The organism is Rhodovulum steppense (genome assembly GCF_004339675.1).
In the GTDB taxonomy this organism is placed as follows: Bacteria; Pseudomonadota; Alphaproteobacteria; order Rhodobacterales; family Rhodobacteraceae; genus Rhodovulum; species Rhodovulum steppense.
Genome location: NZ_SLVM01000004.1, coordinates 1 through 56781, shown reverse-complemented (window position 1 = coordinate 56781; position 56781 = coordinate 1). Strand labels below are relative to the sequence as shown.

53 protein-coding genes (1 of these 53 only partly in view) are annotated in these 56781 nt (G+C 69.1%); 34 read left to right on the top strand and 19 right to left on the bottom strand.

Annotated elements, in window-relative coordinates:
- Positions 1 to 458, bottom strand: partial view of an indolepyruvate ferredoxin oxidoreductase family protein gene (locus tag EV216_RS03650; protein ID WP_132693712.1) — the 5' end (the start) only. Its footprint begins 2941 nt before the window's first position; only the first 458 of its 3399 coding nucleotides appear in the window; the start codon lies at positions 456 to 458; its stop codon lies off the left edge, out of view.
- Between the two features lie 154 nt (positions 459 to 612).
- Here EV216_RS03650 and EV216_RS03645 point away from each other — a divergent pair, with 154 nt between their 5' ends.
- From EV216_RS03645 to EV216_RS03620, 6 genes are all read left to right on the top strand, one after another.
- Entirely contained in the window at positions 613 to 1518 is a 906-nt protein-coding gene (locus EV216_RS03645) for a LysR family transcriptional regulator (protein WP_132693711.1), read from the top strand.
- Positions 1519 to 1872: 354 nt separating this feature from the next.
- Positions 1873 to 2670: a lytic murein transglycosylase gene (locus EV216_RS03640; protein WP_132693710.1), complete on the top strand. Its 798-nt coding sequence runs from the start codon at positions 1873 to 1875 to the stop codon at positions 2668 to 2670.
- Positions 2671 to 2744: 74 nt separating this feature from the next.
- Complete coding sequence (gene purL / locus EV216_RS03635; protein ID WP_132693709.1) at positions 2745 to 4904, top strand: phosphoribosylformylglycinamidine synthase subunit PurL; 2160 nt, start codon at positions 2745 to 2747, stop codon at positions 4902 to 4904.
- Positions 4905 to 4976: 72 nt separating this feature from the next.
- Positions 4977 to 5219 (top strand): BolA/IbaG family iron-sulfur metabolism protein, encoded by a 243-nt coding sequence (locus EV216_RS03630; RefSeq protein WP_132693708.1) that lies wholly within the window; start codon positions 4977 to 4979, stop codon positions 5217 to 5219.
- Between the two features lie 5 nt (positions 5220 to 5224).
- Positions 5225 to 5587: a Grx4 family monothiol glutaredoxin gene (gene grxD / locus EV216_RS03625; protein ID WP_132693707.1), complete on the top strand. Its 363-nt coding sequence runs from the start codon at positions 5225 to 5227 to the stop codon at positions 5585 to 5587.
- 7 nt (positions 5588 to 5594) lie between these two features.
- Entirely contained in the window at positions 5595 to 6089 is a 495-nt protein-coding gene (locus EV216_RS03620) for a hypothetical protein (RefSeq protein WP_132693706.1), read from the top strand.
- Between the two features lie 6 nt (positions 6090 to 6095).
- Here EV216_RS03620 and EV216_RS03615 read toward each other — a convergent pair whose 3' ends face one another.
- Together EV216_RS03615 and EV216_RS03610 are read right to left on the bottom strand one after the other, a co-directional pair.
- Positions 6096 to 6494 carry a cell division protein ZapA gene (locus EV216_RS03615; protein ID WP_132693705.1) on the bottom strand — a complete coding sequence of 133 codons (399 nt, stop codon included), beginning with the start codon at positions 6492 to 6494 and terminating at the stop codon, positions 6096 to 6098.
- Positions 6487 to 6975 (bottom strand): hypothetical protein, encoded by a 489-nt coding sequence (locus EV216_RS03610; RefSeq protein ID WP_132693704.1) that lies wholly within the window; start codon positions 6973 to 6975, stop codon positions 6487 to 6489. Before EV216_RS03610 ends, EV216_RS03615 begins: the two co-directional genes overlap by 8 nt.
- A 241-nt stretch (positions 6976 to 7216) precedes the next feature.
- Here EV216_RS03610 and EV216_RS18135 point away from each other — a divergent pair, with 241 nt between their 5' ends.
- Positions 7217 to 7360 carry a hypothetical protein gene (locus EV216_RS18135; protein ID WP_165899132.1) on the top strand — a complete coding sequence of 48 codons (144 nt, stop codon included), beginning with the start codon at positions 7217 to 7219 and terminating at the stop codon, positions 7358 to 7360.
- Between the two features lie 106 nt (positions 7361 to 7466).
- On the opposite strand, the gene coaD is transcribed toward EV216_RS18135, so the two are convergent.
- From coaD to EV216_RS03595, 3 genes are all read right to left on the bottom strand, one after another.
- Complete coding sequence (coaD, locus tag EV216_RS03605) at positions 7467 to 7958, bottom strand: pantetheine-phosphate adenylyltransferase (RefSeq protein ID WP_132693703.1); 492 nt, start codon at positions 7956 to 7958, stop codon at positions 7467 to 7469.
- Positions 7959 to 8057: 99 nt separating this feature from the next.
- On the bottom strand, positions 8058 to 8492 hold the full coding sequence (locus EV216_RS03600) for a CBS domain-containing protein (RefSeq protein ID WP_132693702.1): 435 nt from the start codon (positions 8490 to 8492) through the stop codon (positions 8058 to 8060).
- A 67-nt stretch (positions 8493 to 8559) separates the two neighbouring features.
- Positions 8560 to 9453: a LysR family transcriptional regulator gene (locus EV216_RS03595; protein WP_132693701.1), complete on the bottom strand. Its 894-nt coding sequence runs from the start codon at positions 9451 to 9453 to the stop codon at positions 8560 to 8562.
- A gap of 106 nt (positions 9454 to 9559) precedes the next feature.
- Here EV216_RS03595 and EV216_RS03590 point away from each other — a divergent pair, with 106 nt between their 5' ends.
- Entirely contained in the window at positions 9560 to 11059 is a 1500-nt protein-coding gene (locus EV216_RS03590; protein ID WP_132693700.1) for a CoA-acylating methylmalonate-semialdehyde dehydrogenase, read from the top strand.
- A 55-nt stretch (positions 11060 to 11114) separates the two neighbouring features.
- Here the strand turns inward: EV216_RS03590 and EV216_RS18560 are convergent, their stop codons facing one another.
- Positions 11115 to 11813 carry a VPLPA-CTERM sorting domain-containing protein gene (locus EV216_RS18560; RefSeq protein WP_243641955.1) on the bottom strand — a complete coding sequence of 233 codons (699 nt, stop codon included), beginning with the start codon at positions 11811 to 11813 and terminating at the stop codon, positions 11115 to 11117.
- Positions 11814 to 12209: 396 nt separating this feature from the next.
- Positions 12210 to 12764 (bottom strand): VPLPA-CTERM sorting domain-containing protein, encoded by a 555-nt coding sequence (locus EV216_RS03580; protein ID WP_243641954.1) that lies wholly within the window; start codon positions 12762 to 12764, stop codon positions 12210 to 12212.
- 313 nt (positions 12765 to 13077) lie between these two features.
- Between EV216_RS03580 and EV216_RS03575 the strand changes: the two genes are divergently transcribed.
- From EV216_RS03575 to EV216_RS03540, 8 genes are all read left to right on the top strand, one after another.
- On the top strand, positions 13078 to 14211 hold the full coding sequence (locus tag EV216_RS03575) for a carboxylate-amine ligase (protein WP_132693698.1): 1134 nt from the start codon (positions 13078 to 13080) through the stop codon (positions 14209 to 14211).
- 73 nt (positions 14212 to 14284) lie between these two features.
- A complete protein-coding gene (locus EV216_RS03570) occupies positions 14285 to 15430 on the top strand; it encodes an acyl-CoA dehydrogenase family protein (RefSeq protein WP_132693697.1) in 1146 nt (381 codons plus the stop codon).
- Positions 15427 to 16473, top strand: coding sequence for an enoyl-CoA hydratase/isomerase family protein (locus EV216_RS03565; protein WP_132693696.1), 1047 nt, complete (start codon positions 15427 to 15429; stop codon positions 16471 to 16473). Before EV216_RS03570 ends, EV216_RS03565 begins: the two co-directional genes overlap by 4 nt.
- A complete protein-coding gene (gene mmsB, locus EV216_RS03560) occupies positions 16470 to 17342 on the top strand; it encodes a 3-hydroxyisobutyrate dehydrogenase (protein WP_132693695.1) in 873 nt (290 codons plus the stop codon). The genes EV216_RS03565 and mmsB overlap by 4 nt, the downstream gene beginning before the upstream one ends.
- Positions 17339 to 17998: a Crp/Fnr family transcriptional regulator gene (locus tag EV216_RS03555; RefSeq protein WP_132693694.1), complete on the top strand. Its 660-nt coding sequence runs from the start codon at positions 17339 to 17341 to the stop codon at positions 17996 to 17998. Before mmsB ends, EV216_RS03555 begins: the two co-directional genes overlap by 4 nt.
- 96 nt (positions 17999 to 18094) lie before the next feature.
- The gene (locus EV216_RS03550; protein WP_132693693.1) at positions 18095 to 18292 is read left to right on the top strand and encodes a YgaP family membrane protein; all 198 of its coding nucleotides are present in this window, start codon (positions 18095 to 18097) and stop codon (positions 18290 to 18292) included.
- A 131-nt stretch (positions 18293 to 18423) separates the two neighbouring features.
- Entirely contained in the window at positions 18424 to 18630 is a 207-nt protein-coding gene (locus EV216_RS03545) for a YgaP family membrane protein (RefSeq protein ID WP_132693692.1), read from the top strand.
- Between the two features lie 138 nt (positions 18631 to 18768).
- Entirely contained in the window at positions 18769 to 19098 is a 330-nt protein-coding gene (locus EV216_RS03540; protein ID WP_132693691.1) for an excinuclease ABC subunit A, read from the top strand.
- 4 nt (positions 19099 to 19102) lie between these two features.
- On the opposite strand, the gene EV216_RS03535 is transcribed toward EV216_RS03540, so the two are convergent.
- Positions 19103 to 19996, bottom strand: a complete 894-nt coding sequence (locus EV216_RS03535) for a patatin-like phospholipase family protein (protein WP_132693690.1) — start codon at positions 19994 to 19996, stop codon at positions 19103 to 19105.
- 4 nt (positions 19997 to 20000) lie between these two features.
- Positions 20001 to 22859, bottom strand: coding sequence for an excinuclease ABC subunit UvrA (gene uvrA / locus EV216_RS03530; RefSeq protein WP_132693689.1), 2859 nt, complete (start codon positions 22857 to 22859; stop codon positions 20001 to 20003).
- Positions 22860 to 23037: 178 nt separating this feature from the next.
- On the opposite strand from uvrA, the gene EV216_RS03525 reads away from it, so the two are divergent.
- The 3 genes from EV216_RS03525 to EV216_RS03515 all read left to right on the top strand — a co-directional run bounded on the left by EV216_RS03525 (position 23038) and on the right by EV216_RS03515 (position 24272).
- Positions 23038 to 23412 carry a rhodanese-like domain-containing protein gene (locus EV216_RS03525; protein WP_132693688.1) on the top strand — a complete coding sequence of 125 codons (375 nt, stop codon included), beginning with the start codon at positions 23038 to 23040 and terminating at the stop codon, positions 23410 to 23412.
- 99 nt (positions 23413 to 23511) lie between these two features.
- Positions 23512 to 23934 (top strand): DUF6484 domain-containing protein, encoded by a 423-nt coding sequence (locus EV216_RS03520; protein ID WP_132693687.1) that lies wholly within the window; start codon positions 23512 to 23514, stop codon positions 23932 to 23934.
- Positions 23934 to 24272, top strand: coding sequence for a hypothetical protein (locus tag EV216_RS03515; protein ID WP_132693686.1), 339 nt, complete (start codon positions 23934 to 23936; stop codon positions 24270 to 24272). Before EV216_RS03520 ends, EV216_RS03515 begins: the two co-directional genes overlap by 1 nt.
- Positions 24273 to 24275: 3 nt before the next feature.
- Here EV216_RS03515 and EV216_RS03510 read toward each other — a convergent pair whose 3' ends face one another.
- Genes EV216_RS03510 through tssH form a run of 5 tightly spaced genes read right to left on the bottom strand, consistent with a single transcriptional unit; the run spans position 24276 to position 31153 of the window.
- Entirely contained in the window at positions 24276 to 25328 is a 1053-nt protein-coding gene (locus EV216_RS03510) for a hypothetical protein (RefSeq protein WP_132693685.1), read from the bottom strand.
- Between the two features lies 1 nt (position 25329).
- Positions 25330 to 26265 (bottom strand): DUF4150 domain-containing protein, encoded by a 936-nt coding sequence (locus EV216_RS18555; RefSeq protein ID WP_243641953.1) that lies wholly within the window; start codon positions 26263 to 26265, stop codon positions 25330 to 25332.
- A complete protein-coding gene (locus tag EV216_RS03500; protein WP_132693684.1) occupies positions 26265 to 27296 on the bottom strand; it encodes a beta-ketoacyl synthase N-terminal-like domain-containing protein in 1032 nt (343 codons plus the stop codon). The genes EV216_RS18555 and EV216_RS03500 overlap by 1 nt, the downstream gene beginning before the upstream one ends.
- Entirely contained in the window at positions 27293 to 28393 is a 1101-nt protein-coding gene (locus tag EV216_RS03495) for a DUF2169 family type VI secretion system accessory protein (RefSeq protein WP_132693683.1), read from the bottom strand. Before EV216_RS03495 ends, EV216_RS03500 begins: the two co-directional genes overlap by 4 nt.
- Positions 28394 to 28402: 9 nt before the next feature.
- Positions 28403 to 31153, bottom strand: a complete 2751-nt coding sequence (gene tssH, locus EV216_RS03490) for a type VI secretion system ATPase TssH (protein WP_132693682.1) — start codon at positions 31151 to 31153, stop codon at positions 28403 to 28405.
- A 140-nt stretch (positions 31154 to 31293) separates the two neighbouring features.
- Here tssH and EV216_RS03485 point away from each other — a divergent pair, with 140 nt between their 5' ends.
- The 14 genes from EV216_RS03485 (at position 31294) to tagF (ending at position 49275) form a co-directional block, all read left to right on the top strand.
- Entirely contained in the window at positions 31294 to 33381 is a 2088-nt protein-coding gene (locus EV216_RS03485; RefSeq protein ID WP_132693681.1) for a protein kinase domain-containing protein, read from the top strand.
- A 74-nt stretch (positions 33382 to 33455) separates the two neighbouring features.
- Entirely contained in the window at positions 33456 to 34631 is a 1176-nt protein-coding gene (locus EV216_RS03480) for a type VI secretion system protein TssA (RefSeq protein WP_132693680.1), read from the top strand.
- Positions 34632 to 34661: 30 nt separating this feature from the next.
- Complete coding sequence (gene tssB / locus EV216_RS03475; RefSeq protein WP_132693679.1) at positions 34662 to 35195, top strand: type VI secretion system contractile sheath small subunit; 534 nt, start codon at positions 34662 to 34664, stop codon at positions 35193 to 35195.
- 3 nt (positions 35196 to 35198) lie between these two features.
- Positions 35199 to 36710 (top strand): type VI secretion system contractile sheath large subunit, encoded by a 1512-nt coding sequence (gene tssC / locus EV216_RS03470; RefSeq protein ID WP_132693678.1) that lies wholly within the window; start codon positions 35199 to 35201, stop codon positions 36708 to 36710.
- 34 nt (positions 36711 to 36744) lie between these two features.
- Entirely contained in the window at positions 36745 to 37227 is a 483-nt protein-coding gene (locus EV216_RS03465) for an Hcp family type VI secretion system effector (RefSeq protein ID WP_132693677.1), read from the top strand.
- Positions 37228 to 37248: 21 nt separating this feature from the next.
- On the top strand, positions 37249 to 37959 hold the full coding sequence (gene tssE / locus EV216_RS03460; RefSeq protein WP_132693676.1) for a type VI secretion system baseplate subunit TssE: 711 nt from the start codon (positions 37249 to 37251) through the stop codon (positions 37957 to 37959).
- Positions 37959 to 39830: a type VI secretion system baseplate subunit TssF gene (gene tssF / locus EV216_RS03455; protein WP_132693675.1), complete on the top strand. Its 1872-nt coding sequence runs from the start codon at positions 37959 to 37961 to the stop codon at positions 39828 to 39830. Before tssE ends, tssF begins: the two co-directional genes overlap by 1 nt.
- A complete protein-coding gene (gene tssG, locus EV216_RS03450; RefSeq protein ID WP_132693674.1) occupies positions 39794 to 40840 on the top strand; it encodes a type VI secretion system baseplate subunit TssG in 1047 nt (348 codons plus the stop codon). Before tssF ends, tssG begins: the two co-directional genes overlap by 37 nt.
- Positions 40837 to 42084, top strand: coding sequence for a type VI secretion system-associated FHA domain protein TagH (gene tagH / locus EV216_RS03445; RefSeq protein WP_132693673.1), 1248 nt, complete (start codon positions 40837 to 40839; stop codon positions 42082 to 42084). The genes tssG and tagH overlap by 4 nt, the downstream gene beginning before the upstream one ends.
- 4 nt (positions 42085 to 42088) lie before the next feature.
- Complete coding sequence (gene tssJ, locus EV216_RS03440) at positions 42089 to 42544, top strand: type VI secretion system lipoprotein TssJ (RefSeq protein ID WP_132693672.1); 456 nt, start codon at positions 42089 to 42091, stop codon at positions 42542 to 42544.
- A gap of 10 nt (positions 42545 to 42554) precedes the next feature.
- Complete coding sequence (gene tssK / locus EV216_RS03435) at positions 42555 to 43889, top strand: type VI secretion system baseplate subunit TssK (protein WP_132693671.1); 1335 nt, start codon at positions 42555 to 42557, stop codon at positions 43887 to 43889.
- A gap of 4 nt (positions 43890 to 43893) precedes the next feature.
- A complete protein-coding gene (icmH, locus tag EV216_RS03430; RefSeq protein WP_132693670.1) occupies positions 43894 to 45249 on the top strand; it encodes a type IVB secretion system protein IcmH/DotU in 1356 nt (451 codons plus the stop codon).
- Between the two features lie 3 nt (positions 45250 to 45252).
- Positions 45253 to 48786, top strand: coding sequence for a type VI secretion system membrane subunit TssM (tssM, locus tag EV216_RS03425; protein ID WP_132693669.1), 3534 nt, complete (start codon positions 45253 to 45255; stop codon positions 48784 to 48786).
- 3 nt (positions 48787 to 48789) lie between these two features.
- A complete protein-coding gene (gene tagF / locus EV216_RS03420; protein ID WP_132693668.1) occupies positions 48790 to 49275 on the top strand; it encodes a type VI secretion system-associated protein TagF in 486 nt (161 codons plus the stop codon).
- Here tagF and EV216_RS03415 read toward each other — a convergent pair.
- From EV216_RS03415 to EV216_RS03400, 4 genes are all read right to left on the bottom strand, one after another.
- Complete coding sequence (locus EV216_RS03415; RefSeq protein WP_132693667.1) at positions 49262 to 51553, bottom strand: type VI secretion system Vgr family protein; 2292 nt, start codon at positions 51551 to 51553, stop codon at positions 49262 to 49264. The genes tagF and EV216_RS03415 overlap by 14 nt on opposite strands.
- Positions 51554 to 51632: 79 nt before the next feature.
- The gene (locus tag EV216_RS03410; RefSeq protein WP_132693666.1) at positions 51633 to 54056 is read right to left on the bottom strand and encodes an ImcF-related family protein; all 2424 of its coding nucleotides are present in this window, start codon (positions 54054 to 54056) and stop codon (positions 51633 to 51635) included.
- Positions 54056 to 54931, bottom strand: coding sequence for a M15 family metallopeptidase (locus EV216_RS03405; protein ID WP_132693665.1), 876 nt, complete (start codon positions 54929 to 54931; stop codon positions 54056 to 54058). The genes EV216_RS03410 and EV216_RS03405 overlap by 1 nt, the downstream gene beginning before the upstream one ends.
- A 4-nt stretch (positions 54932 to 54935) precedes the next feature.
- Complete coding sequence (locus EV216_RS03400; protein ID WP_132693664.1) at positions 54936 to 55706, bottom strand: PP2C family protein-serine/threonine phosphatase; 771 nt, start codon at positions 55704 to 55706, stop codon at positions 54936 to 54938.
- Positions 55707 to 55836: 130 nt separating this feature from the next.
- Here EV216_RS03400 and EV216_RS03395 point away from each other — a divergent pair, with 130 nt between their 5' ends.
- Positions 55837 to 56535, top strand: a complete 699-nt coding sequence (locus EV216_RS03395) for an OmpA family protein (protein WP_243641952.1) — start codon at positions 55837 to 55839, stop codon at positions 56533 to 56535.
- The last annotated feature ends 246 nt before the right edge of the window (positions 56536 to 56781 follow it).

The window sequence follows — 56781 nt, the reverse complement described above, 5'->3', positions numbered from 1 at the left end:
GAGCTTTCGCCGGTGTGATCGTCCCCCATCGCCATCAGCACCCCGCCATGGGGCGAGGTTCCGGCCATGTTCGCATGCCGCATCACATCGCCCGAACGGTCCACCCCCGGCCCCTTGCCGTACCACAGCCCGAAGACGCCATCGAACCGCCCCTCGCCGCGCAGTTCCGCCTGCTGCGTGCCCCACAGCGCCGTGGCTGCCAAATCCTCGTTCAGGCCCGGCTGAAACCGCACATCCGCCGCCTGCAAATCGGCCTTCGCCCGGGCCATCGTCATGTCCACCGCTCCCAACGGCGAGCCGCGATAGCCGGTGACGTAACCGGCGGTGTTCAGTCCCGCCGCCCGGTCGCGCGCCTTCTGCATCAGCATCAGCCGCACCAGCGCCTGGGTGCCGTTCATCAACACGGGCGATTTCGCCAGATCGTAGCGATCGTGAAGGCTGACATCCTGACGGATCATGCGTGCCCCTCCCCTGGCGTGCTCGCGTTCATATTAGGTCAAAATCCATGACCTACAAAATCAATTCCTCGCCACATCTTGGTTTGCAATCGGACAAGGCCCACCTGTAGGACTGCGGCGCGGCCGCGCATGGCAGCATTGCAGGATTTGCATGATGGACTGGGACAAGCTCCGGATCTTCCACGCGGTCGCCGACGCGGGCAGCCTGACCCATGCGGGCGAGACGCTGCACCTGTCGCAATCCGCCGTCAGCCGCCAGATCCGCGCGCTCGAGGACAGTCTCGGCTCGACCCTGTTCCACCGGCATGCGCGGGGGCTGATCCTGACCGAGCAGGGCGAATTGCTGTTCGACGCCACCACCGCGATGAGCAAGCGGCTGGAAGCCGCCGCCGCCCGCATCCGCGACAGCGTCGAAGAGGTCTTCGGCGAATTGCGGGTGACCACCACCACCGGCTTCGGCTCGCTCTGGCTGGCCAAGCGCCTGCCCATCCTCTACGAGCGCTACCCAGAGTTGCGCATCGACCTGATGCTGTCCGAGCAGGTGCTCGACCTGCCCATGCGCGAGGCCGATGTCGCGATCCGCATGAAGGAGCCCAGCCAGGCCGACCTGATCCGCCTGCGCCTGATGAGCGTCCGGATGCAGCTTTATGCCGTGCAACCCTATCTCGATGCCCAGGGCACGCCCACCAGCCTCGACGATCTCGGCGAGCACCGGCTGATCTGCCAGAACACCACGACCGCCCAGGTCAGCGCCGGCGCGCGGCTGGTGCAGGAGTTGATGACCCACAAGATCCGCTCCACGTTGACCGTGAACAATTATTTCGGCGTGCTTCAGACGGTGCTGAACGGGCTGGGGATCGGGGTGCTGCCCGATTATGTGACCGAGGATCACCCGCAGCTTGTCCGGGTGCTGCCCAATATCGAATCGAGCGAGGTTCCGGTCTTCCTGGCCTATCCCGAGGAATTGCGCGCCTCCCGCAGGATCGCAGCCTTTCGCGAGTTCATCACCGAACAGATCACCGAAAAGCGCCAGCGCGAAAAAGACACGTCAGGATTGTGAGATATCTGTCACACGCATGACGGGCATGCGGTCCGGCAGCGATTTTCGCCTTGAACCTGCGCCAGAGCGTCCATAATTGCTTTGACGGAGGCGGAACATTGCTTTCGTCTTTACCTCCCTGTTGGACTTGGGCCGAGCTTTTGCTCGGCCTTTTTTTCTGTCTGGAGATGATCTGCCTGCAATCAGGGCGCTTTTTGCGCCGACTTGCACAGTCCTGCGGCGGCACGCGAAGGTTTCGGCGCGGGATGGCAGCCCCGCCACCCCGTCAGGACGAAATCGCAACCCGACGATTCAGGGCGTTGGGCAATGCCGGTTGACGCGCTAGTCTTCCCCCGAACCGACCGGAGGAAATCCATGCGAATCCGTGCCTTCGCCCTTGCCCTTGCCGCGCTCTGCCTGGCCGGACCGGCGACCGCCACGCCCTGCGGGGACAGCGCCGCGGGCTTCGACGCCTGGAAACGCGACTTCGCCCGCGAAGCCGCCAGCGCGGGCGTCGGCCAGCGCGGGCTGGCGGCGCTGGCCGCAACCCAATACGCCCAGGCCACGATCAATGCCGACCGCAACCAGCGCAGCTTCCGCCTCAGCTATCCCGAGTTCTGCCAGAAGCGCGGCTGCGACGTGATCGCCCAGCAGGGCCGCAGCCGCAAGGCGCAGAACCCCGCCTTCTACGCCTCGCTCGAACGGGCCTATGGCGTGCCTTCGGGGCTCCTGATCGCGATTCACGGGATGGAGACCGCCTTCGGCCGCTTCATGGGCAATGCCAACGTGCTGAACGCCACCGCGACGCTCGCCTATGATTGCCGCAGGCCGGATTTCTTCCGCCCCCACCTGATCGGCGCGCTCAGGATGATCGACCGGGGCATGATGTCGCCCGGCGCCATCGGCGCGATGCATGGCGAGCTGGGCCATACCCAGTTCCTGCCCGGCAACGCCCTGACCTATGGCCAGGACGGCAATGGCGACGGCCGGACCGACCTGACCGACATGGCCGACGCGCTGGCCTCCACCGCGAATTTCCTCCGGCAAAAGGGCTGGCGCCCCGGCGAGTCCTACCAGCCCGGCAGCCACAATTTCGAGGTGCTCAAGCAATGGAACGCCGCGGGCGTCTACCAGCGCGCGCTGGCCGAGATCGGGGCGCGGATCGACGGCTGAAACCCCCGCGGCCCCTTTCCCCGCCCCGCGCCTTGGCTTAAACAGCGCCCAACAGCCGACATGCGGGGGACAAGATGCAGGAACCGGCCATCACCGACGAGCTGATCGCGGCCCATGGGCTCAAGCCCGAGGAATACGCGGAAATCCTGCGGATTCTGAACCGCGCGCCCAGCTTTACCGAGCTTGGCATCTTCTCGGCGATGTGGAACGAGCATTGTTCCTACAAGTCGTCCAAGAAATGGCTGCGCACCCTGCATACCGAGGGTCCGCAGGTGATCTGCGGCCCGGGCGAGAATGCGGGCGTGGTCGATATCGGCGACGGCCAGGCCGTGGTTTTCAAGATGGAAAGCCACAACCACCCCAGCTACATCGAACCCTATCAGGGCGCCGCGACCGGCGTCGGCGGCATCCTGCGCGACGTCTTCACCATGGGCGCGCGGCCCATCGCGGCGATGAACGCGCTCAGCTTCGGTCAGGTGGACCACCCCAGGACGCGGCAGCTTGTGCATGGCGTGGTCGAGGGGATCGGCGGCTATGGCAACTGCTTCGGCGTGCCGACCGTGGGCGGCGAGGTCCGGTTCCACCCCGCCTATAACGGCAACTGCCTCGTGAACGCCTTCGCCGCAGGCCTCGCCGATGCCGACAGCATCTTCTATTCGGCCGCCAGCGGCGTCGGCATGCCGGTCGTCTATCTCGGCGCCAAGACGGGGCGCGACGGCGTGGGCGGCGCCACCATGGCCAGCGCCGAATTCGACGAGGGCATCGAGGAAAAACGCCCCACCGTGCAGGTCGGCGACCCCTTCACCGAGAAACGGTTGATGGAGGCCTGCCTCGAACTGATGGCCTCGGGCGCCGTCATTTCCATCCAGGACATGGGCGCCGCGGGGCTGACCTGTTCCGCGGTCGAGATGGGCGACAAGGGCGGCCTCGGCATCCGTCTTGACCTGGACGCCGTGCCCCAGCGCGAAACCGCGATGACCGCCTACGAGATGATGCTGTCCGAAAGCCAGGAACGCATGCTCATGGTGCTGCGCCCCGAGAAGGAGGCCGAGGCCCGCGCGATCTTCGAGAAATGGGATCTCGACTTCGCCATCGTCGGCGAGACGATCCCCGAAGACCGCTTCCTCATCCTGCACAAGGGCGACTGCAAGGCCGACCTGCCGCTGTCGAAACTCGCCTCCTCCGCCCCGGAATACGACCGCCCCTGGGTGGAAACGCCCCCCGCCCCCGAAATGGCCGAAGTGCCGGGCATCGACCCGATCGACGCGCTCAAGGCGCTGATCGGCTCGCCGAACTATGCCGCAAAGCACTGGGTCTACGAACAATATGACAGCCAGGTGATGGCCGACACGATCCGCCGCCCCGGCCTTGGCGCGGGCATCGTGCGGGTGCATGGCACCGACAAGGCGCTGGCCTTCACCTCGGACGTGACGCCGCGCTATGTCCGCGCCAACCCGGTCGAGGGCGGCAAGCAGGCCGTGGCCGAAGCCTTCCGCAACCTCTGCGCGGTCGGCGCGCGCCCCCTGGCGGCCACCGACAACCTGAATTTCGGCAATCCCGAAAAGCCCGAGATCATGGGCCAGTTCGTCGGCGCGATCCAGGGCATCGGCGAGGCCTGCCGCGCGCTCGACCTGCCCATCGTGTCGGGCAATGTCTCGCTCTACAACGAGACCGATGGCAGCCCGATCCTGCCCACCCCCACCATCGGCGCAGTGGGCCTGATCGACCATGTCGACCAGGTGATCGCCGGAACCCCGCAGGAGGGCCATCTGGCGCTGCTTCTGGGCGCCACGACCGGCCATCTGGGCCAGTCCGCCCTGCTCTGCGAGGTGTTCAACCGCGAGGATGGCGACGCCCCCCCCGTGGACCTTGCCGCCGAACGCGCGCATGGCGAGTTCATCCGCGCCAACCGCGCCCTGATCGCGGCGGCCACCGACCTGTCGGATGGCGGCCTTGCGCTGGCCGCCTTCGAGATGGCCGAGGCGGGCGGCCTGGGCGTCCATCTGGATGCAGCCGACACGCCCACACTGTTCGGCGAGGATCAGGCCCGCTACCTGATCGCCGCCCCCTTCGACGCCGCCGAGGCGCTGATGGTCGCTGCCGGAAAGGCGGGCGTGCCGCTGGCCACCATCGGCCGGTTCGGCGGCGACAAGGTCAGCTTCGGCCCCGCCTCCGCACCGCTGGCCGAGCTTGCCGCCCTCTATCGCAGCGCCTTTGCCGAGGCGCTGGGCTAAGCCCCAACGCAGCCCTTGCGGCGGTTTGCCGACGCGCCTACCTTGATGACGACGAACAGGACGGAGCCCCGAATGGCCATCGCGCCCGAAGAGATCGAAGCCCTGATCCGTGCGAAATTCCCCCACGCGCAGATCACCATCACCGACATCGCCGGCGACGGGAACCACTACGCCGCCGAGGTGGTCGACGAAAGCTTCCGCGGCCTGAACCGCGTCCAGCAGCAGCGCGCCGTCTATGCCGCGCTCAAGGAGCAGATGGAGGGCTCGAACGGCGCGCTCCACGCGCTCGCCCTCACCACCAAAGCCCCGGAGTGATCCCCATGTCCGACGCAGAAACGCGCATCAAGGAAACCATCGACGGCAACGCGGTCGTTCTTTTCATGAAGGGCACCAAGGAGATGCCGCAATGCGGATTCTCCAGCCGCGTCGCGGGCGTGCTGAACTTCATGGGCGTGGAGTTCAGCGACATCAACGTGCTGGCCGACGAGGATATACGCCAGGGCATCAAGGATTTCTCGGACTGGCCGACGATCCCGCAGCTTTACGTCAAGGGCGAGTTCATCGGCGGCTGCGATATCGTCACCGAGATGACCCTGTCGGGCGAGCTGGACAAGCTCTTCGACGACAAGGGCGTGGCCTATTCCAAGGAAGCCGCCGACAAGATCCGCTCGGCCAACGCCTGAGGCGGTCATGCTGCGGGCGCGGCTCTGGTATGGCCCGGCAGGGCATGGGCTGACGCTCGATCGCGTGGCGCGCTATCTCGGCGGCCCGCTGGCCTGTCGGCTGTCGACCGACAGCCGCAGCCAGTTCGGCCGGGAGGTCGCGCGCCTCATGCTGCACGACCCCATCGCCGCGGTGATCGAACAGCACCGCCGTCCCGAGGTCTCGGCCGAGGCGGCAGACCTGGTCACCCGGCTGCCCGTCACCGCATCGCCCGCACTGGCGCAGAAGCTCGGCGCCTGCACCGCCCGGCTCGACATCCACGACGCTCCCGGCCACCGCCTGGCCCCGGCCTCCGGCCCCGCGCGCAGTGTGTTCATGCCGCTCGCCTTCGCGATGGACGGGATCGTCGAAGAGGTCCAAGGCGGGCGCCTGCTGTTCTTCGGCCCGCCCGAGGAGGCGCGCCCGGCCGGATGGGTCGCACGCATGGTTTCCGGACTTCTCCGGCCTGTGCTGCGGCGCTGACCCGCGTCAGACCCGCATCACCTTTTCCTCGACCGCATCGGCCAGCGATTCCGCCCGCGCGGCCAGTTCGGCCAGCGTATCGCTCACTCTGGGCGGGATCACCGGCACTTCGACGCGCTCGGGCGCGGGCGGGGGCGCCGCCTCGAGTTCGGCCACCCGCGCCCGTGCCTCGGCCAGCTTGGCCTCGATGCCGCGCAGGCGCTCCTCCAGCCCCACGGTCTTGTCCGCCAGCATCAGCCCCGCCATCAGCAGCATGCGCGATTCGGGCAGATGCCCGCCCTGCGCCGCCAGCACCGCTGCCTCGGCGTCCAGCGCCCGCGCGGCCGCCTGCAGGAACGGTTCCTCGCCCGCCTGGCAGGCCACCTCGAATGTCCGTCCGCCGATACTGATCGAAACGTTAGGCATGGCTCGCGCCTCCCTCGGCCAGCGGCCGCAGATCGGCGATGATCGCCTCCAGTTCGGCCCGGTCGCCCGCGCGCAGCACCTCGAGCGAGGCCAGTTCGGCCGCCATCGCCGCATCTATCGCGGCCGGATCGCCCAGCCCCTCGGCATTGGCCGCGCGCAGCGCGGCACTGGTCTCGCGCAGCCGCGCATTGACGGCCCGCAACCGCTCCACCTCGGCCTCCAGCGACTCGGCACGCTCGGTCATCTCATGCGCCCGCCGATCCAGCCGCGCAACCTGCGTCTCCTGCCGCTCGCGGATTGCCTTCACGCGCTCGTTCAACTGGGCATTCGCGCTGCGCTCGCTTTCCAGCGCCTCGCGCAACGCCTCGACCTCGGCCGGGTCGGGACGGTCGGGATCGACCCGTTCGAGCCCGCCCAGCCCCAATCCGATCCGTTCCAGCGCCGCAGTGATCCGCCGCTCGAACTCGGTGATATCGCTCATCTTTGCCTGTTCCCCGGTCGAGTCTTCCTTGTCGCCATCCGCCCCCCGCGACCGAATCAGAGCGACGGAAGTTCGCTCAAGTTTAACTCAAGGCTCGGGCGAATGCGCCCCCTTTCCAGTCAAGGGCTTACCGCCTATGCTTGATCTGCCGCCCCAACCTCGCCCCAGGCGCGGCAACCCGCCGACAGGACCAAGCGATGCGCCGATCCACCCCCCTCCACAAACAGCCCGACACCGCCGGATGAGCAACCGGATCGCGATCGCGCTGATGATCCTCGCAGCCCTTGCCTTGGCGGCCGATCGCCTGCTGACCGGCTCCGCCGCCACCCTGTTCCTCGCCCGGAAATTCGTCGATCTCGTCGATTACATGGCCTTCTGGCGCTGACCCGCGGCGGGTGCTTCTTCTTGGCCCAAATACCCGAAACGCGGCCCGGCACGGGCCGCCAGACACATGTCTTGCGCCGCAGGCGCTCCGCCGGATCACGACGGGTTCAGGCGAAGCGCGCCACCAGCCGCTCGCGCACCGCGGGCGTGACGAAGCTGGACACATCGCCCCCCAGCCGCGCGATCTCCTTGACCAGCCGCGAGGCGATCGCCTGGCGCCGTGCATCCGCCATCAGGAACACCGTCTCGATCGAGGAATCCAGCGCCCGGTTCATGCCGACCATCTGGAACTCGTATTCGAAATCGGCGACCGCGCGCAGGCCACGCAGGATCATCGTGGCCCCCACGTCGCGGGCACAATCGATCAGCAGGTTCTCGAACGGGTGCACGACGATCTCGGTGCCGGTCTGCGCGCTCAGCACCGCGCATTCCGCCTCGATCATCGCCACGCGATCCTCCAGCGGGAACAACGGACCCTTGTCGCGATTGATCGCCACACCGATCACCAGCCGATCGACCAGCGCGCAGGCCCGCGTGATGATGTCGATATGGCCCAGCGTCAGCGGGTCGAACGTGCCCGGATAAAGGCCGATGCGCATGGGGACCCCCTTCTTCCTGTCTCTCCCCGCACGCAACAATATCGCCACGGCTTTTGCAAGTGCAGCATCCGCCGCGCCCCGATCCCCGCGCCGCGCGGCTCAGAACCCCATGATCATCCCTTCCAGGGCGTCCTTCTCCATCGACAACTCGCTCAGCCGCGCCTTGACCACGTCGCCGATCGAGACCAGCGCCACCAGCCTTCCCTTGTCGATCACCGGCATGTGGCGAAACCGTCCCTCGGTCATCCGGCTCAGCACTTCATGTGCGCTGTCGGTCAACGCGCAGGTCTGGACCTCGCGGGTCATGATCCTCTCGACCGGCTGTCCCAGAACGTCGGGACCCTGACGGCCGATCTCGCGCACGATGTCGCGCTCGGACAGGATCCCCTCGACCGCACCGGTCTCGCCGCTGACCACCAGCGAGCCGATCCGCCTTGCAGCCAGTTCCGCCGCAGCCTGGGCCACCGTGGTGTCCGGCATCACCGTTGCCACACCGGGCACCAGCTTGGACTGAAGGATTTGATGAACCTGCATCACGCCTCTCCCCGTCACGCCCCCCATCGGGACGATGCACCAGCGTCGCCCCCGCTGCGACATCCTGTCAAGCGGTCCGTGCCTCAAGGCGGGAAACTTCTGCGCGAAGCCCGTCGAACAGCAGCGAAGCGAAGCGGTTCAGCCGGGCCAGCTTGCGGTCGCCGCCATGGCGGATCAGGTAGAAGCTGCGCTTCAGCGACACCAGGTCGGGCAGCACCCTGACCAGCCCCGGCGCCGCGGGAATCGCGAAATCATGCACGATCCCCAGCCCCGCCCCCGCCCGCAGCCAGTTCAACTGCACCGCGACCGAGTTCGAGGCCAGCGGCACCCGCTCCACCCCGATCTCGGACAGGTAATCCAGTTCGCTGTCAAAGATCATGTCGGGAATATAGCCCACGATCCGGTGCCCCGTCAGATCGCCCAAGCCGCGGATCGGCGGATGCCGGGCCAGGTAGTCGCGATGGGCGACAAGATGCAGCCGGTAATCGGTGACCCGCTGCACGGTCAGCCGCCCGGTCTCGGGCGGGCTGACCGCGATCGCCATGTCGGCCTCGCGGCGCGACAGGTTGAACACCCGTGGCAGCGCCACGATCTGCACCTCCAGCCCCGGATTGGCGTCACAGATCGCCGCCGTCACCTGCGGCAGCAGGAAATTCGCCACCCCGTCCGGCGCCCCGATCCGGACAGAGCCGGTCAACTGCCCGCCCTGCCCGCGCAATTCCTCGGCCCCCTCGGTCAGCGCCTGTTCGGCCTGCATCGCACGGTCCATCAGCCGCTCGCCCGCCTCGGTCAGCCCGTAGCCGCGCGGCGAGCGCGCGAACAGCGCCGCCCCCAGCGTCTCCTCCAGCCGGGCGATGCGCCGGCCCAGCGTCGCGGGGTCCAGCTTCAGCAGCTTGCCCGCCCCGGTCAGGCTTTCGGCCCGCGCCACCGCCAGAAACAGCCGCATGTCGTCCCAGTTCATGCCCCTGTCCTTGCATTTTCGCAAAACACCTTTGGCAAACTGCCGCTTTTCCGGGGAATTCTGCAAGACTATCCTGCGCGCACACAGGATTCCCGGGAGGATTGCCATGAAGGAACTGACCCATTTCGTGAACGGCCAGCAGGTCAAGGGGACCTCGGGCCGCTTCGCCGATGTCTACAACCCCGCGCTGGGCGAGGTGCAGGCGCGCGTGCCGCTGGCCTCCAAGGCCGAGATGGATGCCGCCATCGCCGCCGCCGCCGCCGCCCAGCCCGCCTGGGGCGCGACCAACCCGCAGAAACGCGGCCGCGTGATGATGGAATTCGTCCGCCTCATCCACCGCGACATGGACAAGCTGGCCGAGGTGCTGTCCTCGGAACATGGCAAGACCATCCCCGACGCCAAGGGCGACGTGCAGCGCGGACTTGAAGTGATCGAGTTCTGCATCGGCGCACCGCAGATGCTGAAGGGCGAGTTCACCGACAGCGCCGGTCCCGGCATCGACATGTATTCGATGCGTCAGCCGCTGGGCGTCGTCGCGGGCATCACGCCCTTCAACTTCCCCGCCATGATCCCGCTGTGGAAGATGGGCCCCGCACTGGCCTGCGGCAACGCCTTCATCCTCAAGCCCTCCGAACGCGACCCGTCCGTGCCGCTGATGCTGGCCGAACTGTTGCAGGAGGCGGGCCTGCCCGATGGCCTGTTGCAGGTCGTCAACGGCGACAAGGAGGCGGTGGACGCCATCCTCGACAACCCGTTGATCCAGGCCATCGGCTTCGTCGGCTCGACCCCCATCGCGGAATACATCTATGGCCGCGGCTGTTCCAACGGCAAGCGGGTGCAGTGCTTCGGCGGCGCCAAGAACCACATGATCATCATGCCCGATGCCGACATGGACCAGGCGGCGGATGCGCTGGTGGGTGCGGGCTATGGCGCGGCGGGCGAACGCTGCATGGCGATCTCGGTCGCGCTGCCGGTGGGCGAGGAAACCGCCGACCGCCTGATCGAGAAACTCGTCCCCCGCATCGAGAAGCTGAAGGTCGGCCCCTATACCGCGGGCAATGACGTCGATTACGGCCCCCTCGTGACCGCCGAGGCCAAGGCCCGCGTGCTGGGCCTGATCGAGACGGGCGTGCAACAGGGCGCCGAGATCGTCGTCGATGGCCGCAACTTCGCCCTGCAAGGCTATGAAAACGGCTATTTCGTCGGCCCCACGCTGTTCGACCGCGTGACCCGCGACATGGACATCTATCGCCAGGAGATCTTCGGCCCCGTGCTGTCCACCGTCCGCGCGAAAACCTATGAAGAGGCGCTGGGCTATGCCATGGACCACGAATACGGCAACGGCACCGCGATCTTCACCCGCGACGGCGACACCGCGCGCGATTTCGCCGCCCGGGTCAATGTGGGCATGGTGGGCATCAACGTGCCGATCCCGGTGCCGCTGGCCTATCACACCTTCGGCGGCTGGAAGAAATCGGGCTTCGGCGACCTGAACCAGCACGGCCCGGATTCCTTCCGCTTCTACACGCGGACCAAGACCGTCACCTCGCGCTGGCCGAGCGGGCTGAAGGAAGGCGGCGAGTTCCACTTCAAGCAGATGGACTGAAACGAGAAGGGCGGCCCGAGGGCCGCCCTTTCCACGATTGTCGCCTCGCCGCGCTTCAGGCCACGGCCTTCCTGCGCCGCTTCAGCGCGGCCAGACCGCCCAGACCGCCCAGCAGCAGCCAGCCCGCGGCCGGCAGCGGAACCACTTCCGGCGTATCATAGGCGACGGTGATCGACTTGATCTTGAACTGCGTCTTGTCGTTGATCGCGCCGATTCCGAACAGGTCCGACGTCCAGGTCTGCTGGAACGTGTAGGTTTCATAGAACCAGTTGCCGATCGTCTGGCCGTCGGAAATATGCGTATAGCCACTGTCCGTCAGCAAGCCGAACGAGAACTTGTCGCTCTGGTCGACATAGGAAAAGGTCACGCTGACCAGAGTCACCATCTTGTCGAACAGGAACTTCACGACCTCGTTCTTGCCCGTGCCGTCGACAAAATGCTCGTCGGTGTTCGTGCACGAGAGCCACCGGCACGATTTCTCGTCGTCGTTCAGAACCCCAAGACCATTGTCCCACTGCCCGATCTGCTCCAGCGAGCCGATGCCATAGCTGCCGGTCAACAGGTGCCCGGTCACCGTCAGACCGAGTCCGCCCGCCGTCTCGAACGTGTGGACGCTCTGGTTGCCGACCTTCCCGTCGGTATCCTGCGCCGACCCGGCCCTCAGGTTGATCGTCTCCTGCACGGTCGCCGCACCGGCGGCGGACACCGTTGCCATCAGCGCCACGGCCGACAGCGTTGCCGAAATTGCCTTCATCATTCCAACCCCTCTACTGACAGGATGCGGGGCAACCTCCGCGACCTTGCCTTCAATACGCCACCCCGACGGCCCAATGGGCCGGCTGCCCGGATCTTGCCGGAATGTCGACAGGTTCTAACCTCACTCCGGGCGTTGCGGCAAGATTTTCGTAGGGTGCCGAAGGAAGTTTCGCGACACTGAACGCGAAATGGAAACAGGCCGCGGCACAGGGCGCCGATCCTGCCCTTCTCGCGAACAATCGCCAGCCCGCAAACCCTGCCCCGGAGGGGCGCCCGCCTGCATTCTCGCCTGACGGACCGCCTCCGCCCCCGACCGGCTCCCGCAGCCCAGGCGCCACCAACGCAAAAGGGCGGCCCGAAGGTCGCCCCGTCGCCTGTCGGGAACCCGAAAAGATCAGGCTTTCTTGCGCCGCTTCAGCGCGGCCAGACCGCCCAGACCGCCCAGCAACAGCAGCGCCGAGGCCGGAAGCGGGACGGGTGTCATCATTCCCGTTCCAAGAATGGCGTAATTGCTAAGGCCCTTGTCGTTCGCCGTCCAGAAGTCCAGCCGACCGCTCAGACCGTTATCATACTTGTAGGCGGCCCACTGATTACCGGATTTCAAGAGCACAGCGACGGTCTGATAGTTGTTCGCGACGATGTCGAACCAGCCGACCTTGGCGTCCGGCTGAATGTTCTCGAAGTTCTCTTCCTTCTGGAATTCGGTCCAGTTGGTTATACCGAACAGACCGGTAAGAACCGTGCCATCCGTATACTTGAACTTGTCCGAATTCTCGTTGATCTGCTGCACGTTCCCGCTGGACAGACCGAAGCACTCATTCGCATCCGGATTGACGTCGACTATCTCGTCGCACTTCCCATCCTCCACATACAGGGTCGCAGCCGACGCGGTCCCCGTCACCATCACCGCAGCGACGGCCGCCGCCGCTGTCGTCTTCAGGAAATTCATGCCTTCCCCTCCAAATGCACGCGGCAACGCCCCTCGCGGGCCACCACTAAACATGGCCGAATTACGACGATTTTGGGTCATCTTAAACAAACAACCGCGTGGAACCGTCGCTTTTCAACCCTGACGCGCGCACGCGGCCCGACCGCCCCGCGAAAAACAATCCCTGATATTATCATTTCGCAAATTCATCATCTAATGGTTGTTCCGCGCGAATCACTCTACCTCAAGGCCCCGGACCCGCGCGAAACGCTTGCCGCACCCGTTGTTTCCTGCTGACAATGCGCGGGCACGCCACCGCCGGAGGGCCATCCCGATGACCGCCACCGCCCCCGACTTTACCATCGGCATCGAAGAGGAATACCTGCTGGTCGACGCCGACACCTGCGCCCTGGTCGAGGCCCCCAAGGCCCTGATGGAGGCCTGCATGGCCGATCTCGGCACCCAGGTCACGCCCGAATTCCTGCAATGCCAGATCGAGATCGGCACCCGCGTCTGCGCCACCGTGCCCGAGGCCCGCGACGACCTGCGCCGCCTGCGCGCCACGGTCGCCAGGCATGCCGCAACCCACGGCCTTGCCCCCATCGCCGTCTCCTGCCACCCCGTCGCCGACTGGAAGGACCAGCACCACACCGACAAGGACCGCTACAACGATCTGGAACGCGCGCTGGCGGGCGTCGCGCGGCGGATGCTGATCTGCGGGATGCATGTCCATGTCGGCATCCCCGATCCCGACCAGCGCATCGACCTGATGGCGCAGATGTCCTATTTCCTGCCGCATCTTCTGGCGATGTCGGCCTCCTCGCCCTTCTGGCAGGGGGTGGATACGGGGCTGGCCTCCTACCGGCTGACGGTGTTCGACAACCTGCCCCGCACCGGCCTGCCGCCGCGCTTCGAAAGCTGGTCGGATTACGAACGCTCCGTCGGCGCGCTGGTGGGTATGGGCCTGATCGAGGACGCCACGAAGATCTGGTGGGATCTGCGCCCCTCGGCCCGGTTTCCCACGCTGGAAACCCGCATCTGCGATGTCTCGCCCCGGCTGGAACATGCGCTGTCGATCGCCGCGCTGACCCAGTGCATCGCGCGGATGCTCTGGCGGCTGGCCGGGCGGAACCAGCGCTGGCGCGTCTATGAACGCTTTCTGGTCGGCGAAAACCGCTGGCGCGCGCAGCGCTATGGCGTCACCGAGGGGCTGATCGACTTCGGCCGCAAGCAGGTCGTGCCCTTCCCCGAATTGCTGGACGAACTGATCGCGCTGCTCGAACCCGACGCCGCCGCGCTGGGCTGCTGGGCCGAGGTGCAGGCCGCGCGCGACGTGATCGTCGATGGCACCTCGGCCGACCGCCAGCGCCGCGTCCACGCCGCGGCCCTCGCCGGGGGCAAGACCGCCGACGCGGCCGTGACGGACGTGATCCGCGCATTGATCGAGGAATACAACGCCGATCTGTGACGCCCGGCCCCCTTGCATTCGCGCCGGGCAGCCTGTCAAATGAACGCGCGTTCATTAATTGCGGGGAGGAGCAATGGATTTCGCACTGACCGAGGAACAGGTCGCGATCTTCGACATGGCCCGCGCCTTCGGCGCCGAGGAAATCGCCCCCCATGCCCGCGCATGGGAAGAGGCGGGCACGATCCCGAAGGATCTGTGGCCCAAGCTGGGCGCACTGGGCTTCGGCGGGCTTTACGTCTCCGAAGGGTCCGGCGGCGCCGGGCTGACGCGGCTGGACGCGACGCTGGTCTTCGAGGCGCTGTCGATGGCCTGCCCCTCGGTCGCGGCCTTCCTGTCGATCCACAACATGTGCGCCCGCATGATCGACAGCTTCGGCAGCGACGAACAAAAGGCCCGCCTCCTGCCTCCGGCACTCGCCATGGACAAGGTGCTGTCCTACTGCCTGACCGAACCCGGATCGGGGTCCGACGCGGCGGCACTCAAGACCCGCGCCGAACGCACGAACGAGGGCTACAGCCTGACCGGCACCAAGGCGTTCATCTCGGGCGGCGGCTATTCGGACGCCTATATCGTGATGGCCCGCACCGGCGAGGATGGCCCCCGGGGCATTTCCGCCTTCTATGTCGAGGACGGCACCCCGGGGCTGTCATTCGGCGGGCTCGAGGACAAGATGGGCTGGCGCTCGCAACCCACGCGGCAGGTGCAGCTTGACGCCTGCACCATCCCGGCCGCGAACCTTCTGGGCGAGGAGGGCAAGGGCTTCCGCTACGCGATGATGGGGCTTGATGGCGGGCGGCTGAACATCGCCGCCTGTTCCCTGGGTGCCGCCCAGGCCGCGCTTGACGCCACCCTCGCCTATATGGGCGAGCGCAAGGCCTTCGGGCAGAGCCTCGACCGCTTCCAGGCGCTGCAATTCCGGCTGGCGGACGCCGAGATCGAGTTGCAGGCCGCCCGCATCTTCCTGCGCCAGGCGGCGTGGAAGCTGGACACCCGGGCCCCCGATGCCACGAAATTCTGCGCCATGGCCAAGAAATTCGTCACCGAAGCGGGCAGCCGCGTGGCCGACCAATGCCTGCAACTGCATGGCGGCTATGGCTATCTGGCCGATTACGGCATCGAGAAGATCGTCCGCGACCTGCGCGTGCACCAGATCCTCGAAGGCACCAACGAGATCATGCGCCTGATCGTCGCCCGCCAGATGATCGAGGCCCGCGGATGAGCGAGATCGCGATCCGGCAGGAGGGCCGCGCGGGCCGCATCACGCTGACCCGCCCCAGGGCGCTGAACGCGCTGACCTATCCGATGTGCCTTGAAATCGAAAAGGCGCTGGACGCCTGGCGGCACGAGGATGCCATCGTGCTGGTCGTGATCGACGCCGAGGGCGACAAGGCGTTCTGCGCGGGCGGCGACATCGCGGTGATGTATGAAACCGGCAGGCAGGGCGACTACGCCTATGGCCAGAAATTCTGGCGCGACGAATACCGGATGAACGCCAAGATCTCGGGCTACCCGAAACCCGTGGTCAGCCTGATGCAGGGCTTCACCATGGGCGGCGGCGTTGGCGTGGGCTGCCATGGCAGCCACCGCATCGTGGGCGAGACCAGCCAGATCGCCATGCCCGAATGCGGCATCGGTCTGGTGCCCGATGTGGGTGGTTCGCTGCTGCTGGCCAGCGCGCCGGGGCGGCTGGGCGCCTATCTGGGCGCGACGGGCCGCCGGATGGGGCCGTCCGACGCGATCCTTGCGGGCTTTGCCGATCATTTCGTGGCCGAGGCCGACTGGCCCGACCTGATCGCCGAGCTTGTCGCCACCGGCAATCCCGACGCCATCCTTGCCGCCGCCCTGCCCCCGCCGCCGGGCGACCTGCCCGCGCTTCAGCCGCTGGTGGACCGGCTGTTCGCCGCACCGGATCTGGCCGGGATCGTCGCCGCGCTGCGGGCCGACGGCTCGGACTTCGCGACCGACACGCTGGCCCGCCTCGGCCGGGGCAGCCCGCTTTCGGTCGCCTGCACCATCGAGATGCAGAACCGCCTTGCGGGCTGCGACGACATCGCCGAGGCGCTGGCGCTGGAATACCGCTTTACCCATCGCGCGCCGGAACATGCGGATTTCCTCGAAGGCATCCGCGCGGCGATCATCGACAAGGACAGAAATCCCCGCTGGCGCCATGCCGACCTGACTTCGGTCCCCGCGGCCGATGTGGCGGCGATGCTGGCGCCGCTGGGGCCGGACGAACTGAACCTGGAGGAGGACAGAACATGAAGGTGGGCTTCATCGGACTGGGCAACATGGGCGCGCCGATGGCGGCGAACCTTGCCGGGGCGGGCCATCAGGTGACGGGCTTCGACCTTGCCGCCCCCTGCCCCGAAGGCGTCACCCCCGCCGCCAGCGCCGCCGAGGCCGCGCGCGGGCAGGATGTGGTCATCACCATGTTGCCCAACGGCGCCATCCTGCGCGCCGTGGCCGCCGATGTGCTGCCGGTGATGGAGGCAGGCGCGGTGCTGCTGGACTGCTCGACCGTCGATGTCGAAAGCGCCCGTGCCGTCGCCGCCGAGGCCGAGGCCGCAGGCAAGATGGCGGTGGACGCGCCCGTTTCGGGCGGCGTCGGCGGGGCCGCGGCCGGAACGCTGACCTTCATGGCGGGCGGCAGCGACGCCGCCTTCGACAAGGTCCGCCCGCTTTTCGACGTGATGGGCCAGAAGGCGGTGCATTGCGGCGCCTCGGGCGCGGGCCAGGCCGCCAAGATCTGCAACAACATGATCCTCGGCGTCACCATGATCGCCACCTGCGAGGCGTTTGCGCTGGCCGACAAGCTGGGGCTGGACCGGGGCAAGATGTTCGATGTGGTCTCGACCTCCTCGGGCTATAGCTGGACCATGAACGCCTATTGCCCCGCCCCCGGCATCGGCCCGAAAAGCCCCGCCGACAACGACTACAGGCCCGGTTTCGCCGCTGAACTGATGCTCAAGGACCTGCGCCTTGCCCAGCAGGCCGCCGAGGCCGCCGATGCCGACACGCCGATGGGCCAGCGCGCGGCCGAGCTTTACGCCGCCTTCGTCGAGCACGAGGACGGCAAGGGCCGCGACTTCTCGGCGATGCTGCCCCGCTTCGAGAAACGCGGCCGGGCATGAGCTGGCTGTCGCGCGCAGAGGGGCTGGAGGGGATCGAGCCGGGCACCGCCGCCCGGCTTGAAAAACTGCCCGTGCTGCGCCTGCCCAAGGGCAAGGTGCTGTTCTGTCCCGGCGAGGCGGCCAAGGGCTTCACCATCCTCCTGTCCGGCCGGGTCGATGTCTTCCTGACCGGCCCCACCGGCCGCGAGATCCTGCTTTACGGGATCGAGCCGGGCCAGTCCTGCGTGCAATCCACCCTCGGCCTGCTGGGCGGCGAGGATTACACCGGCGAGGCGATCACCGTCACCGATTGCGAGGCGGTGCTTCTGCCGCGCGAGATGTTCCTGCGGCTCATGGACGCCTCGCCGGTCTTCCGCCGCTTCGTCTTCGGCGCCTTCGCGATGCGGCTGCAATCCATCATGGCGCTGCTGGAACGGGTCGCCTTCCAGCGCGTCGAAAGCCGCCTTGCGGCCGAATTGCTGGCCTCGGCCGAGGACGGCGCCCTGCGCGCCACCCATCAGGAGATCGCCACCCGCATCGGCACCGCGCGCGAGGTCGTCTCGCGTCGGCTCGACGCGCTGGCCAAGGCGGGGCTGGTGCAGGTCGACCGCGGCGTGGTGACGATCCACGACCGCGCGGGACTTGCCCGGCTGGCATCCGCCGACGGCGCGGCGTGACAAGATCACAGACCCGCCGCCCGGCATGACGCATGGTGGGATCACAACGCCCGGGAAACTCGGGCGGCAACCCTTCCACACCATCGGAGAAGACCCATGCTCAAGAAGAATGTCGGCGGCATCGACCGCACTGCCCGCATCGCTATCGGCGCGTTCATGCTCCTGGCCTGGGCGTTCCTGACCGACGCCAGCCCGCTCTGGCTGATCGGCATCGTCCCGCTGGCCACCGGACTGATGTCCTCCTGCCCGCTCTACAACTTCATCGGCGTGAACACCTGCCAGAAAAAGGGCTGATCAGCCCTGTGGCGCGTCGTCTTCCCGCGCGCCCCGTCGGCCGGACGGGCTTGAAACGCCCGCCCGGCCGTCCAGATTCCATCTATCGGGACCGCAAGGATCAAGCGGCCCGCCAACAAGGGAGAAAGCCAATGTTCGAAAAGAATATGGGAACGGTCGACCGGGCCGTCCGGGCCGTCATCGGCGTGCTCTTGCTCATCCTCGCCTTCACCACCTTCGGCGGTGTCTGGGCCTGGATCGCCGGACTCATCGGCATCGTCCTGCTGGCTACGGCGGCGATGGGCACCTGCCCGCCCTACAGCCTGCTCGGCATCGACACGCGCAAGACCAAGGCCTGAGTCGGCCGAACAGCGATCGGGCCAACAGGACCGATCGCCGCGCGCGGGGCCTCACCCGAAGGCGCAGACCGGGGCGGCGCCCGTGCGCTGCCCGCCGGGGTCGTGCTGCACTCCGGACCCCGGCCATGGAGGACAGGCATGAGAAAACACGCGGCACTTGCCGTTCTGGTCGCCACGCTGCTTCCCGCGGACGCCTCTGCGCAACCGCCGCACTGCCCGCCGGGACTGGCCAACAAGACCCCGCCCTGCGTGCCGCCGGGTTTGGCCAAAAAGCAACAGCGCGACGGGGGCTGGTATTATGGTCCGGCGGTCGGCGATGGCTATTACATCCTGCGCGAACCGCGCCGTCTGCGCCTTGACCCGCGCTGGGACTACCATCTGCGCAATGACGGAATGGTTGTCCGCGTCGATCCACGGACGCGGGCGGTGATCGAGATCGTGGATGCCCTCGACCGGCTGATCGACTGACCCATCAGCACCGCCGCACATCCTCAAGCTGCTCGGCATGGCGCTCGACCAGGCGGCGGCCTTCCTCGATCGCTTCGGGGGCGCGGTGCAGGTCCAGCACCGAGACATGCGCCAGATGTGCGCTCAACAGTACATGCGGCGGCTCGCCCGCCAGACGGCTGCGCCGGATCTGCTCGGTCATCACGTCGATGGCGGTCGAGACCACGTCGACATAGTTCGGCGGCCGCGGCCCCGGATCGTCAGGCATCAGCCAGGACAGTTGCTTGCGCATCCCCTCTGGCAGCGCCTCGGCAATCGCCGACCAGGGGCCATCCTCGGGCGGCGCGGCCTGCCAGATCTGGCCGAACCGCTTGCCATTGGGATTGACCGCGATGATGATCTCGGCCCCCAGCGCCCGGGCGGCCGAGACCGGAACCGGATTGGTCAGGCCCCCGTCCAGCAGCCAGCGCCCCTCGTGGTGATAGGGGCTGATGACCCCCGGCAGCGCGGCCGAGGCACGCACCGCCGCCCCCAGATCGCCCTCGGTCAGCCAGATCTCGCGCCCCGTCTCCATATCGGTGGCGATGGCGGCGAAGGGACGGTCCAGATCCTCGATCCGCTCGGGCAGACCCAGATCCTTCAGCACGCGGGCAATCTGGCGCCCCTCGACCAGCCCGCCGCTGACCAGGCTGACATCGAGCATGCCCACCAGCCGCGACCGCGTCATGCCGCGCGTCCAGTCCTCCAGCGCGTCGAGCCGACCCGCCGCATAGGCCGCGCCCACCAGCGCCCCCATCGAACAGCCCGCCACGACGTCAGGCGACAGCCCCAGCGCATCAAGCCCCCGCAGCACGCCGATATGACACCACCCCCGCGCCCCGCCCGAGCCCAGCGCCACCCCGATCCGGCCCCGGACCATGGCGCTATTCCGCCGCCAGGTTGCGGGGTTTCAGCATGTCCTTGAGGTAATGCCCGGTATGGCTGGCCGCCACCTCGGCCACCTCTTCGGGCGTGCCCTCGGCCACGATCCGCCCACCGCCATCACCGCCTTCGGGGCCGATATCTATGATCCAGTCGGCGGTCTTGATGACGTCTAGATTGTGCTCGATCACCACGACCGAATTGCCCTGCTCGACCAGTTCGTGCAGCACTTCGAGTAGCTTTCTCACATCCTCGAAATGCAGCCCCGTGGTGGGTTCGTCCAGGATGTAAAGCGTCCGCCCCGTGGCGCGTTTCGACAATTCCTTCGACAGCTTCACCCGCTGCGCCTCGCCGCCCGACAGCGTCGTGGCCTGCTGGCCGACCTGGATATAGCCCAGGCCCACGCGCACCAGCGCGTCCATCTTCTCGCGGATTGCGGGCACCGCCTTGAAGAACTCCTGCGCATCCTCGACCGTCATCTCGAGAACATCCGCTATGTTCTTGCCCTTGAACCGGATTTCCAGCGTTTCCCGGTTGTAGCGATGGCCCTTGCAGGTCTCGCAGGTGACATAGACATCGGGCAGGAAATGCATCTCGATCTTGATGACGCCATCGCCCTGGCAGGCTTCGCAGCGCCCGCCCTTGACGTTGAAGCTGAACCGCCCCGGCTTGTAGCCGCGCGCCTGCGCCTCGGGCAGACCCGCGAACCAGTCGCGGATCGGCGTGAAGGCGCCGGTATAGGTGGCGGGGTTCGACCGCGGCGTGCGCCCGATGGGCCGCTGGTCGATGTCGATCACCTTGTCCAGATGCTCCAGCCCCTTGATCGTCTCGCAGGGGGCGGGCGTCTGGCGGGCGCCGTTCAGCCGCATGCTGGCGGTCTTGAACAGCGTCTCGATGGTCAGCGTCGACTTGCCCCCGCCCGAAACGCCGGTGACGCAGACGAACCTGCCCAGCGGGAAATCCACCGTCACGTCCCGAAGGTTGTTGCCGGTCGCCTTGACCACGGTGATCTTCTTGCCATTGCCCGGCCGCCGCGTCGCAGGCACCGCGATCTCGCGCGCGCCCGACAGGTATTGCCCCGTCACCGAGGCCGGATCGGCCATGATCTCCGCAGGCGTGCCCCGCGACACGATCATGCCGCCATGCACCCCCGCCCCGGGGCCAAGGTCGAGGACATAATCCGCCTCCCGGATCGCCTCCTCGTCATGTTCGACCACCAGCACCGAATTGCCCTGGTCGCGCAGGTTCTTGAGCGTCGTCAGCAACCGCCCGTTGTCGCGCTGGTGCAGCCCGATCGAGGGTTCGTCCAGCACATAAAGCACCCCCGTCAGCCCGCTGCCGATCTGGCTGGCCAGCCGGATGCGCTGGCTTTCCCCGCCCGACAGCGTGCCCGCATTGCGCGACAGCGTCAGGTAGTCGAGGCCCACATTGTTCAGGAACCCCAGCCGCTCGCGGATTTCCTTGAGGATGGCGCGGGCGATCTCGTTCTTCTGGTTGCTCAGGCTGTCGGGAACGCGCTCGACCCAGGCCAGCGCCTCGCGGATCGACATCTGCACCACCTCGCCGACATGCAGCCCGCCGATCCGGACCGCCAGCGCCTCGGGCTTCAGCCGGTGCCCGCCGCAGGCATGGCAGGGGCGGTTGTTCTGGTAACGCTCGAATTCCTCGCGGATCCAGGCGCTGTCGGTCTCGCGATAGCGCCGCTCCATGTTGGGAATCACGCCCTCGAAGGGCCGCGTCACGTTGTAGATGCGCCCGCCCTCGTCATAGCGGAACGGGATTTCTTCCTCGCCCGAGCCATGCAGGAACACCGCCTTGACCTCATCGGGCAGGTGCTTCCATGGCGTGTCCTTGTCGAAACCGTAATGGCGCGCGATGGCCTCGATGGTCTGGCGGAAATAGGGTGACTTGCCCTTGCGCCAGGGCACGATGGCCCCGTCCCAGACCGTCAGCGCGGCATCGGGCACCACAAGGCGTTCGTCAAAGAACAGCTCCACCCCCAGCCCGTCGCAATCGGGGCAGGCGCCATAGGGGGCGTTGAAGGAAAACAGCCGCGGCTCGATCTCGGGGATGGTGAAGCCACTGACAGGACAGGCGAATTTCTCGGAAAACGTGATCCGCTCGGGCTCGCCCTCGGCTGGCGCGGTTTCCAGAACCGCGATCCCGTCGGCCAGGTCCAGCGCGGTGCGGAAACTGTCGGCCAGCCGCGTCTCAAGCCCCGGCTTGACCACGATCCGGTCCACCACCACGTCGATATCGTGGCGGAACTTCTTGTCCAGCGTGGGCGCCTCGTCCAGATCGTGAAAGACGCCATTGACCTTGACCCGCTGGAAGCCCTGCTTGCGCAGCTCCAGGAATTCCTTGCGGTATTCGCCCTTGCGGTCGCGCACGATGGGGGCCAGCAGATAGGCGCGCGTGCCCTCCTCCATCGCCATCACCCGGTCGACCATGTCCTGCACCTGCTGCGCCTCGATCGGCAGGCCGGTGGCGGGCGAATAGGGCGTGCCCGCCCGGGCGAACAGCAGCCGCATGTAATCGTAGATCTCGGTGACCGTCCCGACCGTGGATCGCGGGTTCTTCGACGTCGTCTTCTGCTCGATGGAGATCGCCGGGCTCAACCCGCTGATATGGTCCACATCCGGTTTCTGCATCATGTCCAGGAACTGCCGGGCATAGGCCGACAGGCTTTCGACATAGCGCCGCTGGCCTTCCGCATAGATCGTGTCGAAGGCAAGGCTGGACTTGCCCGAGCCCGACAGCCCGGTGATGACCACCAGCGCGTCGCGGGGAATGTCGACGTCGATATTCCTGAGATTGTGCTCGCGCGCGCCGCGCACCTCGATGCGTTTCAGATCGGCCATGACTGCCCCCGGGGATGACGCGACAACACATAGAGGATGCGCGGCGGATTCCCAACGGGAAAAAGGGAACATCCGGCGAACATCTGCCACCATCCCGACCCGATTGCCGATTGCCGCTTAACAATCCGGCGCGGGGGCCTATAGTCCGCCCGACCCCCGGCAAGAGGAGTGCGCGCCAATGTTCAAGGTCGTCGATCTGATGCTCCGTCTCTACCCCAATATCGACGAGATTCGCGCCCGGGACGCCGCGCCGCTCGCCGAGAAGGGCGAGATCACCCTGCTCGACGTGCGCGAACCGCACGAGATCGCCCGCTTCGGCAAGTGCAAGGGGGCGGTCACGGTGCCGATGCACATGCTCCGTCACAAGGCCGACCCGAAGGGGCCGCATTTCGACCCCGCACTCGACCCCGCCAGGACCTTCGCGATCTATTGCGAGACCGGCGCCCGTTCGCTGGAGGCGGCCCGGGTGATGAAGAAGCTCGGCTATGATAAGGTCTACAACATGGGCAGCTTCCTGGAATGGCTGAACGCCAAGCTGCCGGTCGAGAAATAGACCCCGCCCGGCCCCGGGGCCGAACCGCGCCGCTTGGCGCGGCGGGGCTTCTGTGAAACACTGTCCCAAGGCTTGCTCTGCAAGGGGGACAGCGTCCGCATGACCCGCACCGACCAGATCGACGGCGTGGCGCTTGGCGTCATCCTCGGCTTCGAGGCGGGCGCGCCGCTGGTCGTCTTCGCGGGCAATGCGCAGGATCACGCGATCCCCGCCCGCTCGCTGACCGCGCTTGGCGCCGAGGATGTCGGCGCCGAGGTGGCGCTGCTGTTCGAGGAAGGCCGCCGCGACCGCCCGCTGATTATCGGCAAGCTGGTCGAGCCGCCCCGCCAGGACCGCCCGCCGCTGGTGATCCGCGATGGCGAGACGGTGCGCGTCACCGCCACGGACCGGCTGGAACTGCGCGTGGGCAAGGCGTCCATCGTGATGCTGGCGGATGGCCGCATCACCATCCGCGGCAGCTACCTGACCAGCCACGCTTCGGCTGCGAACCGCATCCGCGGCGGCTCGGTCAACCTGAACTGATGCCCGCGCCGGTCCTGGACCACATCGTTCGCCAGCACGCGGAACAGGCCGCGTTCCTCTGGACAATCTACGACCGTCACATGCTGAACCCCGAGGAAAACGAGGAAATGGACGCCCTGCGCCTGTCCCGCCTGATCGAGCGGCTGGAGGCGCATCTGGACGGGCTGCGCGTGGCGGGTGCAGACGGCCTGCGCATCGCCCAGGAGCTTTTCGCCGAATATCCCGAACCGGGCGAACTGTTCGTCCTGCGCATGCTGCAACCCGGCGCCGCGGGGCTGCGCATCGCCGATCTCGATCTGGCAAAGGTGCGGGAATACCTGGACGCGAAGCTGGGCTGAGGATCAGCCCTCGCGCAGGATGGCGCGCGGCACCTCGATCCGTTCCCAGGCCCCGCGCCGCAACCGGAACAGATCGTCCGCGTCAAAGGCCCACAGCGCGTCGTCCGACTGCTGGATGCGCAGGATGTTCCCGAACCCTTCGTCCGGTCCGGGCAGCGGCGCGCCGATCCTCGCGGCGCTACAGGGATGGATCGACGTCTCGGCCGCGACCAGAAGACCGCCTTCGGCAGCGGCAAAGGAGACGTAATCCTCCTCGCCATCCGGCCCGTCCAGAAAGTCGACCTCGTCGCCCTCGCGCAGCACGAGCGCGGTGCCCATCCCTGCCGCCACCAGCACGCCCGCCCCCTTCCCCGGATCATGCAGATCCGCGATCACCGCATCGGTCGGCAGGTCGATGCGCGTCCATTGCGCGCCCGCCACACGAAACAGAACCCCGAACTGGTCGCGCTCGTCCTCGAACATCAGGTCCACGAAACTGTCGATATCGCCATCCTCCAGCGCCGCCTCGGCCGCAGCCGTGTCACCCCCCCCGGGATAGACGAAGCCGCCGACCAGGCTGGTCCCGTCCGAGAGCCCCAGCCAGCAGGTGGCGTTCAGGATGTCGTCCTCCGCATCGGGCGGCGGGCCGGATTCCGACAGCGCGCGCCAGTCTCCCGGCCCAGGGCGGCGATAGATCTGTCCGTTCTGCCCGATCACGGTGAACTGGTCGCCATGGGCATAGATCCGCTGCACCGCGCCGCGCCCGGCGGCGTCGTCGCTGAAGATGCCCGCACCGGGGATCTTCTCGTCCCGGGTTTCCTCCTCGTCGAGGAAGTAGACATCGCCCTCGTCGCTGAGCGCCACATAGACCGGCGCCGCGCCGGGGGCGTAGCGGCCCGAGGTGATCCAGACGATGGCGCGGTCCACGTCGATCCGGCCCCAGGGCTGGGCCAAGCCCTCCTCCCGGATCAGGATCATGCTGTAGGGCTCGTCCGCATCCGGCCGGGACAGCGCGATGCACACCGTTCCGGGCACCCCGGCATCCCCGGCGACGATCCTCAACCCCCTGGGAAACATTTCAGTACCTCCCTCTCCTGATGACGGTCCGCGCCTTGCCGCTGGGCAGGCTGGTGGTGGTGCGGCCCGGTCTGGACGCGATCTTGGCATCCTTGACCTGCTTGGCTGCCATCGCGACCGCAAGCTTCTTGCAGGTGGGGGACAGGTTCGGAACCGACTTGATCGACTGGGCGCATTTCGCCTTGATCTTTGACATCGGCGCGGTGCCCGGCACGCTCCTCTTGCCCCCGGCCACGGCCATCGGCCTTGCCCCCAGCTTCTTCAGATCCGCATTGAGGCTGGAATGCAGCCCCGAATGCTGCTTGTGGGTCAGGCAGACGCACATGCCCTGGTTCAGCGACGGGGCACCGGGCATACGCCCCCCGGTCGAACCGCGCGTGCCGGTGCGATAGCACATGTCCGGAACGATATGGTGCGCGTGACTGCCCTTCTTGCACTTGACCTTGTTGAAGGGCCCCATCGGCGGGCATTTCTTTTCGGCCGCGGTCAGCGGGCGGCCCAGATGCAGCTTGGCCACATGCACCCAGGGCGGCGTGTTGGCGGCGGGCGAGGCGTGGTTGTTGGTGGTCAGGTCCGAGAACCGGACCACCGGTTCGCCCTCGAACTTCACGTTCGGGGACCACGAGTTGAAATAGGACTTGCCCGTGTTCCTGGAGGTAATCACCCCCTTCTTCGCGGCACATCCCGCCTCGTCGCCCGAGGTCCTGGACATGTCGGACTTGTTCTTCAGGTTGACCGTCTTGCCGCCGATGAACACCGTCGAGGTGCCGTTCTCGGTATCGCCCGCCATCGCGAAATTCGGATAGGGCACCGGCACGCCCGGCGGCGTGGCGGGGTTCTCGGGCGGGGTCATGCAGACATCTGGAAAGGCCGCGATGGTCTGGGCCTGCACCGCCTTGCCCGAGATCTCCAGCCCGTTGGCGTACACGTCCCCCATCAGCCCGCCCCCGCCCGGAACACCGCCGCGCCGCAGGCGCCATCGTCGGAACTGGCCTCGATCAGCACCGGATCGCCGCCCGCATAGCCCTTGCGCGCGGCGCATAGCGCCATGCCGATCATCAGCGGCACGACCGCGGCGCCGACATTGCCCAGGCTCTCGGCCGGGCTCCACAGGTCCTGGAACTCGGACCGGCCGCGTTCCAGCCGCAGCGCGGCCAGCGCGGTCTGCCTGAACCAGTATTGCTCGCCGATCAGGTCGGCGATGCGGTAGTCGATCTGCGCCAGGCCGACCCCCGCCGCGCCCAGTGCCTGGGCATAGGCTTCGGTCATGCCGTCGCCGCGCAGCGGCAGGTCCAGCCCCTCCGCGTCGAGCCCGTTGTAAAGGAACGCCTTTTCCCGCGCGAGCCCCAGCCCCGCCAGCCGCAGCCCGGCCCCGGCCCGCCCGCACAGCACCGCCGCCGCCGCCTCGCCCGGCAGGAAGCCGTTCGCGTTCTCGGCCGTCAGCAACCGGCGCTTGCCATGGTAATAGGCGATGGCCGGCGCGGTCAGGTAGCTGTCCACACCCGCCACCACCACATGATCCGCCGCCCCTTCGGCCAGCATCCGCCCCGCCTGGCGCAGCGCGACCAGGCCCGAGGGGCGGCCATGGGCGACGATCTGGGTGCGGGTGCGGGGCGGGATTCCGACGATCCCGCCGATCCGGGCGGCCAGCCCGGCGGCATCGCGCAGCGGTCGGCCCGGGCGCTCCTCCTCGGGCAGGCACAGGATCAGCGCCGCCTGCCCCGCCGCCCCGGGCACCGCCTCGAACAGCTCGGCAATGGCGCCCGCGGCCAGATGCGCCAGCCGCTTCTCGCCCACCCAGTTGCGCGGCAGGGGCACCGGCGCACCGATCAGCCAGTCGCCGCCCGGCCCCGCGAACCGCGTCTCGCAAAACCCGTCAAGCCGCGCGCGCAGCGCCGCGCAGGACGAAGGCGCATCCAGCCCCACTGCCGTCACCATCCCCGCCGCAAGGATCGACAGCGCGCTCATGCCTCGTCTTCCTCGGGCTCGGGCACGCCCACGGCGCGGACATAGCGCCGCCCCTCGGCGCGGGCGCGGGCCATCGCTTCGGTCGGCGGGCCGATCCAGGCCCCGGAAAATTCGGTGATGATCCGCCGGATCGGCACCGAGACGCGCCAGACCAGCATCAGCACCCGCGCCTCGCAATCGAACAGCAGCGTGTCGGGCAGAAGCCTGCGCTCCAGAACCGCCGCCTGCCCGCGAAAGACCGTCACCGGCAGCGCGGTCTCGGGCGGCAGGCGGAACGCCTCGCGCCCCCGTGGCGTCAGATGGCCCAGGATCACCGGCACCCCCGGTCCGGGCGGGTCGATCTGCTGATCCTCGGGGGCGCACTGGAAATAGCGCTCGTCGAAATCGGCGGGCAGGAAGGGAAACACCTCGTCCTGCCAGCGCTGGTCATAGGTGCCCGCGTATTTCAGCCGCTCGGGCCAGCCCCGCCCGACGGGCCCCAGCGCCATGGGCCGGTAACTGCCATAGGGCGAGGTCACGGCCACGCCCGGTTCCTGCGTGTTGGACAGGGGCTGGCCCGACAGACGCGACTGGTTTCTCACCTGCCCCCAGCCCAGCCCCACCGGGTTCGGCCGATAGACCGCGGGCGCGGGATCGTCCGGGTCGCTCCGGTCCGGCCCGCCAAAGGCGGTGTCGTAGGAAAACCGCATCTTCGTGAAGGGATGCGGCTCGGTCGCGGTGACCACCGGCCCCACCACGCGCCATTCCCGCGCGCCGATCACATCCAGCGTCTTGGACCAGTCCCCCACCCGGATGCCGACCCGCACCCCCTGCACCGGCCGCCCCCCGGGGGCATGGGCGGACCCGTTCACGATCACGTCGCAGCGCGCCTTGCGAAACGCGAAATCGGTTTCCCACAGCGGCGCGGAAAACCCCGGCGCGCCGGTATATTCGTCGGCCATCACCAGCGGGCGCTGGTCTTCGGCAATGGGGGGCACCTCGCCCGTATCGGGAAAGTCGAACGTGCCCTTGACCACCAGAACCAGATGCTCCCGCCCCGCCTTGTCCATGCCCTGGGTAAAGGCCGGGACGAAACGGGTCTGGTTCAGGATCTCCATGGCCTTGCCTCAATCGAACGCGTAGGCGAACCCCTCCGCGCTGCCGGTCACCGTCACCCGCGCCAGCGTGGAGCCGTCCAGCGTGCGGTTCAGGATCTGGCGGCTCAGTTCCGGCAACAGCGTGTTGGTCAGGATCGCGTCGATCATCCGCCCGCCCGACTCGATCTCGATGCAGCGCGCCTTGATCAGGTCCATGGTCCCTTCGCCGATCACCAGGTCCGCGTCATGGCCCTTGCGCAGCCGTTTCGCGATGGATTTCAGCTTGAACCCCGCGATCAGTTCCAGCGCCGCATCCGACAGCGGGTAATAGGGGATCGTCACCAGCCGCCCCAGCAGCGCGGGCGGAAACACCCGCAGAAGCGGCGCGCGCAGCGCGGCGGTCAGATCGTCCAGATCGGCATGCACCTTGCCGTCCTCGGTCATCGCCATGATCTCGTCCGTGCCGACATTCGACGTCAGCAGGATCAGCGTGTTCTTGAAGTCGATCCGCCGCCCCTCGCTGTCATCCATCATCCCCTTGTCGAAGACCTGGAAAAAGACCTCGTGGATATCGGCATGCGCCTTTTCCACCTCGTCGAACAGCACCACCGAATAGGGCCGGCGGCGCACCGCCTCGGTCAGCACGCCGCCCTTGCCATAGCCGACATACCCGGGCGGCGCGCCCTTCAGGGTAGAGACCGTATGCGCCTCCTGGAACTCGCTCATGTTGAAGGACAGAAGGTTCTGTTCCCCGCCATAAAGCGCATCCGCCAGCGCCAGCGCCGTCTCGGTCTTGCCCACCCCCGACGGCCCGCACAGCAGGAAGACCCCGATCGGCTTGTCGGTCGCGGCAAGCCCCGCATAGGCGGTCTGGATGCGGTTCGAGATCATCGCCATCGCATGATCCTGCCCCACCACCCGCTGGCCCAGGATCTCGGGCAGGTGGATCGCGCGCTCGGTCTGGCTGGCGACCATCCGGCCCGTGGGAATGCCGGTCCAGTCCTGCACGACGCTGGCCACCGCGTTGCGGTCGACGGATGGCAGGATCAGCGGACTCTCGCCCTGCTGCTCGGCCAGTTCCGCCATCTTCGCCTTCAGCATCGCCAGCCTTTCGGCACGCTCCGCCTCGGTCATCGCGGGCGGCGGCGGCGGGGCGACCGCGTCCGGCGGCGCGGCGTCTTCCCCGGCTTCGGGGGCGGCCGCTTCCGGTGCCATGTGGCCCACCGCCCCGGTCTCGTCCAGCGCCGCGCCGCCGCCGCGCAACTCCGCGCGCAGGTCCAGAACCTCGTCCACCAGCGCCTTTTCCGCCTCCCAGCGCGCATTCGCGGCGGCAAACGCGGCCTCGGCCTCGGCCAGCGCGGCAAGGATGCCCTTCATCCGCTTCTCTGTGTCGATGCCGATGGCCGCCTCGCGCTCGGCGATGCCCTGCTCGATCCTCAGCGCGGCAAGACGGCGGTCGATATCCTCGACCGCAGCGGGGGTGGCGTGCTGCGAGACGGCGACGCGCGCGCAGGCGGTATCCAGCAGGCTGATCGCCTTGTCGGGCAATTGCCGGGCGGGAATGTAGCGATGCGACAACTGCACGCTCGCCTCCAGCGCCTCGTCCAGGATCTCGACCTTGTGGTGACGCTCCAGCACCCCCGCGACGCCCCGGCACATCCGCACCGCCGCCTCTTCCGAGGGTTCGGCCACGTTGACCACCTGGAAGCGGCGGGTAAAGGCCGGGTCGGGCTCGATATATTGCTTGTATTCCGACCATGTGGTGGCCGCGACCGTGCGCAACTCGCCCCGCGCCAAGGGTGGCTTCAGCAGGTTCGCGGCATCCCCCGTCCCGGCCGCCCCCCCCGCCCCGATCAGCGTATGCGCCTCGTCGATGAACAGGATGATCGGCACGTCGGAACTGTGGACCTCCTCGATCACCGCGCGCAGCCGCTTCTCGAACTCGCCCTTCACCGAGGCGCCCGCCTTCATCAGCCCCACATCCAGCAGGTGCAGTTGCACGCCCTTCAGGCTGGGCGGCACATCGCCCTTGGCCAGCCGCTGGGCAAAACCCTCGACCACCGCGGTCTTGCCCACGCCCGCCTCGCCGGTCAGGATCGGGTTGTTCTGGCGCCGCCGCATCAGGATGTCGATGATCTGGCGGATCTCCATGTCGCGGCCCACCACCGGGTCGATCCGGCCCGCCCTGGCCCGTTCCGTCAGGTTGGTGGAGAACTGCGCCAGCGCCGATTGCCCGCCCGGCGCGGCTTTCTTCGCCGCCGCCTGTTCCGGCCCCGCCCCCATCCCCTCGACCGAGTCGGGCAGCAGCGCATCAAGCTGCCCGCCCATGTCGCGCGGGTCGATCCGGTCGAATTCCAGGCTGATCTTGTAAAGCAGCGCCTCGATCACCGGCGTGTTCAGGCCCGCCAGCAGCAGATAGGCCGAGCGCACCGCCTCGTCGCCATATTCCAGCTGGCCCAGGCTCCACGCCTCCTGGATCGCGCGAAAGATATGGTCGGAAAATTCCTCGACCGCGCCCGCGCCATGCGGCAGCGCATCCATCGCGCGGGTGATGTCGGCCTCCAGCCGGGCGAAATCGACGCCCGCAGAGCGCAAAAGGATCTCGAAATCGGACTTCGGCGACCGCACAAGCTCCGCAACGAAATGCACAAGCTCGACATACGGATTTCCCCGCGCCTTGGCCGCCTGCGCCGCGGCCGAAAACGCCTTCAGGCAGACCGGGTTCAGCTTGCCGACAAGTTCCTTGCGCTTGATGGTCTCCTGGCTGCCGCGTTGGGCCATGGCTGCCTCCCCCTGACATCCTGCCGGTCGGCGCGGGCACGCGCAAAGGTTCCGGCCGCCCGGCTCGCGTGCTAGTCTACGCCCGAAACCCGCCACGGCGACAGGATTTTTCGCGCCCGGCGTGCAGAGCGAGGCCCGCCATGAAGGACCCTTTGCCCTCGGACATCTTCCACCGGGGCCAGGTGCTGAACAACACCTACGACATCGAGGGCGTGCTGGGCCGCGGCGGCACCGGCGAGGTCTATCTGGCGCGCAACCAGATCTCGGGCCGGCAGGTGGCGATCAAGGCGCTGTCGGCGCGGTTCTCGGGCAATGTCGACTATATCGAGCTGATGAAGCGCGAGGAGGAGATGCGCAACATCCACCATGATGCGGTGGTGCGCTATACCGAATGCTCGCGCTCCGACCAGGGCCATGTCTTCCTGGTGATGGACTATATCGACGGCCCGTCGATGAATGACGAGATGCTGGCCCGGCGGCTGGACGACCGCGACCTGATGGTGATCGCCCATCGCGTCGCCAGCGGTCTGGTCGCGACCCATGTCCGCGGCGTGGTGCATCGCGACCTGTCGCCCGACAACATCATCCTGCGCGGCGGCGACCCGGACAAGGCCACGATCATAGATTTCGGCATCGCCAAGGACATGGCCGCGGGCGCGCGCACCATCGTCGGCAACCAGTTCGCGGGCAAATACGAATATGCCGCCCCCGAACAGGTCGAGGGCCGGGCCGAGCCGCGCTCGGATCTCTACGCGCTCGGCGCCTCGCTTCTGGCCGCGTGGCGGGGCGAGGTGCCCTTCCCCGGCACCACGCCCGGCGAGATCGTGCGCCGCAAGCAGGCCCCGCTGGATACCGAGGGCGTGCCCGAACCGCTCAAGGGGCTGATCGACACGCTGACCGCCCCCGACCCGGCCGCCCGGCCCGCCGATGCCGCCGCCGTGGTCGCCCGGATCGAGGCCGCGCTGAAGCCGCATACCCGCCACGCCGAACCCGCGCCCGCGGCGCGGCGCGGCCGGGCGTGGCTTGCCCTGCCCGCGTTGGCGGCCCTTGGCATGCTTGCGGCCTGGGCGCTGGGGCTGTTCGACCCGCTCTTGCGCCAGAAGCTTCCCGTCGCCTCGCCCTATCGGCTGGCGGCCGCGCATGATCCGGGCGTGCCAGGCCGGATCGCGGGCAACGCCCCGGACGAAGCCGCCGCCGCGGCCCTTGTCGCCGCCTTTGCACAGGCCACGGGGCAGCCGCCTGCCGAAACCGCGCTGGTGCTGGCCAGCGGGCTGCCACGGGCGGACTGGACCGCTCAGGCGGGCGCGCTGATCGCGGAACTGGCCGCGCTGGACCGCTGGGAACTCGCGCTGTCCGGCCTGTCGGGCGAGGTCACGGGGCTGGCCCCCGATGCCCCCGCGCGCGAGGCGCTGCGCACCCGGCTCGACGCCTGGTCCGCCGACAGCGGCATCGCGCTGCGCACCACCATCGCCGCAGGCCCCGAAAGGCTGGACGCCGCACGGGTGCAGGCGGTGCTGGACCGGCTGGCCACCTGCGGCCGGCTCGACCAGCAGACCCCCGACGACGCCACCTATCCGCTTGGCGCCAGCATCGTCATCACCGGCGACATCGCCACGCCCGAGGACAAGCCCGCCATCGAGGCCGCCCTTGCCCCCCTGATCGGCGACCGGACGGCGCAGGTCGAAACCAGGACGCTCAACCGCGATCTCTGCGCGATCCGCGCGGTCCTGCCGCCGATGGGCGGCGGGACGCTGTCGATCTGGCTGGGCGATGGCGAAAGCGGCGCGGCGAACCTGACCGGCATCTACCGCGTCGGCCAGAACCCCGTGGCCGAGGTGCTGGCGCCCGCCAGCCTTTCGCAGGGCTCGCTCTGGGTCATGGTCGTGGACAATACCGGCAAGGTCTTTCACGTCCTGCCCCAGATCAACAGCACCGAACACGCCCTGGACCAGATCGGCCGGGTCGAGGGCGGCCTGCGCCGGATCCGGGTGCTGCACTCGATCGAGGAGTTCCGCGCCGATCCCGGCCTGCTGGCCTTTCGCATCACCGATGGCGATTTCGGCAAGTCCGAGATCGTCGCGATCCTGTCGCGCAGCCCGCTTTTCGACCTCCGCCGCCCGCGCGACGAAAGCGTGACCTCGGTCGCCGAGGCGCTGGCCGAAACCCTGCAAGGGCGCGAGGGCGAGGTGCTGGGCGTGGCGTCGCGGATCATTGACGCTCGTCAATAAACGCTCACGATCATTGCCAGAATCGCAACCATCTGAAATGATTCCCCTGTCATTCGACATGAAGGACGGGGGCGTTGGTCAACCTTGACGTGTTTCTCGCCCCGCTTGACGGGGACAATCCGTCCGGGACCGAGCTGCGGAGCGACCCCCGGTTCCAGGCGATCGAGCGTCTGATCGAGCCCGCGTCCCGCGAGGCCCGGACCGAGGCGCCCGGCGCAGTTCCGTCCCCCGTGTCGCCCGTGGACTGGTCCGAGGTGCTGAGCGCGGCGGCCGATCTGGCAGGCGCGGGACGCGATCTGCGGCTTCTGGTGATCGTCGCCCGCGCCCTGTCGAACGAAGGCGGCATCGACCCGGCCCGGGGCTATGTCGGCTATGCGGGGCTGGCGCAAGGCGCCGGGATGATCGCGGCCGGTATCGCCGCCTTCTGGGACAGCATCCACCCCGAACTGCGCCCCGGCCCGACCCCGCGCGAGGCCGGGCTGCGGCGGATCAACGCCCTGATGCAACTGGAAAATGCCGAAAACGGGCTGCTCGGCGATCTGGAAATGAACGCGGTGATCGACGCCCGCGGCATGGGCCTTGTCACCGGCGCCGACCTTGCCGCCGGGCAGCTTTCCGACAACGAGGTGCTGCGCGAATCCCCCTCGGGGCTTGGCCAGAAGGAACAGGCGCAGATCCTCGAAACCCATGCCGCGCGCCGCGCGCGGGTCGAGGCGGCGACGCGCGCATTGGCGATCGAGAGCCCCGAGATCTTCGCCGCGCTGTCCCACAGCCGCGCCGCCGCGCGCGCCGCGCTCGATGCGCTGGCCGCCGCGGTGAACGACCGGCTCGGCCTCGGCCCGGGCGAGGCGCTGCGCTTCGCCGCCCTCGACCGCTTTCTCGACCGGGTGGGCGCCACGCTCGCCGCCGCCGCCGCCCATGCCGAGGCCCGGACCGCACCCGCCAGCGCCGATCCCGCCCCTGCCCCCGATGCCCCGGCGGCGCCCGACACCCCCGCCCCCGCCCCCACAGCCCCGCGCGGCAGCATGAACGGCTTCCAGATCAATTCCCGCGAGGATGTCGAACGCGCGCTCGACCTCATCATCGCCTTCTACGAACGCACCGAACCTTCCAGCCCCATCCCCCATCTGGCGCGGCGCCTGCGGCGCATGGTGCCGATGGATTTCATGGAGCTGATGGAAGAGGTCGCCCCCGGCGGGCTCAAGGATTTCCGCGCCATGGCAGGCGTGCCCGAGGGCAGCAGGAAATAGACGAGGACACGGCAGAACAGGGGTCAGGACATGGCAGAGAGCAAGCAGAAGGTGATCGAGCGAAACCGCGCCCCAAGGGTGCAGATCGCCTATGAGGTCGAGCATTACGGCAGCCCCACCACCATCGAACTGCCCTTCGTGATGGGGGTGATGGCCGACCTCGCCGGGGCCTCGGAAACCCCCGAGGCAAAGAAATCGGTGAACGACCGCACCTTCGTCGAAACCGATGCCGGCCGCTTCAACAAGTTCATGGAGGCGCTCGGCCCCCGCGTGAAGGCGCGCGTGCCCAACAAGCTGCCCGCCAGGGAGGGCGCCGAGGCCGACGAGGAAATCTTCGTCGACCTGACCTTCACCACCATGGGCGATTTCGCCCCCGACAAGGTGGCCGAACAGATCCCGCCGCTGGCGGAACTTCTCAAGATGCGCAAGCAGCTTGAGGAATTGCTCAGCTACATGGACGGCAAGATCGACGCCGAAAAGCGCATCGCGCAACTGCTTCAGAACGAGCCCCTGCTCGCGCAGGCCGCCGAACAGGCCATGAAGGCCACCAGGGAGGAGGGTTGAGCCATGGCCGATCCGCAGGAACAGAAGGCCGCAGGCGCCGCCGCCGAGGCCGAGGCGCTCGATCTCGGCGAATTCTCGGCGCTGCTGGAAAAGGATTTCCGGATCAAGGAAAGCGATGCCGACAAGCTCAAGGCGCTGGTCTCGAACCTTGCCCTTGCCGCGACCGAAAAGGCCGGCACCGCCACGATTTCGGGCAATGCGGTCAAGTCGATCAAGTCGCTGATCGCGGGCATCGACAGCCTGCTGACCGCCCAGATGAACGAGGTGATGCACTGCGCCGAGCTGCGCGAGCTCGAAGGCACCTGGCGCGGGCTGCATTACCTGGTGAACAACACCGAAACCGACCAGAAGCTGAAGATCCGCGTCCTGAACATCAAGAAGGACGAACTGGCCGACGTGCTGGAGGATTACGAGGGCCAGATGTGGGACCAGTCCCCGGTCTTCAAGAAGCTCTACACCGAGGAATACTCGATGTTCGGCGGCGAGCCCTTCGGCGCGATCATCGGCGCCTACGAGTTCTCGCACCGGCCCAAGGACGTGACGCTGTTGCGCAACCTCTCGGGCATCGCCGCCTCGGCGCATGCACCCTTCATCGCGGCGGCCGCGCCGCAACTGTTCCGCATGGAAAGCTGGCAGGAACTGCCCAACCCGCAGGATCTCTCGCAGATCGTGTCCTCGCCCGATTACGCAAGCTGGCAAAGCCTGCGCGAATCCGAGGATGCCCGCTATATCGGCCTGACCATGCCGCGCGTGCTGGCGCGGCTGCCCTACGGGGCGGAAACCGTGCCGGTCAAGGGCTTCGCCTTCGAGGAACAGATCGACGGCAAGCACGATCACTACGTCTGGATGAACGCGGCCTTCGCGATGGGCGTGAACATCAACCGCAGCCACAAGATGTATGGCTGGGGCTCGCAGATCCGCGGCGTGGAATCGGGAGGCACGGTCATCAACCTGCCGGTCCACACCTTCCCCACCGATGACGGCTCGGTGGCGATGAAATGCCCCACCGAGATCGCCATCGACGACCGGCGCGAGGCGGAACTGGCCAAGCTGGGGCTGATGCCGATCCTGCACCGCAAGAACACCGATGTCGCCGCCTTCATCGGCGCGCATACGTTGCAGGACGACGAGGCGCGGGCGGGCAGACTGGTCGATCCCGCCGCCCAGGCCAATGAACGGCTCTCGGCCAACCTGCCCTACCTGCTGCCGGTCTGCCGTTTCGCGCATTACCTCAAGGCCATCGCGCGCGACAAGGTGGGCACGTTCAAGGAACGCTCGGACATGCAGGTGTGGCTGTCCGAATGGATCAACCGCTACGTCCTGGCCAACCCCGCCATGGCCGACGACGCCGCCAAGGCCAAGCGCCCGCTCGCCATGGCCGAGGTCCAGGTCGACAGCGTCGAGGGGCGGCCGGGCTATTACAACGCCCGCTTCTACCTGCGCCCGCATTACCAGCTCGAAGGCATCAACGCGAGCCTGCGCCTTGTCTCCGAACTGCCCTCCGTGAAGTCATGAGTGACCGAAGGACCTTCAACCGGGGAGAGAGACCATGACACTGAACGCCTATATGAAAGTGCCCGATATCGACGGCGAATCGAAAAGCGCCGACCACGAGAAAGAGATCGACCTCTACGACCTGCACTGGCTGATGCAGCAGGAATCCCATGCCCAGGTCGGATCGGGGCGCACCCGCGGCCGGGCGCAGATCAACCCGCTCATGGTCAGGAAGTGGTATGACGCCTCCTCGCCCTATCTTGCGCTGGCCTGCATGCAGGGCAAGTCCTTCCCAGAGGTCGTCATCATGGTGCGCAAGGATTCGGGCGATGCGCATCTGGACTATCTCCAGATCACGCTGACCAATACCACCATCTCGAAATACGAGATCGTCGGCGAATACGAGAACACCAAGGCGATCAGCGAACTGGTCGGGCTCGCCGCCGAAAAGGTCAAGGTCAAGTACATCATCCAGGCCGACGACCATTCGGCCGGCGACGAGCACGAGATCGAATACGACATCGCCGCGGGCCGGTGACGCCGCGAAAGGGCACCGATGATGGCTGACCCGGGCCCCAGCGCCAGAACCGAACTGGTGCAGCCCTCCCTCTGGGACCGGCTGCGCGACGACCTGCCCGGGCTTGTCGCCGAGACCGACGCGCTGGCCGCCGACCTGGCCCAGGCGCTGGGGGCGGAGCGGGTGCAGGCGCTGGCCTCGGGCGGCCCCCGCGCGATCGAGCGCGAACCCGGGCTGGACGAGGCCACCCGCAAGCGGCTGATGCAACTGGCCGACAGCCTCGCCCGGCGCCGACGGCTGGAGGACCGCGGCATCGTCGTCACGGCGGATGTGCTGCGCGAGGCGGTGCGCCGCGACATCGAGGCGCTGTTCAATATCGAGCGGCTCCAGGCCCGCTTCCTGCTGACCGACCGCGAACGGGCCGGACAGGACAGCCCCGGCGACCTGCTGGCCGATTTCCCCGAGGTCCGAAGCTCGGTCGTGAATTTCGGCGTCCCGGCCTTTGCCGGGCACACGGGCAGCGATTTCGACACCGAGACGCTGGCCCGCGAATTGCGCACGCTGTTGCAGGTGTTCGAACCCCGTCTGCGGCGCGACAGCGTCAAGGTGCAGGTCCGCACCGGCCAGAAGACCGGCCTGCGCGTCGATATCGACGGCATGCTGATGCTGGCCCCGGTGCCCGAACGGCTGCGGCTGTCAACGACCATCGACCTCGATAACGGGCAGGCCCTGACAACGGTCGAGGTGCTGTGATGGACCGGGCGTTCCTGACCTATTACGAGGAGGAACTGACCCATATCCGCGGGCTGGCGGCCGAATTCGCGGCGCTGCACCCCACCGTCGCGCGCAATCTCGCGCTCGATTCCGTGCCCTGCCCCGATCCCTATGTCGAACGCCTGCTCGAAGGCGTCGCCTTCCTCGCCGCGCGCACCCGCCTCAAGGTCGATGCCGAGGCCAGTCGCCATGTCCGCAACCTGCTGGACGCGCTTTACCCCGACCTTGCCGCGCCCGCCCCCGCGATGGGCATGGCCGTCCTGCGCCCCGGCCCGCAGGTGGACGGCATGGCGGGCGGCCATACCGTCCGGCGCAGCACCCGGCTGGTGGCGGGCCTGCGCGAGGGGCTGTCGACGCGCGCGACCTATGCCACCGCGCAGGACGTAACGCTCTGGCCGGTGCGGATCGCGGCGGCGGGCTATCTTCAGGACGTGGGCGCGCTGCGTGCCGCGGGGCTGTCGGGCGCACTGGCCGCGGGGGCCGAGGCCGGGCTTCGGCTGGTGCTGGAACCCTCCGGGCCGACGCCGCTGGCCGGGCTGACGCTCGACCGGCTCGACCTGTTCCTTGGCGGGCGGGGCAATGGCGGCGCGCTGTTCGACGCGATCTTCGGCTGGGGCCACCGGGTGCTGGCCCGGCCCATGGGCGGCAGTTTCCGCAAGGCCGCCCCGCCCGACCTGGTCGGCATCCCCGATGCCGAGGCGCTTCTGCCCCGCGTCCGCCCCGCCTTCGAGGGGTATCGGCTGGTCCGCGAATATTTCCTGCTGCCCGAGCGGTTCCATTACGCCCGCCTCGACGGTCTGAACCCGGTCCTGCGCGACAGTTCCGCGGGCGTCGAGATCGTGATCCTGCTCGACCGCCCCCGCCCCGAGCTTGCCCCCGTCAGTGCCGAGGATTTCCGCCTGTTCGCGACGCCGCTGGTCAATCTGTTCGAAAAGGAATGCAACATCGTCGAGATCGACCCGCGGCGGGCCGATCACGTCGTCCATGCCGACCGCACGCGCCCGCGCGATTTCGAGATCTACCGCATCCTGCGCGTCGAGGATGCCGACCGCGAGGGGCAATCGGCACGCATCATGCCGCTTTACGCCGTCGAACAGAACCGCGGCGCCACCGGACAGGTCTATGCCGTCGAACGCCGCCGCCGCCGCCCCGGCGAGGATGAGCTTCGCCGCGGCCAGACCCGCACCAGCTATCCCGGCGACGACCTGTTCCTTGCCCTCTCGCACCCGCCCGGCGCCGATCCCGCGACGCTGGCCCGACGGCTCGACATCCGCGCGCTGGTCACCAACCGCGACCTGCCCATCCTCGACGACAGCCCCACCCTGACGCTGGAAACCGGCGATCCAGTGGCGGGTGTCACCCTGATCGGCGCGATCCGCCGCCCGCGCCCCTCGCTCGCCGCCAGCCTGCCGCAGGGCACCGGCGGCACCGCCGATCTCGACGCCCTGACCTGGCGCTGGATCGCGCAGCTGTCGCTTGACCACCTGTCGCTTGCGGGCGAGGGCTCGGACGCCGAACCGCTGCGCGCCATGCTCGATCTTTACGCCGATCGCGGCGATCCCGCCCTTGCCCGGCATGCGCGCGCGATCCAGCGGGTGCGCTCCGCCCCGGTGATGGCGCGGCTGGCCCTGCCCGGCCCCACCTGTTTCGGCCATGGCACCGAGATCGTCCTGGACACCGACGAAACCGTTCTTTCGGGTGCGTCCACACTGCTGCTCGGCGCGCTTCTGAACCGGCTCTTTGGCCGCTATGCTGCGATCAATTCCTTCGTGCGCACGCGCACGCGGCTCATGCAACGCCAGGAGGAGGTGACATGGCCGATGACGCCCGGCCACCGCGCCCCGATCTGAGCGGGGCCTTGCCCCCGGGGCTCGACCCGGCCGAAACCGGGTTCTTCCAGCTGTTGCGCCTGCTCGAAACCGATGCGCAGCGTTTCGGCCGCAGCGGCGGCCCCGAGGTCGAGCCGGTGCGCCTGGGCCAGAACCTGCGGCTGGGTTTCGCCACGCGCGATGTCGAGGGCGTCACCCCCGGCACCCCGCCGCGCGTCGAGGTCAACGTGCTGGGCCTGATGGGTCCCGAAGGCCCGATGCCCCTGCACCTGACGCGCTGGGTGATGGCGCGGCTTTCCAACCGCTGGTTCGCGGGCGGGCGTGACGGGGCCAGCGCCGACACCGCCTTTCTCGATTTCTGCAACATCCTGCAACACCGGATGATCGCGCTTTACTGGCGCGCCTGGGCCGAAACGCGCCCCGAGGTGCAGATCGCCCATGGCACCGGCGGGCGCACTGCCGCGCTGATGCGGGCGCTGGCCGGGCTTGGCCTGCCGGGGGTCGGCGCGGACGGGCCGGGGGCCGACCGGATGGCGCTGCGCCATGCCACCTCGCTTTCCGGCCAGGTGCGCGGGGTCGAGCGGTTGACCCGCTTCCTGTCGGACGTGATCGGCGCGCCGGTCGCCCTGCGCGAGTTTGTCGGCGTCTGGACCGACATTCCCGCGCCGCTGCAAACCCGGCTTGGCCGCGCCCATGCCGGGCTTGGCACCGGCGCGGTGGCAGGCGCGCGGACCTATGCGCGCCATGCGCGGGTCGAGATCGTGGTCGGCCCCCTGTCCCGCCCCCGCTACGAAGCCTTCATGGCCGATGGCCCCGCGCGACAGGCGCTGCGCCGCGCGGTCCTGTTCGCGCTGGGCCATGGCATCGACGCCGATCTGCGGCTGGTGCTGGCCGCCGACGCGGTGCCGCCCGCGCAGCTTGGCGCCGTGCGCCTGGGCCGCACCGCATGGCTTGGCCCCCGCGCCCGCCGCGATGCCGACGACCTGCGGCTGGCGCGCATCACCGCCCCGGGCCGGAGGGTGGCGGCATGACGCTGACGCTGATCCTCGAACACGGCCCCCACCCGCAGGCCGAAACCCGCCGCAGCCTTGAGGACGGCGAGTTGACCATCGGCCGCGATGCCAGCGCCGACTGGCGGATCGACGATCCCGACCGCTTCGTGTCGCGCCAGCATTGCGCCATCCATGGCGAGGCGGGCCGGTTCATCGTCACCGACACATCCTCGGGCGGGCTGTTCGTCGATGGCGCGGATCGGCCGCTGGGGCTGGGCAACACCGCCACGCTGGAACACGGGATGCGGCTGCGGCTGGGCGATTACGTCCTGCGCGTCGAGCTTGGCGCCGCCGCGCGGCCCGACCCCGTTCAACCCGCCAAGGCCCGCGACCCCTTCGCCTTCGATTTCGGCGAGGCGCCCCCTTACGACCCGCCGCCCGAGCGCCCGGCCAACCTGCCGCCCAGCTTCCGCGGCGCGATGCGCTCGGGCGATTTCACCGAACCCGAGCCCGCGCAGAAGGGGCCGGGCTTCCAGTTCGACGACCCGTTCACGCTGGAGCCCGCCGCGCCCCGCCGCCCGCCGGACCCCGCGCCGCCCCCGGCAGGCGGCTATTTCGACACCGCCTCCCAGCGCCCCCCGCCCGAACCGCCCGCAGCAGCCCCCTCCGCCCCAGACTGGCGCATCGCGCCCCAACCCGCCCCGACCGACGCCGCCCTGCGCGCCGCCTTCTACCGCGGTCTCGGCATCGACCCGCCCCCCGCAGGCGCCGATCCCGAGGCCGAGATGGAGGCCCTCGGCGCGCGCTTCCGGGCGCTGACCGAGGGGCTGATGCAGCTTCTGCGCGCCCGTGCGCAGGAAAAGCAGAATGTCCGCGTGGCCCAGACCGTGATCGGCGCGGCCGAGGTCAACCCGTTGAAATTCCTGCCCACATCGCGCGAGGCCGTCGAGGCGCTGGCGATCGGGCGCGGCCCCGGCTACCTGCCCCCCGACGCCGCCATCGCGGCCTCGTTCCGCGACCTGGCCGACCACCAGATGCGCACCTGGATCGCCGTTCAGGCCGCGCTGCGCCAGATGATCGACCGCTTCGACCCCGCCGCCATCGAACGCGATCTCGAATCCGAGGGCCGGTTGCAGACCTTGCTTGCGGGCGGGCGGGGCGCCAAGCTCTGGCAGCTTTACGAAGAGCGCTATGCCCAGATCGCCCGGTCGGCCGAGGATCGCTTCCTGGGCGAGATCGGGGCCGAGTTCCGCACAGCCTATGAAGACGCAAAGGGGGGGTAGGACCATGACACGGATCGACAGACGGGTATTGCTGGCAGGGACCGGCGCGGCGCTGCTGCTCGCGGGCTGCACCCCCGGGCCGGGGGCGCTGACGGTCAGCGCACAGGGCACGGCCGGAATGAACCCCGGACCCGACGGGGCCGACCGGCCGCTCACGCTCAGCATCCTGCAACTGCGCGGCGCGGCGGCCTTCGACGGGGCGGATTTCTTCGCGCTCCAGACCCCGCAGACCGCCCTTGGCGGCGATCTGGTCAAGGCCGACCAGATCGTGCTGAGCCCGGGCGCCGCGGCAACGCGGGTGATCGGGCTGGAAACCGGGACGGCCGTGATCGGCGTGGTTGCGGGCTATCGCGACCCGGGCGGCAAGGTCTTCCGCGCCAAGATGCCCGCCCCCGCCTCGGGCAATATGGGGCTTGTCGTCAGCGTCGGCCCGGGCGGCATCAGCCTGACATCGGTCTGAGGGCGGCGGAATGGGAGAGGGCAACAGGGTCGTCTGGTCGGAGGGTCTGTTCCTTCGCACCCAGCATTTCCAGCAACAGGACCGCTGGACCGAGGCACTGCTGCGCGGCGCGCTGGGCGCGGCACGCCACCAGAGCTGGGGTTTCGGGCGGCTGGTGCTGGACCGCGCCGCGCTGGGGGCGGGCCGCGTCGGGATCGAGGCGGCCCAGGGCATCCTGCCCGACGGCACGCCCTTTTCGCTGCCCGAAACGATGCCCGCGCCCGAACCGGTGGCCATCGCCGCCGACACGCAAGCCGGGCTGGTGCGCATCGCCGTGCCGCTGGAACGCAGCGGCGCGGCCACGATCGAGCCGCATCATGCCGACCCCGCCGGCGCGCGCTATCGCGGCGCGCTGGTCGAGATCCGCGACACCGTGCTGAACGGCGCCGAGCCCGAGGAGATCGAGATCGCCCATCTGCAACCCCGCCTCCTGCTGCCCGGCCAGGACGAGACGGGCTTTGCCACCCTGCCGATCTGCCGGATCGACGGGCTCAAGGCCGATGGCGCCGTCGCGCTGGACGAGGGCCACCTGCCCCCCGCGCTCATCACCGCCGCCGCGCCCTGGTATGCCCGCTTCGCCCAGGAAATCGCGACCGGTCTGGAACGCATCGCCGAGGCGCATGGCAAGCTTCTGATGGGGGGCAGCGGGGCCTCGGTCGAGAACCTGCTGATCCTGGAACTCGCCAACACCGCGCGGCCCCGGATCGCGCATATGCTGGCCCAGGATCTGTTCCACCCGTCGGAATTCTTCCTCGAACTGGCCGGGCTGGCCGGACGGATGGCCACCTTCGGATCGAATTCGCGCAGCCTGTCCGCGCTGCCCGCCTATGACCACATGGACCCCCAGCCCGCCTTCGAGGCGCTGGCCGACACGCTGCGCTCGCTGATCCTGTCGCTGCGCCATGTCGAGATCCGCGCCCGCCCGCTGGAGGTGCGCAAGCATTCGCGCAATGTCTGGACCGTGCGGCTGGGCAATCCCGAGCTTGTGAACGGCTCGCGCATCGTGGTTCGCGTAGGCTCCGACATGTCCGACGAAAAGCTGCGCCAGATCTTCGTCAACCAGACGACCGTGGGCGCCGCGGACGAGTTCGACACGCTCTGGAAATCGCGGCTGCCCGGCATCCCGCTGAAACCGCTGCATTCGCAACCCCGCGAGATACCCTATGACGGCGACCGGCTCTGCCTGGAGCTGGACCGCCATTCCGACCATTGGGCGCAACTGGCCGACGCCGCGGGCTTCGTGATCGGGGTCTCGGGCGACTTGGCCAGCGAACCCGAAATCGACTGCTACGCGGTCAGCAGGTGAGGCGATGACACGCGACGATCCCTTCGGGCTGGACGACGACGCGGGCCGCACCCGCATCCGCCCCGCGCGCCAGGCCCGCGGCCCCGCCACCATGGCCGCCCGGCCCGGAACGGCGGGCGAACCCGCGCCGCGGGTGCAGCAATTGCGCGCCTCGGCCAACCCGCTGGTGAACGCCTTTGCCGCCCTTCTGGGACTTGCCCCGGAACTGGAACGCGCCATGGCGCCCGAGAACCCCGAAACCCTGCGCGCGCGGCTTCTGGACAACCTGATCCATGCCCGCGACGCGGCGGTGGGCGAGGGCGTGCCGCTCTCGCGCGCCGATCAGGCGGCATGGTTCGTCGCCGCCCTTCTGGACGATGTCGCGCTGAACACCCCCTGGGGCGGGCATTCCGACTGGCCGCGCGAACCGCTTGTCGTCTCGCTCTCGGGCGATGTCGATGCCGGGACGCGGTTCTTCGAGCGGGCCGAGGATCTGCTGCGCTATTCCGAACGCGACCCCGACATGCTGGAACTGGCCTTTCTCTGCCTCGGGCTGGGCTTTCGCGGCAAGCACCGGGTCACCGGCCCCGCGGGCGACGGGGCGCTGGCGCAGATGCGCGGCGCGATGGCCCGCGTGCTGCGCCGCCCCGACGATGCCGACCGGGCGCTGTCGCCGCATTGGCAGGGCGTGGCCGCCGCCGACGAGGCGCCGCGCTTCCGCGTGCCGCTGTGGTCGATCGCGCTGGTCGCGCTGGCGGCGATCACGCTGATCTATGCCGGGCTGTCGATGCGGCTGTCGTCGCGGGGCGAGCAGTTGTTCACGCTGGCCTCGGTCCTGCCCCCGCCCGAACGCGCGGGGATCTACCGGCCCCTGCGCGAAACCGCCGTACCGGAAACCCCGGCGCTGATCGCCGAACCCGTGGTGATGGAACTGCTGCCGCTCTTTGCCGGGGCAGCCCCCCCCGACGCGCTGGGCGCGCTGACCGGGCGCGAGGATGTCTCGCTCGCGATCCTTGCCCTGCAATCCCCCGACCCCGAGCTTTTCCGCTCGGCCCGCGCCGAGATCAACGAGGTCTACGCCCCCCTGATCGCCGCCATCGCACAGGTGATCGTCGACAATCTCGACGTGATCGGCGGCGTGCGCGTCGTCGGCCATACCGACAGCGTGCCGGTGCAGCGCACCAACCCCTTCGCCTCGAACCAGGGCCTGTCCGAGGCCCGCGCGCGCACCATCGCCGATCTGCTGATCGCCCGCGGCGTGCCCCCCGGCCTTGTCGCCCATGAGGGCCGCGCCGCCACCCAGCCCATCGCCGACAACGCCACGCGCGAGGGCCGGGCGCGCAACCGCCGGGTGGAAATCCATATCGAGAAGAAGGTCTGATCCATGGGCAGGCTCAAGGCGGTCTTCGGCTTCCTGATCTCGCGGCTCTTCTGGACGCTGATCGGGATCGTGCTGCTCTGCGCACTGATCTGGATCTACGGCCCCCTGATCCGCCTGGGCGAGGCCGCGCCGCTGGCGGGCGAGCTGGCGCGGATCGTCACCATCGGGCTGATCGTGATCTTCTGGCTGGTCTCGCAACTGCTGCGCCAGATCCGCGCCGCCCGCGCCAACCGCGTCTTCGTCACCGAACTGGCCCAGCCGAAAGATGCCCCGCCGCCCGTGCCGGGGGCCGAGAATCTGGCCGAGATGGGCGAGAAGTTCCAGGCCATCCTCGAACGGATGAAACGCTCCAGGCTGGGCGGACGCAAGTTCCTGCGCGACATGCCGTGGTATGTCATCATCGGCCCGCCCGGCACCGGCAAGACCACGGCGCTGCGCCAGTCGGGGCTGAATTTCCCCATCGAACTGGGCGACGACCTGCGCGGCATGGGCGGCACGCGCAATTGCGACTGGTTCTTCACCGAGGACGCGGTGCTGATCGACACCGCGGGCCGCTATACCGAACAGGCCAGCGACCCCGCGACCGACGCCGCCGAATGGCGCGGCTTTCTCGACCTTCTGAAACGCCATCGCGGGCGGCGCGCGCTGAACGGGGTGATCGTCACGCTCTCGGTGCTGGAACTGACCGGCGACGAGGCCGCGCTGCGCGCCCATGGCCGCGAGATCCGCAAACGTCTGGCCGAGCTTTACGACCGGCTCCAGATGCGCCTGCCGGTTTATCTGATGATCACCAAGGCCGACCTGATCCCCGGCTTCGAACCCTTCTTCGCCGATCTGTCCACGCGCGGGCGCGAACAGGTCTGGGGCGCCACCCTGGGCACCGAGGCGCGGGTCGATGGCGTGAGCGTCGCGCGCGAGATGACCGCCCTTGTCGCCGAGATCGAAAAGCGCGTCGTCCCCCGCATCGCCGAGGACCGCCCGCTGGCCACACGGGGCGAGGTCTTCCGCTTTCCCGCCCAGATCGAGGCGCTGACCGGCCCGATGAAGGCGCTGATCGACACCGTCTTCGGCGAAAGCCGCTACGAGGACAGCGCCTGGCTGCGCGGCTTCTACCTGACCTCCGCCACGCAGGAGGGCAGCCCGGTCGATCTGCTGGTCGGCAGCCTTGCCGCACGCTTCGGCCTGCTCGCCACCCGGCCCGAACCGCGGGCGCATCGCGAGACGCGCAGCTATTTCCTGCACGACATGATGGCCCGGCTGATCTTCCCCGAGGCGGGGCTTGGCACCTTCGACCCCCGCGCCGAGGAACGCCGCGCCTGGATCTTCCGCGGCACGCTGGCGGGCGCGGGCCTTGTCACGGTGCTGGCCGCAGCACTTTTCCTGTTCTCCTTCCTGCGCTACTCGGGCGGGATCGCGGACCAGGAGCGGCAATTGACGCTGCTGCAATCGCGGCTGGCGAATGTCGCCGCGCGGCAGGCGCCGACCGAACCGCTGGACCTGGAACTGGCGCTCGACGCGGTGGACGAGGTGGCCGATGCCGAAACCCGCGTGCCGCGCGGGGTGCTGACCGCGCTTGGCCCCTCCGCCGCGGCCGAGATCGACCGCGCCCAGCGCATCGCCTATGAACGCGCGCTGCGCAACGTCCTGGAACCGCGCATGGTCGCGCTGCTCGAAGCGACAATGTGGAAGAAGGTGCGCGATCCCGATTACACGCTGGGCGCGCTCAAGGTCTACCAGATGATGACCGGGCTTGCCCCCTACAATACCGAGTTCGCCCGCGCCTGGTGGCAGCAAGCGCTGCCCGCCGAGGCGCCGCTGGACCCCTTCCCCACCAACATCGCGCGGACCTATCAGCTTGACGCGCTGGACCGCATGGCCGGCGAGGAGGACCGGATCGCCCCCGATCCCGCGCTGATCTCCGCCGCGCTGGAAAGCGTCTGCACCATCCCGCTGGCCACCCGCGCCTATCGCGCGCTGATGGAGGCGCCCGAGGTCGCGGGCCTGCCCGACTGGATCCCGGCCGAACATGCCGGCCCCAACGGCGCGCGTGTCTTCACCCGGCTGTCGGAACGCACGCTGCGCATCGGCCTGCCCGGCGCCTTCACCTATCGGGGTTTTCACGAGGCGGTGCTGCCGCTGGTCCCCGAGGCCGCGGCGCAGGCCGCACTTGACCGGGCGGTGTTCGCGGGCGGCTGCCCGGAAAGCGCGGGCGCCTCGGTCGCCACGCTGGAGGGCGATATCCTCAAGCTCTACTACGAGGATTTCATCGCCACCTGGGACGAGGTGCTGCGCGACCTGCGGCTTGCGCCGATCACCGATCTGGCCGTCGCGCGCAACAATCTCAGGGATCTCTCCAGCGCCGACAGCGCGCTCAGGCGGCTGCTGCGCGCCATCGTGGCCGAAACCTACCTGACCCGGCCGCCCGAACCGGGGGCCGCCATGCCCGCGGGCGCGATGCGGGTTGCGGAAAAGACGCTGGGCAAGGTCGGGCGGCTGGCCTCGAAAACCGTCAAGACCGTCTCCGAGATTGCCGCCCTCGCCCCCGACGCGCCGCCGCCCGGCACGCCGGTTGCCGACCATTTCACCCCGATCCGCGGCACCATCGAGGAACTCGCGGGCCAGCCCCCCAGCCTCGACCCCGCCATCGCCGCGCTGAGCGCGCTATCGAACGAATTGCAGACCGTCGCCGCCAGCCCCGACCCCGAGGCCGCGCTGCTGGCCCGCGGCGGGCTGCCGCAACTGACCGGCGCCATCGCCAACGAGGCCGCGATCCTGCCCGACCCGGTGGACGACTGGATCGCCGGGATCGCGGGCGATGCCATCGCCGTCACCCGCGACGCGGTGCTGGCGCAACTCAACGCGCGCTGGCGGGCGGATGTGCTGTCCTTCTGCCGCGCCGCCACCGCCGGGCGCTACCCGTTCGACAGCGCCAGCCGGATCGACGTCAACATCGCCGATTTCGCCCGCCTGTTCGGCCCCGGCGGGCTGATCGACAGCTTCACCACCACGCATCTGGCCGCCTATGTCGACAGCACCGCCCGGCCCTGGCGCTGGCGGGCGGATTTCGGGCTGACCGATGACCGTCTCGTGCCGTTCGAGCGCGCCCGCGCGATCCGCGACGGGCTGTTTCCCGGCGGCGCGGGGCCGGTCATCGCCTTTTCGCTGGAACCCAAGGATCTCTCGGCCAATGCCTCGCGCGTGACGCTGAACGTGGACGGGCAGGTGCTGGCCTATTTCAACGCGGCCGCACGCCCGATGCCGATGACCTGGCCCGGGCCGGACGGCACCAACCTGGTCTCGCTCTCCTTCACGCCGGTCGACGGCTCGTCCGAGGTGATCACCTCGGAAACCGGGGCCTGGGCGTTCCTGCGGCTTTTGCGCTCCAACAGCCTGCAACCGACCGAGTTGCCGGAACTGTTCCGCCTGACGCTGGGCCGCGGCGGCTTCTCGGCGCGGTTCGACCTGCGCGCGGGCAGCGTGGACAACCCCTTCGACCTGGGGCTTTTCGGCGGCTTTTCCTGCCCCGACGGATTCTGAGGCATGCCCCCCGCCACCGCGCTGTTCGGCAAGCTGCCCGGGCTGGGCGATTTCGTCGCCCGCGGCCTGCCGCCGGGGCTGCGCGCGCCGCTCGACCGCTGGCTGACCGCCCACCTCGCCCGCCACGCCCGCGCGCCGGATAGCTGGCCCGCGGCGGGGCTCCGGGCCACTCTGATCCTGAACGGGACCAGCCTGACCGCGCTGATCCTGCCCTCGTCCGACCGCGCGGGGCGGGCCTTTCCGCTGGCCTGCTGCCACCTGCCCGGGCTGGACCGCGCGGCGGCCGAACATTGGTGCACCGCCGCCCTGCCCGCCGCCCTTGCCGCCACCGAAGGCATGCTCGACCCCGACGCGCTGATCGCCGCCCTGCCCGCGCCCATCCCCGGCACCGACCCCGCCCCCGGCCTCTGGACCGCCGACAGACCCGGCCTGCCCGACAGCCCGGACGAGGCCCTTGCCCGGATCTTCGGCCCGGTCAGTTCTGGTTGATCTTGCTGCCCTTGATCGTCACGTCGCCGCCCGCCTTGACATTGATCTTGCCAGAGCCGTCCAGCAGGATATCCGTGCCCTTCAGCGTGATCTTGCCGCCGCTTTCCAGCACGAGACTCGCGCCCCCGCATTTCAGCGTGATCTTGTCGCCCGCCTCGACGAACAGGGTCGAGCCGACATTCGCCACCATCGCGCCCCCGACCTTCAGCGACTCGTCGCCCGCCACCTCGGTCCCGCGCGATCCGCCGACCGCAAGCGTCTGGTTGCCGCCCACCGTGGTCGCGTCCGCCCCGCCGATGGTGGTCGTCCGGCCGCCGCCGATGGTCCAGGTATCCGCAGCGCCCACCTGATGCGATTGCGCGCCCCCCACCGTGACCGTGCGCGTGGCGCCCACGGTCTGGGTCTGCGCCCCGCCGACGGTCCGCGTCTCGGACCCGCCCACGGTATCGCTGCGCGCGCCGCCCACCTCGATGCTCTGCGACCCGCCCACTGCCTGGCTGTGGTTCACGCCGATCGTCTCGGACGCGTTCGACCCGACCGAGATCGTCTCGTTCGCCCCCACCGTCAGGCTGCGGTTCGACCCCACGCTTTCGTCGTCATTCACCCCGATCCTGACCACGCGGTTGTTGCCCACGCTTGTCGACTTGTCGTTGCCCACCGATTCCGTGCGGTCATGGCCCACGCTTTGCGTCGCGTCATGGCCCACATCCTCGACCCAGTCATGGCCGATGGTGCGCGTCTCGTCGTTCTTGACCAGTTCGGTATGGTCCTTCTCGGCCTGGAAATAGACCTCCTCGGACCCTTTCCGGTCCTCGAAGCGCAGCTCGTTCCAGCCCCCCCCGCCGGGCGAGGACATCGACTTCCAGCCCGATTGCGTCTCGTTGCCGGGCAGCCCATAGGGCGGCATCTGCTCGGCATTGTAGACCCGGCCCGTGATCAGCGGCCGGTCCGGGTCGCCCTCCAGGAAATCGACGATCACCTCCTGCCCGATCCGCGGGATCTGGATGAAGCCCCAGCCCGCCCCCGCCCAGGCGGAACTGACCCGCACGAAACAGGACGAATTCTCGTCGCGCCCGCCCAGCCGGTCCCAGTGGAACTGCACCTTCACCCGCGAATACTTGTCGGTGAAGATCTCGGCCCCCGCAGGCCCCACCACGGTCGCGGTCTGCGGCCCCTTCATCACCGGCCAGCGGGCGCGCCGCTCGGGCCGGAAGGGCAGCGCGACGGGCGCCAGCACCAGCCGCGCCTCATAGCCCTGCGGCAGACGCTCGGTGCGCTGGCCGGAGCGATACTGTTCCTCGCGCAGCGTGTATTCGGCCCGCAGGATCATGTAGGCGTCATTCTCGGCCTCGCGCGGGAACCCCGTCAGCTTGAACTTCGCCCCCGACTTGAGCGCGGGCGCGGTCGTTGTCGCCTCGGCCCGGCGGGCGGGCGCCTGCACTTCCTCCAGCCTGATGCGGCTGCGCCTGTCGCCCGCCGACACCTGCACATAGCCGCCCGGGTAGTGATACCGCTCGCCATCGTCGATCTCGTGCCCGCGCGGGTCGTCGGCCCGGGTGGCCAGATCGGCAGAGGGTTTCTCGAAATCGTAATCGGTCTGGACATATTTCCCCGTCACGACCGAGGTGCAGGGCTGCCAGCGGGTGATGTAGTCGCCATCGTGAAAGCTGACGAAGGCATCGGGCTCGAACGCCACCTCCTCCAGCCCCCCCGCCGCCTTCAGGCTTGCATTGGCATCGCTCAGGATCAGCCGGTGGCCGCCTTCCTCATGCTCGAAGAAATGGAATATCCCCTCGTCTTCCAGCAGGCGCTGGACGAAGTCGAGATCGCTCTCGCCATATTGCACGCAATATTCCCGCGGCGCATAGCTGCCCTGAAGCCGCTTTTCAAAGGACGCGGACGGGTAGGCCCCGAACACCTCCTCGACGATCTCGACCACGCTCATGTTCTGAAAGATGCGGTTGTCGCTGCGATTGCCCAGGAACCACAGCCAGGGCCGCAGCACGACCTCGTACAGCGCGAAACCGTCCTGCATCCGGTCCATCCGGAACCCGGCGGCCAGCCCGTGGAACCAGCGCGGTTCCTCGCCCTGCCCGCCGACCCGCACCGCGAATGGACGCCCCAGCAGATCGGCCGCCGCGACCTCCATATCCGGGCTGATCAGCCCAACGCGGTAAAGGAACGGGGCCGAGATCTCGTCCTGCCCCTCCAGATAGGCAAAGCGCAGGATATCCTCGTCCAGCGGCGTCCTGACGGCGAAATGGCGGTCCTCGAACATGGCTCCTGCCCCCCTCTGGCGACCCGTCGGGGCCAGTATAGCGCGGGCGGGCGGCCTTGGGCGGGTTTTCGGCGCCGCGCTACAGCGTCGTCGGACAGCTCAGCCCGCGCAGCAGCGGGCGCACCGAGACCGGGTTCAGCGCCGCCTCGAAGCCGATCTCGACGAAAATGCGCCCGGTCGCGCTGCGGAAATCGACAAGAAACCGCCGCCCCTCGTCGCGGCGGCGCAGCCGCACCCCGTCCAGCAGCCGGATCAGCCCCCAGGCGCCCGGTTCGGCCAGCGCAACCGCGCCACCCTCGCCGCGAAAGCCGATCTCGGCCCCGGCCTCGGGCACCGGCCCCGGCCAGACAAGCCGCTCGGCCCCGGCCTCGGCCGACAGCGGCACGCCCTGCCCGCCCACCGCCATCACCGCCTGCCCCCGCTCGGCCAGCGTCGTCAGCGTCAGCGCCGCGCCGAACCGCCCCTCGGCATCGAAGAACCCGCCCGCCGCCCCCAGCGCCTGCTCGAAGAACGCGGCACTTTCCGGCGACAGCCCCGCCAGCCGCGCCTCGGGCTTCCAGCGCCAGGGCTGCGCATTGGTATCCAGATAGGGCGCCAGCGTGCTGGCAAAGAACGCCTGCAACGCGCCCTGCGGCCCGAACAGATCGGTGAAATCGGCCAGGTCGGCGGGCGCGCCCTCGGCAAAGGGATAGCGCCCCTCGACGGTGCGCTTGCACAGCGGCAGAACGGCGACCTGCCAGCGCCGCGTCACCGGGTTGGTCAGGATGTCGGCATGCGCCGCCGAGGTCTGCGCCAGCACATCCTCGACGATCTGCACCACGACCAGCGGCGCGGTCTTCAGCGCCTCGACCGAGGCCGCGCGGTCCTGCACGCTCATCAGCCGTTCCGCCGCCGCCTCGTCGCCCTCGCCCATCGCGCCCAGCGCCACGTTCAGCGCGGCGAACAGCGCCGCGATCTCGGCCATCTTGCCCGCCTCGACATACTGGATCGCCGGGCCGAACACGGTGGCCAGCCGCAATTGCCGCGCATGCCCGCGCCGCCGGTCCGCGCCGCCCGCCTGCGCCCAGACCTCGCGGATCAGGCGGGCCAGCGGCGAACCGGGTGCCGCCAGCAGCCCCGAGATCCGCACCGAGGCATCGCGGTCGCCAAAGGGCCGCACCCGCAGATCGGCCAGGTAACCCTGCCAATGGGCCAGCGTCTGGTCATGCAGCACATCCATCACCCGGTCGGGCGCGGCATTGACCTGCGGCGGAACCACGCCCAGCAGGTCGGGCGCCACCGTCCGCGCCGTCTGCACCGCCAGACCCGCGCCATAATCGCGCGCCCAGTCCCAGCCCGCCGCGGTGAACAGCCCCGGCAACGGCGCCTCCATCGCCTGCCCCGACCGGCGCATCACCACCTCGGCCAGCCCCGGCACCGCCGCCTCCGCCCGCCAGGACTCCAGCGCCGCCGCCCCGTCGGAGCGGCGCAATTCCAGCCAGGCGCGCTCCGCCTCCCCGGCCTCGCGGGCGAACAGCCGGGCCTGCGCCAGCAGTTCGGGATCCTGCGCGGGCAGCGCGGCGGGCGGGCCGGTCAGCGCGGGCACATGCGCCACCAATGCAGCCAGCGCCGGATCGTCCGCCCCGCGCGCCGCCAGCCAGCCCGCCAGATAGGCCCCGCTCCACTCTGCCTCGCCCGTCAGGATCGACCAGGCCCGCAGCGTGTCGTAGAGCGCGAGCCCCTCGCCCTCGCCCGCCAGCGCCTCGGCCACCGCCGCCGCCATCGCGCCCGGCAGATGCCGCGCGACCGCCCCGGCATAGTCCGCCCGCGCCCGCCCCGCCGCGTCGAACGGCCCAAGGCGCAGCGGCGCCCCCCGCGCGGCGGCCTCGACGCGTGCCACCGCCGCCGCCATCCGGTCCAGCCGCGCGCCCAGATCGGCACCGATATCCGCCCGGTCCAGACCGATCGCCAGCGCCTCGTCCTGAAAGCCGCGGGCCAGATCGGCGTGAAAGCGATAGTCCAGCGCCAGCGCATAGCCCCCCAGCGCCAGCCCCAGCGCCAGAACACCCCCGACCGCCCGGCCTGCCCAGCCCGACCGCCGCCGCCCCGCGCCCCGCCGCGCCGCCTCGGCCCGGTCCAGCAGCCCGTCCAGAAACCCCGCGAGATCGGCAAATTCCGGCCCCTGCCCGCGCGCGGTGTCGCGAAAGCCCCGCACCCGGTCCAGCGAGATGTCGCGCCCGTCGAACAATTGCCGCCCCGCCAGCGCCGACCAGCGCCGCACCGACAGCCCCGGCAGGCTGCGCGCGCGCTGGTCGATCAGCACCGCCAGCGCGTAGCGCGCTGGCCGGATCGCCTGCACCGGCACCCCCTCGGCCAGCGCCGCCGCCTCGAACCGGTCAAGCCGCGCCCGCGCCTCGGCCAGCAGCGCCGCCTCGCGCCCCGCGCGCCCCGCCATCGCGTCCAGGAAATCCAGCACCGGCACCGCCAGCCGCGCAAGCCCCCCGGTATCGGTGCGCCCCGCCATCAGCCGTCCAGTTGCCCCTCGTCCAGCCAGCGGCGCAGCGTCTCGGCGCCCACCTCGAAATGCATCGAATCCTCGCGGCTGTAGGTCGCCCCCCAGAACCAGCCCTCGTCGTTGAAATATTCCGCCAGGATCAGCAGCCCGAACTGCGTGCCGCCATCGGCAAAGGCGTCCAGCATCCCCTCCAGCGTCAGGTCGATCGCGGTGCCCCAGCTATGGTTCGAGATCGCCGTGCTCGACCCCCTTATGTTGCGCGCGCACAGCGCCCCGGCGGTGCCCAGCTTGGCATGGATGTCGGGATCGGTCTCGGCCAGCCGGTCCAGCACCCGTTCCAGCGAGTCGAGCGCGGGCCGGATCATCGTCACCGTGATCGGCCCGATCCGGCGGGTCTCCAGCAGCGCGCGCAGCCGCGGATCGGTGACCGGCTGGCAGTCCTGCGAATAGCTCGCGCGCGGATTGCCCAGAAGCTCCAGCATCACCCGGTTGTTGGGCTGGGTGATGCCGATATTGAACCGCGCCCGCGCCAGTTGCATCACCTCGGTCAGTTCCTCGGTCTCGGGCGGATCGTCGTCATGCGAGGGCAGCACCGGCACCCCGGCCCCGGGCGCCGACCCCGGCCCAGCCACGGGCGCGCGCCCCGCCATCAACGACATCTCGTCGCGCAGCCGCGCCAGATCGGCCCGCGCCTCGCGCAGCGCCGCCCCCTGGCGCGCGATCTCGGCCTCGGCCTCGGCCAGCCGGTCCTCGGCGCGGCCCAGCCGCAGCTCGGCCGCCGGATCGGCGCGCTCCAGCAGCGCACCGACCAGCGCGAAACTGACCGCCGCGACGACCAGCCCGATGGCGATGATGATCGGCCCGATCAGCGCGCCTTCCCGCACGGGTTCAGCCCTCCTCGATCCCGACCACGATCACCGACACATTGTCCGGCGCACCCGCCTCCAGCGCCGCCGCGACCAGCGCCCGGCAGGCATCGTCGGGCGAACCGGCGCCCAGCAGGATCGCGGCGATCGCCTGCTCGCTGACACAGCGCGGCAGCCCGTCGCTGCACAGAAGCAGCCGGTCCCCCGGCACCACCGGCACCGACAGGCTCTCCGCCGCAAAGCCCGCCCCCATCCCCACCGCGCGGGTGACGACATGCGATTCGGGATGGTGTTCCGCCTCCTCCGCCCCCAGCGCGCCACGCTCCACCAGGTCCTGCACCAGCGTATGATCGCGGGTCAGCAGCCGCAGATGCCCGCCGCGCAGCAGATAGCCGCGGCTGTCCCCGGCCCAGACCAGATGCGCGACCGCGGCGCGGATCATCGCCGCCACGACCGTCGCGCCCATCTGCCCGCGCCCCTCGGCCAGCGCCCGCGCGCCGATCGCGGCATTCGCCGCCTCCAGCCGCCCGATCATCCCCGCGACCGGCGCCGCCTCGTCCGGCAGGCCCGCCAGCGCGTCGATCACCATGTCCGAGGCGACATCGCCCGCCGCATGCCCGCCCATCCCGTCGGCCACGGCCCATAATTCGCCCCCGTCGGGATCGGTCAGGATCGCATCCTCGTTGCGCTCGCGCACCCGCCCGCGATGGGTCAGCCCCGCGCCCACCGGCCGCGGCATGTCCAGCCCCGGCACCGGCACCCGCCCCGGCACCCGCGTCGTCGGCGCGCTCATCGCCCCCCTCCGCCCGCGCGCAGCCCTGTCCGGTCAGCCATGCCGCTCCCCGTTCCGCTCGCGAATTGATCGCAACCCGAGGATACCGTAGACTGCCCCGCATCTGAACGGATTTCTCGGGGGGAGGATCATGCGCGGACTGCTTGGACTGGCACTGGGCGTCGCGGTCGGATGGGCGGCACCCGCAACCGCGCAGGAGATCAGCGATTCCGACCTGCTGCGGATCTTCGAAACCCAGCGCGACGCGTTCCGCGCCGCCGAGGAAAGCGGCATGGGCCGCACCCGCGGCCTGACGCTCGTCACCGTCGACGACGTGCAGGGCCCGACCACCGCCGCCGCGGCCGAGCCTTCCCCCGCCGCCCCGCCCGAAGGCGGCGAGGGCGTCAGCGTCGGCTCCACCGGCACGGTGGGGCTTGCCCCGCCCGAGCTGCGCCCGCTGGTGCCCGCACCGCCCGCCGCACCGACGCCTGTGGTCTTCGGCCAGCTGGCCCCCGATCTCCAGGTCAATGTCCGGATCGAATTCGCCTTCGACTCCGCCGCCCTCTCGCCCGACCAGAAACCGCGCCTCGAACAGCTCTGCCGCGTGATGAAGGCCAGCGACATCGCCCGCTTCCGGATCGTCGGCCATACCGATGCCGTCGGCAGCGACGCCTATAACGAGCGGCTCTCGATCCTGCGCGCCCAGGAGGTGCAGCGCTATTTCGTCAACGAATGCGGCATCGACCCGGCCCGCCTGGAAGCCATGGGCCTGGGCAAGCGGTTCCTGTTCGACAGCGCCAATCCCCGCGCCGCCGAGAACCGCCGGGTCGAGTTCCAGGCCCTGAGCTAGCACCCCCTTCTTCTTGGCCGAAATACCCCGGGGGTCCGGGGGCAGCGCCCCCGGCGGGTCGGCTTGTGTGTCGTTACGGGTGGTTCTGACGGGGGATTACAGGGGTTTGATACCGGAAGAGGGTCGAGGTCCGGGGGTTATCCCGGATGGCCCGGCATTGTCCGGCATTATCGGCCGGGCCGGGACTTCTGCCACCAGGCGGGAAGGGCGCTCTTGCCGGCGCGGCGCTCGGGCGGGAGTGCTTTT

Bases quoted from the DNA above. Each gene is read 5' to 3' on its own strand.
- tssC (WP_132693678.1), top strand. From the start codon at position 35,199: ATGGCCGATCCGCAGGAACAGAAGGCCGCAGGCGCCGCCGCCGAGGCC.
- tssF (WP_132693675.1), top strand. From the start codon at position 37,959: ATGGACCGGGCGTTCCTGACCTATTACGAGGAGGAACTGACCCATATC.
- EV216_RS03570 (WP_132693697.1), top strand. From the start codon at position 14,285: ATGGATTTCGCACTGACCGAGGAACAGGTCGCGATCTTCGACATGGCC.
- tssJ (WP_132693672.1), top strand. From the start codon at position 42,089: ATGACACGGATCGACAGACGGGTATTGCTGGCAGGGACCGGCGCGGCG.
- EV216_RS03495 (WP_132693683.1), bottom strand. From the start codon at position 28,393: ATGGAGATCCTGAACCAGACCCGTTTCGTCCCGGCCTTTACCCAGGGC.
- EV216_RS03485 (WP_132693681.1), top strand. From the start codon at position 31,294: ATGAAGGACCCTTTGCCCTCGGACATCTTCCACCGGGGCCAGGTGCTG.
- EV216_RS03410 (WP_132693666.1), bottom strand. From the start codon at position 54,056: ATGGCGGGGCGCACCGATACCGGGGGGCTTGCGCGGCTGGCGGTGCCG.
- icmH (WP_132693670.1), top strand. From the start codon at position 43,894: ATGACACGCGACGATCCCTTCGGGCTGGACGACGACGCGGGCCGCACC.
- EV216_RS03630 (WP_132693708.1), top strand. From the start codon at position 4,977: ATGGCCATCGCGCCCGAAGAGATCGAAGCCCTGATCCGTGCGAAATTC.
- tssG (WP_132693674.1), top strand. From the start codon at position 39,794: ATGGCCGATGACGCCCGGCCACCGCGCCCCGATCTGAGCGGGGCCTTG.
- EV216_RS03465 (WP_132693677.1), top strand. From the start codon at position 36,745: ATGACACTGAACGCCTATATGAAAGTGCCCGATATCGACGGCGAATCG.
- purL (WP_132693709.1), top strand. From the start codon at position 2,745: ATGCAGGAACCGGCCATCACCGACGAGCTGATCGCGGCCCATGGGCTC.
- EV216_RS03580 (WP_243641954.1), bottom strand. From the start codon at position 12,764: ATGAATTTCCTGAAGACGACAGCGGCGGCGGCCGTCGCTGCGGTGATG.
- EV216_RS03535 (WP_132693690.1), bottom strand. From the start codon at position 19,996: ATGGTCCGGGGCCGGATCGGGGTGGCGCTGGGCTCGGGCGGGGCGCGG.
- tssM (WP_132693669.1), top strand. From the start codon at position 45,253: ATGGGCAGGCTCAAGGCGGTCTTCGGCTTCCTGATCTCGCGGCTCTTC.
- tssK (WP_132693671.1), top strand. From the start codon at position 42,555: ATGGGAGAGGGCAACAGGGTCGTCTGGTCGGAGGGTCTGTTCCTTCGC.
- EV216_RS03550 (WP_132693693.1), top strand. From the start codon at position 18,095: ATGCTCAAGAAGAATGTCGGCGGCATCGACCGCACTGCCCGCATCGCT.
- tssE (WP_132693676.1), top strand. From the start codon at position 37,249: ATGGCTGACCCGGGCCCCAGCGCCAGAACCGAACTGGTGCAGCCCTCC.
- EV216_RS03395 (WP_243641952.1), top strand. From the start codon at position 55,837: ATGCGCGGACTGCTTGGACTGGCACTGGGCGTCGCGGTCGGATGGGCG.
- EV216_RS03620 (WP_132693706.1), top strand. From the start codon at position 5,595: ATGCTGCGGGCGCGGCTCTGGTATGGCCCGGCAGGGCATGGGCTGACG.
- EV216_RS03415 (WP_132693667.1), bottom strand. From the start codon at position 51,553: ATGTTCGAGGACCGCCATTTCGCCGTCAGGACGCCGCTGGACGAGGAT.
- EV216_RS03595 (WP_132693701.1), bottom strand. From the start codon at position 9,453: ATGAACTGGGACGACATGCGGCTGTTTCTGGCGGTGGCGCGGGCCGAA.
- EV216_RS03645 (WP_132693711.1), top strand. From the start codon at position 613: ATGGACTGGGACAAGCTCCGGATCTTCCACGCGGTCGCCGACGCGGGC.
- uvrA (WP_132693689.1), bottom strand. From the start codon at position 22,859: ATGGCCGATCTGAAACGCATCGAGGTGCGCGGCGCGCGCGAGCACAAT.
- EV216_RS03610 (WP_132693704.1), bottom strand. From the start codon at position 6,975: ATGAGCGATATCACCGAGTTCGAGCGGCGGATCACTGCGGCGCTGGAA.
- EV216_RS03520 (WP_132693687.1), top strand. From the start codon at position 23,512: ATGACCCGCACCGACCAGATCGACGGCGTGGCGCTTGGCGTCATCCTC.
- EV216_RS18555 (WP_243641953.1), bottom strand. From the start codon at position 26,265: ATGGGGGACGTGTACGCCAACGGGCTGGAGATCTCGGGCAAGGCGGTG.
- EV216_RS18135 (WP_165899132.1), top strand. From the start codon at position 7,217: ATGAGCAACCGGATCGCGATCGCGCTGATGATCCTCGCAGCCCTTGCC.
- EV216_RS03565 (WP_132693696.1), top strand. From the start codon at position 15,427: ATGAGCGAGATCGCGATCCGGCAGGAGGGCCGCGCGGGCCGCATCACG.
- EV216_RS03510 (WP_132693685.1), bottom strand. From the start codon at position 25,328: ATGTTTCCCAGGGGGTTGAGGATCGTCGCCGGGGATGCCGGGGTGCCC.
- mmsB (WP_132693695.1), top strand. From the start codon at position 16,470: ATGAAGGTGGGCTTCATCGGACTGGGCAACATGGGCGCGCCGATGGCG.
- coaD (WP_132693703.1), bottom strand. From the start codon at position 7,958: ATGCGCATCGGCCTTTATCCGGGCACGTTCGACCCGCTGACGCTGGGC.
- EV216_RS18560 (WP_243641955.1), bottom strand. From the start codon at position 11,813: ATGAAGGCAATTTCGGCAACGCTGTCGGCCGTGGCGCTGATGGCAACG.
- EV216_RS03615 (WP_132693705.1), bottom strand. From the start codon at position 6,494: ATGCCTAACGTTTCGATCAGTATCGGCGGACGGACATTCGAGGTGGCC.
- EV216_RS03515 (WP_132693686.1), top strand. From the start codon at position 23,934: ATGCCCGCGCCGGTCCTGGACCACATCGTTCGCCAGCACGCGGAACAG.
- grxD (WP_132693707.1), top strand. From the start codon at position 5,225: ATGTCCGACGCAGAAACGCGCATCAAGGAAACCATCGACGGCAACGCG.
- EV216_RS03600 (WP_132693702.1), bottom strand. From the start codon at position 8,492: ATGCAGGTTCATCAAATCCTTCAGTCCAAGCTGGTGCCCGGTGTGGCA.
- EV216_RS03555 (WP_132693694.1), top strand. From the start codon at position 17,339: ATGAGCTGGCTGTCGCGCGCAGAGGGGCTGGAGGGGATCGAGCCGGGC.
- tagH (WP_132693673.1), top strand. From the start codon at position 40,837: ATGACGCTGACGCTGATCCTCGAACACGGCCCCCACCCGCAGGCCGAA.
- tssH (WP_132693682.1), bottom strand. From the start codon at position 31,153: ATGGCCCAACGCGGCAGCCAGGAGACCATCAAGCGCAAGGAACTTGTC.
- EV216_RS03500 (WP_132693684.1), bottom strand. From the start codon at position 27,296: ATGAGCGCGCTGTCGATCCTTGCGGCGGGGATGGTGACGGCAGTGGGG.
- EV216_RS03545 (WP_132693692.1), top strand. From the start codon at position 18,424: ATGTTCGAAAAGAATATGGGAACGGTCGACCGGGCCGTCCGGGCCGTC.
- EV216_RS03590 (WP_132693700.1), top strand. From the start codon at position 9,560: ATGAAGGAACTGACCCATTTCGTGAACGGCCAGCAGGTCAAGGGGACC.
- EV216_RS03640 (WP_132693710.1), top strand. From the start codon at position 1,873: ATGCGAATCCGTGCCTTCGCCCTTGCCCTTGCCGCGCTCTGCCTGGCC.
- EV216_RS03525 (WP_132693688.1), top strand. From the start codon at position 23,038: ATGTTCAAGGTCGTCGATCTGATGCTCCGTCTCTACCCCAATATCGAC.
- EV216_RS03400 (WP_132693664.1), bottom strand. From the start codon at position 55,706: ATGAGCGCGCCGACGACGCGGGTGCCGGGGCGGGTGCCGGTGCCGGGG.
- tssB (WP_132693679.1), top strand. From the start codon at position 34,662: ATGGCAGAGAGCAAGCAGAAGGTGATCGAGCGAAACCGCGCCCCAAGG.
- tagF (WP_132693668.1), top strand. From the start codon at position 48,790: ATGCCCCCCGCCACCGCGCTGTTCGGCAAGCTGCCCGGGCTGGGCGAT.
- EV216_RS03540 (WP_132693691.1), top strand. From the start codon at position 18,769: ATGAGAAAACACGCGGCACTTGCCGTTCTGGTCGCCACGCTGCTTCCC.
- EV216_RS03575 (WP_132693698.1), top strand. From the start codon at position 13,078: ATGACCGCCACCGCCCCCGACTTTACCATCGGCATCGAAGAGGAATAC.